This window comes from Pseudomonas proteolytica (genome assembly GCF_007858275.1).
GTDB lineage: Bacteria > Pseudomonadota > Gammaproteobacteria > Pseudomonadales > Pseudomonadaceae > Aquipseudomonas > Aquipseudomonas proteolytica.
The window spans coordinates 1-56,968 of the sequence record NZ_VFEV01000007.1 but is presented as its reverse complement, the minus strand read 5'-3'; the positions used below and the strand labels follow the sequence as shown (position 1 = coordinate 56,968).

At 60.6% G+C, this 56,968-nt stretch carries 47 protein-coding genes (1 of these 47 cut by a window edge); 26 read left to right on the top strand and 21 right to left on the bottom strand.

Going from position 1 to position 56,968, the window contains the following annotated elements:
- Positions 1-1,208 carry the 5' portion of a cytochrome-c oxidase, cbb3-type subunit I gene (ccoN, locus tag FIV38_RS06975; RefSeq protein ID WP_029300057.1) on the bottom strand. 217 nt of this gene lie to the left of the window's left edge, so the window shows 1,208 of its 1,425 coding nt (coding positions 1-1,208); it begins with the start codon at positions 1,206-1,208; its stop codon lies off the left edge, out of view.
- Positions 1,209-1,287: 79 nt separating this feature from the next.
- On the opposite strand from ccoN, the gene FIV38_RS06970 reads away from it, so the two are divergent.
- Complete coding sequence (locus FIV38_RS06970; protein WP_092231758.1) at positions 1,288-1,980, top strand: alpha/beta family hydrolase; 693 nt, start codon at positions 1,288-1,290, stop codon at positions 1,978-1,980.
- Between the two features lie 325 nt (positions 1,981-2,305).
- On the opposite strand, the gene FIV38_RS06965 is transcribed toward FIV38_RS06970, so the two are convergent.
- From FIV38_RS06965 to acnA, 3 genes are all read right to left on the bottom strand, one after another.
- Positions 2,306-3,871 carry a methyl-accepting chemotaxis protein gene (locus tag FIV38_RS06965; RefSeq protein ID WP_029300060.1) on the bottom strand — a complete coding sequence of 522 codons (1,566 nt, stop codon included), beginning with the start codon at positions 3,869-3,871 and terminating at the stop codon, positions 2,306-2,308.
- 119 nt (positions 3,872-3,990) lie between these two features.
- Positions 3,991-4,779, bottom strand: a complete 789-nt coding sequence (locus FIV38_RS06960; RefSeq protein WP_092231755.1) for a CPBP family intramembrane glutamic endopeptidase — start codon at positions 4,777-4,779, stop codon at positions 3,991-3,993.
- Between the two features lie 153 nt (positions 4,780-4,932).
- On the bottom strand, positions 4,933-7,674 hold the full coding sequence (gene acnA / locus FIV38_RS06955) for an aconitate hydratase AcnA (RefSeq protein WP_029300063.1): 2,742 nt from the start codon (positions 7,672-7,674) through the stop codon (positions 4,933-4,935).
- A 190-nt stretch (positions 7,675-7,864) separates the two neighbouring features.
- On the opposite strand from acnA, the gene rlmM reads away from it, so the two are divergent.
- Both rlmM and tusA read left to right on the top strand, forming a co-directional pair.
- Complete coding sequence (rlmM, locus tag FIV38_RS06950; protein ID WP_029300064.1) at positions 7,865-8,938, top strand: 23S rRNA (cytidine(2498)-2'-O)-methyltransferase RlmM; 1,074 nt, start codon at positions 7,865-7,867, stop codon at positions 8,936-8,938.
- Between the two features lie 34 nt (positions 8,939-8,972).
- On the top strand, positions 8,973-9,224 hold the full coding sequence (tusA, locus tag FIV38_RS06945; protein ID WP_070994698.1) for a sulfurtransferase TusA: 252 nt from the start codon (positions 8,973-8,975) through the stop codon (positions 9,222-9,224).
- Between the two features lie 28 nt (positions 9,225-9,252).
- On the opposite strand, the gene FIV38_RS06940 is transcribed toward tusA, so the two are convergent.
- Positions 9,253-10,635 carry an MATE family efflux transporter gene (locus tag FIV38_RS06940; RefSeq protein WP_092231752.1) on the bottom strand — a complete coding sequence of 461 codons (1,383 nt, stop codon included), beginning with the start codon at positions 10,633-10,635 and terminating at the stop codon, positions 9,253-9,255.
- 142 nt (positions 10,636-10,777) lie between these two features.
- Between FIV38_RS06940 and pdxB the strand changes: the two genes are divergently transcribed.
- A complete protein-coding gene (pdxB, locus tag FIV38_RS06935; RefSeq protein WP_092231749.1) occupies positions 10,778-11,911 on the top strand; it encodes a 4-phosphoerythronate dehydrogenase PdxB in 1,134 nt (377 codons plus the stop codon).
- A 54-nt stretch (positions 11,912-11,965) separates the two neighbouring features.
- On the opposite strand, the gene FIV38_RS29925 is transcribed toward pdxB, so the two are convergent.
- Complete coding sequence (locus FIV38_RS29925; RefSeq protein WP_029300072.1) at positions 11,966-12,139, bottom strand: PA1571 family protein; 174 nt, start codon at positions 12,137-12,139, stop codon at positions 11,966-11,968.
- 245 nt (positions 12,140-12,384) lie between these two features.
- Between FIV38_RS29925 and FIV38_RS06930 the strand changes: the two genes are divergently transcribed.
- The gene (locus FIV38_RS06930) at positions 12,385-14,160 is read left to right on the top strand and encodes an ABC transporter transmembrane domain-containing protein (RefSeq protein WP_167362639.1); all 1,776 of its coding nucleotides are present in this window, start codon (positions 12,385-12,387) and stop codon (positions 14,158-14,160) included.
- A gap of 64 nt (positions 14,161-14,224) precedes the next feature.
- On the opposite strand, the gene FIV38_RS06925 is transcribed toward FIV38_RS06930, so the two are convergent.
- Entirely contained in the window at positions 14,225-16,153 is a 1,929-nt protein-coding gene (locus tag FIV38_RS06925) for a transglycosylase SLT domain-containing protein (RefSeq protein ID WP_092231743.1), read from the bottom strand.
- A gap of 212 nt (positions 16,154-16,365) precedes the next feature.
- Here FIV38_RS06925 and FIV38_RS06920 point away from each other — a divergent pair, with 212 nt between their 5' ends.
- Positions 16,366-18,282 carry an ATP-binding cassette domain-containing protein gene (locus tag FIV38_RS06920; protein WP_029300078.1) on the top strand — a complete coding sequence of 639 codons (1,917 nt, stop codon included), beginning with the start codon at positions 16,366-16,368 and terminating at the stop codon, positions 18,280-18,282.
- Positions 18,283-18,397: 115 nt separating this feature from the next.
- Here FIV38_RS06920 and FIV38_RS06915 read toward each other — a convergent pair whose 3' ends face one another.
- Positions 18,398-18,835 carry a universal stress protein gene (locus FIV38_RS06915; RefSeq protein ID WP_029300080.1) on the bottom strand — a complete coding sequence of 146 codons (438 nt, stop codon included), beginning with the start codon at positions 18,833-18,835 and terminating at the stop codon, positions 18,398-18,400.
- A gap of 95 nt (positions 18,836-18,930) precedes the next feature.
- Between FIV38_RS06915 and FIV38_RS06910 the strand changes: the two genes are divergently transcribed.
- The 7 genes from FIV38_RS06910 (at position 18,931) to FIV38_RS06880 (ending at position 27,599) form a co-directional block, all read left to right on the top strand.
- Entirely contained in the window at positions 18,931-19,368 is a 438-nt protein-coding gene (locus FIV38_RS06910; RefSeq protein ID WP_070994694.1) for a hypothetical protein, read from the top strand.
- A gap of 570 nt (positions 19,369-19,938) precedes the next feature.
- Positions 19,939-22,086 (top strand): fatty acid oxidation complex subunit alpha FadB, encoded by a 2,148-nt coding sequence (gene fadB / locus FIV38_RS06905; RefSeq protein WP_029300084.1) that lies wholly within the window; start codon positions 19,939-19,941, stop codon positions 22,084-22,086.
- A 29-nt stretch (positions 22,087-22,115) separates the two neighbouring features.
- Positions 22,116-23,291, top strand: a complete 1,176-nt coding sequence (gene fadA, locus FIV38_RS06900) for an acetyl-CoA C-acyltransferase FadA (protein WP_029300086.1) — start codon at positions 22,116-22,118, stop codon at positions 23,289-23,291.
- Between the two features lie 95 nt (positions 23,292-23,386).
- Complete coding sequence (locus FIV38_RS06895) at positions 23,387-23,623, top strand: DUF1653 domain-containing protein (protein WP_029300088.1); 237 nt, start codon at positions 23,387-23,389, stop codon at positions 23,621-23,623.
- A gap of 114 nt (positions 23,624-23,737) precedes the next feature.
- A complete protein-coding gene (topA, locus tag FIV38_RS06890) occupies positions 23,738-26,359 on the top strand; it encodes a type I DNA topoisomerase (RefSeq protein WP_092231741.1) in 2,622 nt (873 codons plus the stop codon).
- A 142-nt stretch (positions 26,360-26,501) separates the two neighbouring features.
- Positions 26,502-27,023: a DUF6586 family protein gene (locus FIV38_RS06885; protein WP_029300090.1), complete on the top strand. Its 522-nt coding sequence runs from the start codon at positions 26,502-26,504 to the stop codon at positions 27,021-27,023.
- 342 nt (positions 27,024-27,365) lie between these two features.
- Positions 27,366-27,599 carry a hypothetical protein gene (locus tag FIV38_RS06880; protein ID WP_029300092.1) on the top strand — a complete coding sequence of 78 codons (234 nt, stop codon included), beginning with the start codon at positions 27,366-27,368 and terminating at the stop codon, positions 27,597-27,599.
- A gap of 149 nt (positions 27,600-27,748) precedes the next feature.
- On the opposite strand, the gene sulA is transcribed toward FIV38_RS06880, so the two are convergent.
- Together sulA and lexA are read right to left on the bottom strand one after the other, a co-directional pair.
- A complete protein-coding gene (gene sulA / locus FIV38_RS06875; RefSeq protein WP_029300094.1) occupies positions 27,749-28,228 on the bottom strand; it encodes an SOS-induced cell division inhibitor SulA in 480 nt (159 codons plus the stop codon).
- A 10-nt stretch (positions 28,229-28,238) separates the two neighbouring features.
- Complete coding sequence (lexA, locus tag FIV38_RS06870; RefSeq protein WP_029300096.1) at positions 28,239-28,847, bottom strand: transcriptional repressor LexA; 609 nt, start codon at positions 28,845-28,847, stop codon at positions 28,239-28,241.
- A 263-nt stretch (positions 28,848-29,110) separates the two neighbouring features.
- Here lexA and FIV38_RS06865 point away from each other — a divergent pair, with 263 nt between their 5' ends.
- Together FIV38_RS06865 and nagZ are read left to right on the top strand one after the other, a co-directional pair.
- Positions 29,111-29,818: a TetR/AcrR family transcriptional regulator gene (locus tag FIV38_RS06865; RefSeq protein ID WP_029300097.1), complete on the top strand. Its 708-nt coding sequence runs from the start codon at positions 29,111-29,113 to the stop codon at positions 29,816-29,818.
- A gap of 152 nt (positions 29,819-29,970) precedes the next feature.
- On the top strand, positions 29,971-30,969 hold the full coding sequence (nagZ, locus tag FIV38_RS06860) for a beta-N-acetylhexosaminidase (RefSeq protein WP_169851773.1): 999 nt from the start codon (positions 29,971-29,973) through the stop codon (positions 30,967-30,969).
- Positions 30,970-31,064: 95 nt separating this feature from the next.
- On the opposite strand, the gene FIV38_RS06855 is transcribed toward nagZ, so the two are convergent.
- From FIV38_RS06855 to mfd, 3 genes are read right to left on the bottom strand one after another with little or no spacing between them, the layout of a single operon-like run.
- Positions 31,065-33,758 carry a DEAD/DEAH box helicase gene (locus FIV38_RS06855; protein ID WP_092231738.1) on the bottom strand — a complete coding sequence of 898 codons (2,694 nt, stop codon included), beginning with the start codon at positions 33,756-33,758 and terminating at the stop codon, positions 31,065-31,067.
- A 9-nt stretch (positions 33,759-33,767) separates the two neighbouring features.
- A complete protein-coding gene (locus tag FIV38_RS06850; RefSeq protein WP_092231736.1) occupies positions 33,768-34,337 on the bottom strand; it encodes a CsiV family protein in 570 nt (189 codons plus the stop codon).
- A 10-nt stretch (positions 34,338-34,347) separates the two neighbouring features.
- Positions 34,348-37,797 (bottom strand): transcription-repair coupling factor, encoded by a 3,450-nt coding sequence (mfd, locus tag FIV38_RS06845; protein WP_092231732.1) that lies wholly within the window; start codon positions 37,795-37,797, stop codon positions 34,348-34,350.
- Positions 37,798-38,135: 338 nt separating this feature from the next.
- On the opposite strand from mfd, the gene FIV38_RS06840 reads away from it, so the two are divergent.
- Complete coding sequence (locus FIV38_RS06840; RefSeq protein WP_029300102.1) at positions 38,136-39,599, top strand: glyceraldehyde-3-phosphate dehydrogenase; 1,464 nt, start codon at positions 38,136-38,138, stop codon at positions 39,597-39,599.
- A 156-nt stretch (positions 39,600-39,755) separates the two neighbouring features.
- Here FIV38_RS06840 and tcuC read toward each other — a convergent pair whose 3' ends face one another.
- Positions 39,756-41,054: an MFS transporter gene (tcuC, locus tag FIV38_RS06835; RefSeq protein WP_029300103.1), complete on the bottom strand. Its 1,299-nt coding sequence runs from the start codon at positions 41,052-41,054 to the stop codon at positions 39,756-39,758.
- Between the two features lie 262 nt (positions 41,055-41,316).
- Between tcuC and FIV38_RS06830 the strand changes: the two genes are divergently transcribed.
- The gene (locus FIV38_RS06830; RefSeq protein WP_177410396.1) at positions 41,317-42,330 is read left to right on the top strand and encodes an FAD:protein FMN transferase; all 1,014 of its coding nucleotides are present in this window, start codon (positions 41,317-41,319) and stop codon (positions 42,328-42,330) included.
- A 190-nt stretch (positions 42,331-42,520) separates the two neighbouring features.
- Positions 42,521-43,915 carry a Si-specific NAD(P)(+) transhydrogenase gene (gene sthA, locus FIV38_RS06825; protein WP_024074093.1) on the top strand — a complete coding sequence of 465 codons (1,395 nt, stop codon included), beginning with the start codon at positions 42,521-42,523 and terminating at the stop codon, positions 43,913-43,915.
- Between the two features lie 42 nt (positions 43,916-43,957).
- On the opposite strand, the gene FIV38_RS06820 is transcribed toward sthA, so the two are convergent.
- Together FIV38_RS06820 and FIV38_RS06815 are read right to left on the bottom strand one after the other, a co-directional pair.
- A complete protein-coding gene (locus tag FIV38_RS06820) occupies positions 43,958-44,680 on the bottom strand; it encodes a glycerophosphodiester phosphodiesterase (RefSeq protein ID WP_070994690.1) in 723 nt (240 codons plus the stop codon).
- Between the two features lie 42 nt (positions 44,681-44,722).
- Positions 44,723-45,307 (bottom strand): PilZ domain-containing protein, encoded by a 585-nt coding sequence (locus FIV38_RS06815; protein ID WP_092231728.1) that lies wholly within the window; start codon positions 45,305-45,307, stop codon positions 44,723-44,725.
- 94 nt (positions 45,308-45,401) lie between these two features.
- Between FIV38_RS06815 and FIV38_RS06810 the strand changes: the two genes are divergently transcribed.
- From FIV38_RS06810 to FIV38_RS06800, 3 genes are read left to right on the top strand one after another with little or no spacing between them, the layout of a single operon-like run.
- Positions 45,402-46,652: a lipoprotein-releasing ABC transporter permease subunit gene (locus FIV38_RS06810; RefSeq protein WP_029300109.1), complete on the top strand. Its 1,251-nt coding sequence runs from the start codon at positions 45,402-45,404 to the stop codon at positions 46,650-46,652.
- 7 nt (positions 46,653-46,659) lie between these two features.
- A complete protein-coding gene (gene lolD / locus FIV38_RS06805) occupies positions 46,660-47,343 on the top strand; it encodes a lipoprotein-releasing ABC transporter ATP-binding protein LolD (protein ID WP_166647875.1) in 684 nt (227 codons plus the stop codon).
- A gap of 59 nt (positions 47,344-47,402) precedes the next feature.
- A complete protein-coding gene (locus tag FIV38_RS06800) occupies positions 47,403-48,647 on the top strand; it encodes a lipoprotein-releasing ABC transporter permease subunit (protein WP_029300111.1) in 1,245 nt (414 codons plus the stop codon).
- A gap of 240 nt (positions 48,648-48,887) precedes the next feature.
- Here the strand turns inward: FIV38_RS06800 and FIV38_RS06795 are convergent, their stop codons facing one another.
- Together FIV38_RS06795 and FIV38_RS06790 are read right to left on the bottom strand one after the other, a co-directional pair.
- Complete coding sequence (locus tag FIV38_RS06795) at positions 48,888-50,249, bottom strand: heavy metal sensor histidine kinase (protein WP_092231725.1); 1,362 nt, start codon at positions 50,247-50,249, stop codon at positions 48,888-48,890.
- Positions 50,249-50,929, bottom strand: coding sequence for a heavy metal response regulator transcription factor (locus FIV38_RS06790; protein WP_029300776.1), 681 nt, complete (start codon positions 50,927-50,929; stop codon positions 50,249-50,251). The genes FIV38_RS06795 and FIV38_RS06790 overlap by 1 nt, the downstream gene beginning before the upstream one ends.
- Before the next feature lie 156 nt (positions 50,930-51,085).
- On the opposite strand from FIV38_RS06790, the gene copI reads away from it, so the two are divergent.
- A complete protein-coding gene (copI, locus tag FIV38_RS06785) occupies positions 51,086-51,610 on the top strand; it encodes a copper-resistant cuproprotein CopI (RefSeq protein WP_092231722.1) in 525 nt (174 codons plus the stop codon).
- A gap of 67 nt (positions 51,611-51,677) precedes the next feature.
- Positions 51,678-52,508 carry an NADPH-dependent 7-cyano-7-deazaguanine reductase QueF gene (gene queF, locus FIV38_RS06780; protein WP_029300772.1) on the top strand — a complete coding sequence of 277 codons (831 nt, stop codon included), beginning with the start codon at positions 51,678-51,680 and terminating at the stop codon, positions 52,506-52,508.
- A 75-nt stretch (positions 52,509-52,583) separates the two neighbouring features.
- Here the strand turns inward: queF and FIV38_RS06775 are convergent, their stop codons facing one another.
- Positions 52,584-52,850 carry a DUF4404 family protein gene (locus FIV38_RS06775; protein WP_029300769.1) on the bottom strand — a complete coding sequence of 89 codons (267 nt, stop codon included), beginning with the start codon at positions 52,848-52,850 and terminating at the stop codon, positions 52,584-52,586.
- A 110-nt stretch (positions 52,851-52,960) separates the two neighbouring features.
- Positions 52,961-53,572 carry an HAD superfamily inactivated hydrolase PcrP gene (locus tag FIV38_RS06770; protein WP_092231719.1) on the bottom strand — a complete coding sequence of 204 codons (612 nt, stop codon included), beginning with the start codon at positions 53,570-53,572 and terminating at the stop codon, positions 52,961-52,963.
- 195 nt (positions 53,573-53,767) lie between these two features.
- Here FIV38_RS06770 and FIV38_RS06765 point away from each other — a divergent pair, with 195 nt between their 5' ends.
- Positions 53,768-54,454 (top strand): MlaA family lipoprotein, encoded by a 687-nt coding sequence (locus FIV38_RS06765; RefSeq protein WP_029293840.1) that lies wholly within the window; start codon positions 53,768-53,770, stop codon positions 54,452-54,454.
- 59 nt (positions 54,455-54,513) lie between these two features.
- On the opposite strand, the gene FIV38_RS06760 is transcribed toward FIV38_RS06765, so the two are convergent.
- Positions 54,514-54,810, bottom strand: a complete 297-nt coding sequence (locus tag FIV38_RS06760; protein WP_092231716.1) for a PilZ domain-containing protein — start codon at positions 54,808-54,810, stop codon at positions 54,514-54,516.
- A 277-nt stretch (positions 54,811-55,087) separates the two neighbouring features.
- On the opposite strand from FIV38_RS06760, the gene rssB reads away from it, so the two are divergent.
- Together rssB and rssC are read left to right on the top strand one after the other, a co-directional pair.
- Entirely contained in the window at positions 55,088-56,269 is a 1,182-nt protein-coding gene (gene rssB, locus FIV38_RS06755) for a two-component system response regulator RssB (protein WP_029293844.1), read from the top strand.
- Positions 56,269-56,751 (top strand): anti-sigma factor antagonist RssC, encoded by a 483-nt coding sequence (rssC, locus tag FIV38_RS06750; protein ID WP_029293846.1) that lies wholly within the window; start codon positions 56,269-56,271, stop codon positions 56,749-56,751. The genes rssB and rssC overlap by 1 nt, the downstream gene beginning before the upstream one ends.
- Positions 56,752-56,968: the final 217 nt, after the last annotated feature.

Genomic DNA, 56,968 nt, shown 5'->3' with positions numbered 1-56,968 from the left:
CCGTTGACCCACATCGAAGCGATGTAGAGCACGGTGCCGATGGTAGCCAGCCAGAAGTGCGCGTTGATCAGGCCGAGGCTATACATCTGCTCGCGACCGAAGACTTTCGGGATCATGTGGTACAGCGCGCCGATGGAAATCATCGCCACCCAACCCAGAGCGCCGGCGTGTACGTGGCCGATGGTCCAGTCGGTGTAGTGGGACAGGGCGTTGACCGTCTTGATCGCCATCATCGGACCTTCAAAGGTCGACATGCCGTAGAACGCCAGCGATACCACCAGAAAGCGCAGGATCGGGTCGCTGCGCAGCTTATGCCAGGCACCCGAGAGGGTCATCATGCCGTTGATCATGCCGCCCCAGCTTGGCGCCAGCAGAACCAGCGACATCACCATGCCCAGGGACTGTGCCCAGTCCGGCAGCGCGGTGTAGTGCAAGTGGTGAGGACCGGCCCAGATGTACAGGGTGATCAATGCCCAGAAGTGCACGATGGACAAGCGATAGGAGTAGACCGGACGCTCGGCTTGTTTCGGCACGAAGTAGTACATCATCCCCAGGAAGCCCGCGGTGAGGAAGAAACCTACGGCGTTATGGCCGTACCACCACTGCACCATGGCATCCGTCGCACCACCGTAGAGGGAGTAGGACTTGGTCAGGCTGACCGGGATTTCCAGGTTGTTGACGATATGCAGGATCGCCACGGTGATGATGAACGCACCGAAGAACCAGTTACCGACGTAGATGTGCTTGGTGTTGCGCTTGGCCACGGTGCCGAAGAACACGATGGCGTAGGCGACCCAGACGATGGTGATCAGGATGTCGATCGGCCATTCCAGCTCGGCGTATTCCTTGGAACTGGTGTAGCCCAATGGCAAGCTGATTGCCGCCAGCAGGATCACCAATTGCCAGCCCCAGAAGCAGAACGCGGCGACTTTCGGCGCGAACAGCTGGGTCTGGCAGGTGCGTTGCACCGCGTAGAAGGAGCTGGCAAACAGCGCACAGCCACCAAACGCGAAAATCACCGCGTTGGTGTGCAGTGGGCGCAATCGACCGAAACTGGTCCAAGGCAGGTTGAAGTTGAGTTCGGGCCATACCAACTGGGCAGCGAGAAAAACCCCGAGCCCCATGCCGACGATGCCCCACACCACCGTCATAATGGCGAATTGGCGGACCACCTTGTAGTTATAGGCGGTACTTAAAGTAGTGTTCATGGTTCCCCATCCACGGTTCAACCCAAGCAGATGCGGCACTTGGGCTGGAGTTATAGGCAGACTAAAAAGCGAGGCAAGCATGGGCAAAGAGCACAAGGCCAGTATTGACGGGGATCAATGGGCGCAGTGTGTGCGTGAACAGGGTTGGTTATGGAATGCGGCCACGCGCGTTGGCGCAGGCCCCTCACCGACGCTGATCCTCGCCCACGGAGCCGGTGCGCCGATGGACTCGGGCTTTATGGACGACATGGCTGCACGCCTTGCCGGGCATGGCGTGAACGTGTTGCGCTTCGAGTTCCCGTACATGGCCCAGCGCCGTGTGGACGGCGGCAAACGCCCGCCGAATCCGGCGCCGAAACTGCTGCAATGCTGGCGCGAGGTATATGCCCAGGTGCGACGTCATGTCGCTGGGCCCCTGGCGGTGGGCGGCAAGTCCATGGGCGGGCGCATGGCCAGCCTATTGGCCGATGAATTGGCCGCTGATGCTCTGGTATGCCTGGGTTATCCGTTCTATGCGGTGGGCAAGCCGGACAAACCCCGGGTCGAGCACCTGGCCGGGCTGAAGACGCCGGCGTTGATTGTGCAGGGCGAGCGTGATGCGCTGGGCAATCGGGCGGCGGTGGAGGGTTATGTGCTGTCGCCGAGCATCGAGGTGATGTGGCTGGTGGCAGGGGATCATGATTTGAAGCCGTTGAAGGCTTCTGGGTTTACCCATGAGCAGCATCTGGAAGCTGCGGCGGTGAAGGTGGCTGGGTTTCTCGGCGCCTGTTAGGGCCTCATCGCAGCATAGGTATCTACACAATTTTGCTGCATCGCATAAAGCCAAGCAGATAGGGCTGTTGTGGCGAGCGGGCTTGCCCCGCGCCGGGGTGCGAAGCAGCCCCAGTAAGCTGTATGCGGTGTATCAGATACTCCGTAGTGGCTGGTTTTGGGGCTGCTTCGCACCCCAGCGCGGGGCAAGCCCGCTCGCCACAGGAGAGATCGTCAGTTTCTGAAAGTTGTGTAGATACCGATGCCCATCGCAGGCAAGCCAGCTCCCACATTTTGATGTGTGAATACATTCAAAATGTGGGAGCTGGCTTGCCTGCGATAGCGTGCTAACGGTTAAACCGCTCCACCAGCGAATACTGGGTATTGGCCGTATGGGTCAGCTCTTCACTCAACTGCGCCGAATTCAACGCCTGCTCCGACGTCTGGTCCGCCAACAGCGCAATGGTGCTGATATTGCGGCTGATCTCCTCGGCCACCGAGCTTTGCTCCTCGGTCGCGGCGGCGATCTGGGTGGTCATGTCAGTGATATGCGCCACCGCCTCGCTGATTCCCACCAGCGCTGCGTCCGCTTCCATTACCCGCGCCACACCTTCTTCAGCCTGGCGATGCCCGGCGTCCATGGTCTGCACGGCGGTGCTGGCGGTCTGTTGTAGCTTGGCGATCAGGGCATGGATCTGCCCGGTGGACTCGCTGGTACGTTGCGCCAGTTGCCGCACTTCATCGGCCACCACCGCAAACCCGCGACCCATTTCGCCGGCACGGGCCGCTTCGATGGCTGCGTTCAGGGCCAGCAGGTTGGTCTGGTCGGCAATACCCTTGATCACATCCACCACGCCGCCGATCTCGTCGCTGTCCTTGGCCAGTTGGGTCACGGTCACGCCGGTTTCCCCGACCACCACCGACAGGCGCTGGATGGCTTCACGGGTTTCGCCGGCGATATCACGCCCGCGCCCGGTCAGGCGATTGGCTTCCTGGGTCGCATCGGCCGTGCGCTGAACATGGCTGGCGACTTCCTGGGTGGTCGCGGCCATCTGGTTGACGGCAGTGGCGACCTGCTCGGTCTCCACGCGCTGGCGTTCCAGGCCGGTAGAACTGTTGTGGGCCAGGGTGTTGGATTGACGCGCCTGCTCGTTGAGGTGCTCGGCGGTGTCCTGCAGACGGGTCAGGCAGGTCTTCAGGCGGGCTTCCTGGCTGAGGATCGACATCTCCAGGCGTGCTTGCGCGCCACGGCTGTCGGTGTACATCTGTGCGATCAGCGGGTCGGAAGTGGTCTGTTCGGCCAGGCGCAGCAGGCGCTTGAGGCCCCGCTGTTGCCAGCTCAGGCCGAGCAGGCCCAGTGGCACTGACAAGGCAGCGGCCAAGGCAAAGCCCCAATGGGAATTGAGCCAGATGCCAATCAGGAAACTCAGTTGGCTGACCATGATAAACGGCAGCCAGTCCTGCAACACCGGCAGCCATTTATCACTGCGCGGGATGGCCGACTTGCCTTGGTTGATACGCTGGTACAGCGCTTCGGCACGGCGGATCTGTTCGGCGGTCGGCTTGACCCGTACCGATTCGTAGCCGATCACCTGCTCGCCGTCGAATACCGGGGTCACATAGGCGTTGACCCAGTAGTGATCGCCGGTCTTGCAGCGGTTCTTGACGATGCCCATCCATGGCAAGCCTTGTTTGAGCGTGGTCCACATATGCGCGAACACGGCCGCCGGCACATCCGGGTGACGAACCAGGTTGTGCGGGGCGCGCATCAGTTCATCCCGGGAAAACCCACTGATCTCGACAAACGCATCGTTGCAGTAAGTGATCACGCCTTTGGCATCGGTCGTGGAGATCAACCGTTGTTGAGCGGGGAAGGTACGTTCGCGCTGGGTAACGGGTTGGTTATTACGCATGATTGATCAATCCGCAAGGCTTTGACAGGTTGTCGGCCAATGCGGGGGTTTATTTAACTTATTTTTGCAATAATCCGCGCCAGCGAAAGCTCCTGCCGGCGCAGTCTCAGCGCTGGCGATCAGGCCAGCATCGGGTAGGTGAAGAGCCCGAAATGCAGCAGATTCAAACCAAAGTGCGTAGCAATCGCCGCGCCCAGGCCGCCGAAACGGTAGGCCAGGCCATAACCCGCGCCGGCAATACTGGCCAGCAGCACCCATTGCCAGCCCGCGCCCACATGCACCAGGCCAAACAGCAGCGAAGCCAATAGCAAGGCGAGGTTTTCGCCGTAGGGCATTTGCTTGAAGCGCCGGCTCAGGCCGCCCTGGATATAGCCGCGAAACAACGCTTCCTCAACCAGGGTCACCAGCAACAGGTTATTCAACACCCAGAGCCAGGCCTGGTCTGGCCATTTGGGGGCCCAACTGATGATGCCCAGCAGTACCGCGCCACCCAGGGCGGCGATGGTGGTCAGGGTCAAGGCCAGCGCGGTGGCGTAGATCGACAGGCGCAACGGGCGGCGGGCGACGATCCACGGGCAGGCGAGTAGCAGCCAGAAGCCAATCAGTGGTTTGTCCTGGTTCAGGTACAACGAAAAGGGCACGGCGTCGGCGGTGAAACGCTGGGGGTCGATGGCGCGACCGTTTTGGAAGCCGGGTAGCCAGTGCATCGCCAGGCCCAGGGCCAATGCGATGAACAGGCCATGGCCAAGGTAGCGCGCCCATGGGACGTGCTGTTGGCGTATGGCGTAACCTGCGACCAGCAGTAGCCCGATGGAGGCCCCTGCCAGCAAACCCAGTTGCCCGTAGGTCAGGGCCAATCCATAGCCAATGGAAAGAAGGGCCAGGTACAGCCAGGGCAAAGCGGGCATAAAAAATCCTTGTGACGGTCAACGTGACGCAATTGCTTGATGTAGCAGCCGGTAAGCCGGCGCCTACAAATGAGGGCGCGGATTATAGCGACAGTTGCAGGCGGTAAAAATGAAAACACCGCCCGAAGGCGGTGTTGGGTCTGGCTTGCTGCGTTATGAAGCAATCAACTGGCGCAGTACGTAATGCAGAATCCCCCCCGCCTTGAAGTATTCAACTTCATTGAGGGTATCGATCCGGCACAGGACCTCGACTTTTTCGCTGCGGCCGTCTTCGCGGGTAATCACCAGCGTCAGGTTCATGCGTGGTTCGATATCGGCATCGGTCAGGCCGAGAATATCGATCTTCTCCTTGCCGGTCAGTTGCAGCGCCTTGCGGTTCTGGTCCAGTTTGAACTGCAATGGCAGCACGCCCATGCCCACCAGGTTGGAACGGTGGATACGCTCGAAGCTCTCGGCAATCACCGCCTTGACGCCCAGCAGGTTGGTGCCCTTGGCGGCCCAGTCGCGGCTGGAACCGGTGCCGTACTCCTGGCCGGCGATCACCACCAGCGGCGTGCCGGACGCCTGGTATTTCATGGCGGCGTCGTAGATCGGCATCTTCTCGCCGGTGGGGATATAGAGGGTGTTGCCGCCTTCTTCGCCGCCGAGCATTTCGTTGCGGATCCGGATGTTGGCGAAGGTGCCGCGCATCATCACTTCATGGTTGCCGCGGCGCGAGCCATAGGAGTTGAAGTCCCGTGGTTCCACGCCCTGTTCGCGCAGGTAGCGGCCGGCCGGGCTGTCAGCCTTGATGTTGCCGGCCGGGGAGATGTGGTCGGTGGTCACCGAATCACCAAGCAGGGCCAGGATGTTGGCGCCTTGCACATCCTTGATCACCGGCAAGGGGCCGGCGATGTCGTCGAAGAAGGGCGGGTGCTGGATATAGGTGGAGTCTTTTTGCCACACATAAGTCGCGGCCTGCGGCACTTCAATGGCTTGCCACTGTTCGTCACCGGCAAACACCTCGGCGTATTCCTTATGGAACATGCTGGTGCTGACCTGGGCCACCGCGTCGGCGATCTCCTGGCTGCTGGGCCAGATATCGCGCAGGTATACCGGCGCACCATCCTTGCCGGTGCCCAAGGGCTCGCTGCTGATATCAATGCGCACGGTCCCGGCGAGGGCGTAGGCCACCACCAGGGGCGGCGAGGCCAGCCAGTTGGTTTTCACCAGGGGGTGCACGCGGCCTTCGAAGTTACGGTTGCCGGACAGCACCGACGCCACGGTCAGGTCGGCTTTCTGGATGGCTTTCTCGATAGGCTCCGGCAATGGCCCGGAGTTGCCGATACAGGTGGTGCAGCCGTAACCCACCAGGTCGAAGCCCAGTTGGTCGAGGTACGGCGTCAGGCCGGCGGCGTTGTAGTAGTCGGTAACCACCTTGGAGCCAGGCGCCAGGGAGCTTTTTACCCACGGCTTGCGGGTCAGGCCCTTTTCCACGGCTTTTTTCGCGACCAGGCCGGCGGCCATCATCACGCTGGGGTTGGAGGTGTTGGTGCAGGAGGTAATCGCGGCGATCACCACCGCGCCGTTTTTCAGGCGATAGGTCTGGCCTTCGAAGTCGTAGTCGGCTTCGCCCACCAGGTCGGCATTGCCCACGGCGACACCGCCGCCGCCTTCGCTTTCCAGGCGGCCTTCTTCCTTGCTCGCGGGTTTGAACTGCAAGTCCAGGAAGTCACTGAACGCTTGACCCACATCTGGCAGCGAGACTCGGTCCTGCGGGCGTTTTGGCCCGGCCAGGCTGGCTTCGACGCTGGCCATGTCCAGCGCCAGGCTGTCAGTGAATACCGGTTCTTCACCGGCATTGCGCCACAGGCCTTGGGCCTTGGTATAGGCCTCGACCAGCTTGACCGTGGCGTCAGGCCGGCCGGAGAGGCGCAAGTAGTCCAGGGTCACTTCGTCCACGGGGAAAAAGCCGCAGGTGGCGCCGTACTCCGGTGCCATGTTGGCAATGGTGGCGCGGTCGGCCAGGGGCAGGTCAGCCAGGCCGTCGCCATAGAACTCGACGAATTTGCCCACCACGCCTTTTTTACGCAGCATTTGCGTGACTGTCAGCACCAGGTCGGTGGCGGTAATGCCTTCTTTGAGTTTGCCGGTGAGCTTGAAGCCGATCACTTCGGGGATCAGCATCGAGACCGGCTGGCCAAGCATCGCCGCTTCCGCCTCGATACCGCCCACGCCCCAGCCCAAAACGCCGAGGCCGTTGATCATGGTGGTGTGGGAGTCGGTGCCCACCAGGGTATCGGGGAAGGCATAGGTACGGCCGTCTTCGTCCTTGGTCCACACCGTGCGACCCAGGTATTCCAGGTTGACCTGGTGGCAGATGCCGGTACCCGGTGGTACCACGCTGAAATTATCAAAGGCGCTCTGGCCCCAGCGCAGGAACGCATAACGTTCGCCGTTGCGCTGCATTTCGATATCGACGTTTTGCTCGAAGGCGTCGGCGTTGCCGAACTTGTCGACCATCACCGAGTGGTCAATTACCAGGTCCACCGGCGACAGCGGGTTGATGCGCTGCGGATCGCCACCGGCCTTGGCCACGGCGGCGCGCATGGCGGCCAGGTCGACCACGGCGGGCACGCCGGTAAAGTCCTGCATCAGCACCCGGGCCGGGCGGTACTGGATCTCGCGGTCGGAGCGCCGCTCCTTGAGCCAGGCGGCAAGCGCCTTGAGGTCGGCGCCGGTCACGGTTTTTTCGTCCTCCCAGCGCAGCAGGTTTTCCAGCAGCACCTTGAGGGACATCGGCAACTTGTCCAGGTCACCCAGGCTCTTGGCGGCTTCGGGCAAGCTGAAGTAGTGGTAAGTCTTGCTGTCGACTTGCAGGGTCTTAAGGGTTCTCAGGCTATCAACGGATGACATTACATGACTCCTTATGGTCCGCACGGCTACGGACCTGACGGGACGAACAGAGCTTACAAGCTAGCCCTGTTTTCAGTAGCAGGCTAATAACTGGACTCTATGGACAAGTCCAAGGTTCCGAACTCAGCTATCATGCGCGCGTTTTCATGACAGGCCTTGCGCTACAGCAAGCGTGTTACCAGGAGAGTTGATGAACACCCTTTTTATGCATTGCCGCCCGGGTTTTGAAGGCGAAGTCTGTTCCGAGATCGCGGAACACGCCGCGCGCCTGAACGTTTCCGGCTATGCCAAGGCCAAGACCGGCAGCGCCTGCGCCGAATTTGTCTGCACTGAAGAAGACGGCGCCCAGCGCCTGATGCGCGGCCAACGCTTTGCCGAACTGATCTTCCCGAGGCAGTGGGCGCGTGGGGTTTTCATCGATCTGCCGGAAACCGACCGTATCAGCGTGATCCTTGCGCACCTGCGGGATTTTCCGGTATGCGGCAGCCTGTGGCTGGAAATGGTCGATACCAACGATGGCAAGGAACTGTCGAACTTCTGCAAGAAATTCGAAGTGCACCTGCGCAAGGCCCTGCTGGCCGCCGGCAAGCTGGTCGAAGACCCGAGCAAGCCGCGCCTGCTGCTGACCTTCAAGAGCGGGCGCGAAGTGTTTATGGGCCTGGCCGAGTCAAATAACTCGGCCATGTGGCCGATGGGCATCCCGCGCCTGAAATTCCCCCGCGACGCGCCAAGCCGCTCGACCTTGAAGCTGGAAGAGGCCTGGCACCACTTTATCCCCCGGGACCAGTGGGACGAGCGCCTGCACGGCGACATGACCGGCGTCGACCTCGGCGCAGCGCCGGGCGGCTGGACCTGGCAACTGGTCAACCGGGGCATGCTGGTGACGGCGATTGATAACGGGCCGATGGCCGAAAGCCTGATGGACACCGGCCTGGTGCAACACTTGATGGCGGATGGTTTTACCTTCACCCCCAAGCAGCCGGTGGACTGGATGGTCTGCGATATCGTCGAGAAACCGGCGCGCAACGCGGCTCTGCTGGAAACCTGGATCGGCGAAGGGCATTGCCGCGAAGCGGTGGTCAACCTCAAGTTGCCGATGAAACAGCGCTACGCCGAGGTGAAGCGCCTGCTGGAACGCATCGAAGAAGGCTTCAAGGCGCGGGGCATTCGCGTGGAAATCGGCTGCAAGCAGCTGTACCACGACCGCGAGGAAGTCACCTGCCACCTGCGCCGCCTGGACGTAAAGAAACCCAAGGCCCGGTAAATACACCTAGGAGCCGGCTGTTTAGGAGTGAACGATGAGTGACATTTTTGACCCTGCCGTTGACGGCACCCTCGACGCCACCGGCCTCAACTGCCCGGAACCGGTGATGATGCTGCACCAGCACATCCGCGACCTGGCGCCGGGTGGCCTGCTCAAGGTCATCGCGACCGATCCCTCGACCCGCCGCGACATCCCCAAGTTCTGCGTGTTCCTGGACCATGAACTGGTGGAACAGCGCGAAGAGGCCGGTACTTACTTGTACTGGATCCGCAAGAAGGCCACCTGAGACTGATACCTACAGTGGGCAGTCGCGCTTAAACCTGGCGAATGCGCTTGCGCGCACTGCGTGCCAGGCGCACCACCAGCATTGCCGCTGCGCAACTGAGGCCGACGATCAGCCCCTGCCACAAGCCGCTCGGGCCGTTGGCCTGGCCCAGCCAGTCGGTCAGCCCCAGCAAGTAACCTACCGGCAAGCCCACGCCCCAGTAGGCGAACAGGGTCAGGATCATGGTCACCCGGGTGTCCTGATAACCGCGCAGGGCGCCAGCCGCCGTGACCTGGATCGCATCGGAAAACTGGAACAGCGCCGCGAACACAATCAGCATCGCCGCCACCTGGACCACCAGCGGGTCGGCGGTGTAGATCGTGGCGATCTGCTCGCGGAACAACAGCATCAGGCTGCATGACAGGCAGGCATAGGCCAGGGCGGTGCCCATCCCCACGCCTGCGGCGAAACGTGCTTCACGGGGTTCGCCACGGCCCAGGGCCTGGCCCACCCGCACGGTCACGGCCATGCTCAGGGAGTAGGGGATCATGAACACCAGGGAGCTGAAGTTCAGGGCGATCTGGTGCCCGGCCACCACGGTTGCGCCCAGGCTGCCGATCAGCAGGGCGATCACCGCAAAGATGCTCGACTCGGCAAACACCGCGATGCCAATCGGCAGGCCGATGCCCAGGATGCGCTTGATCACCGACCACTTTGGCCAGTCGAAGCGCTTGAACAACTCGCTGGCCTGATAGGCCGGTGCCCAGCGGGTCCAGGCGGCGAAGCCCAGCATCATCGCCCACATCACAATCCCGGTGGCCCAGCCGCAGCCTACGCCGCCCATGGCCGGCACACCGAAATGGCCGTAGATGAACACGTAGTTCAGCGGGATGTTCAATGCCAGCCCGCCCAGCCCGAGGAGCATGCTCGGGCGCGTGCGGCCCAGCCCGTCGCTGAAACAGCGCAGCACGTAGTACAGCGCCACCGCCGGCATGCCGAAGGCAATGCCGTGCAGGTAGCCCATGCAGGGGGCGATCAGTTCGGGGTCGACGTTCATCGCGTGCAAGATCGGCTCGGCACTGATCAACAGCAATGAGGCGGTGCACCCCACCACCAACGCCAGCCACAACGCCTGGCGTACCAGCGGGCCGATTTCGGTGTGGCTGCCGGCGCCGAAGCGCTGGGCGACTTTGGGGGTGGTGGCCAGCAAGGTTCCGGTCATCAATAGATACACGGGGATCCAGATGGAGTTGCCCAGGGCCACCGCCGCCAGGTCCCGCGAACTGACACGCCCGGCCATCACCGCATCGACAAAGCCCATGGCGGTGGTTGCCAGTTGCCCGATCATGATGGGCAAGGCCAGCGCCAGCAGGCTATAGACTTCCCGGCGAACGCGGGCAGGGCGGGAGAGGGGCAAAGTGGCAGTGTTCACGTGCAGATGTCCGATAAGGGGGAGCGCAGGACGGCGCATTCTACGCCTTGACGGATAGGTCAGGAAATTACCTGTGTAGCGGATTTGTAAACGTTCCAGGGGCCGGTGCCTGTACACTGCTGGTCCGCCAAAGGAGCCTGCCATGCTGATTGTTGCCGACGAAAATATCCCGCTGCTCGATGCGTTCTTTGAAGGTTTCGGCGAGATCCGCCGGGTGCCGGGCCGCGCCATCGACCGCGCCGCCATTGAACAGGCCGATGTGCTGCTGGTGCGTTCGGTGACCAACGTCAACCGTGCGTTGCTGGAAGGCACGGCGGTACGGTTTGTCGGCACCTGCACCATCGGCACCGATCACCTGGACCTCGATTACTTTCAAAGGGCCGGGATCCAATGGTCCAGCGCGCCGGGCTGCAACGCTCGTGGTGTGGTGGATTATGTGCTGGGCAGCCTGCTGACCCTGGCTGAAATCGAAGGTGCTGACCTGACCCAGCGTACCTATGGCATCGTCGGTGCCGGTGAGGTGGGCGGGCGCCTGGTCAAGGTGCTCAAGGGCCTGGGCTGGAAAGTGCTGGTCTGCGATCCGCCACGCCAGGTCGCCGAAGAGGGCGATTACGTGAGCCTGGAACAGATCATCGAGCAGTGCGATGTGATCAGCCTGCACACCCCGCTGAAAAAATCCGGCAATGGCTCGACCTGGCACCTGCTGGATCGCCAGCGTCTGGAGCAGCTCAAGCCGGGCACCTGGCTGATCAACGCCAGCCGTGGCCCGGTGGTGGATAACACGGCGCTGCGCGAGGTGTTGCTGGAGCGCGAGGATTTACAGGCAGTGCTGGATGTGTGGGAAGGCGAGCCTGAAGTGGATGTGGAGCTGGCCGAGTTGTGCGTGCTGGCGACTCCGCACATCGCCGGCTACAGCCTCGACGGCAAGCAGCGCGGCACGGCGCAGATCTACCAGGTGTTGTGCGCGCACCTTGGGCAACCGGCGAGCATTCAGTTGAGTGACCTGCTGCCCGAGCCATGGCTGGCAGAGGTCACTCTCAATGCCAACACCGACCCGGCCTGGGCCCTGGCGACGTTGTGCCGCAGCGTCTACGACCCGCGCCGTGACGATGCGGACTTTCGCCGTAGCCTGGTAGGAACAGTCGAAGAACAGCGCAAGGCATTCGACCTGCTGCGCAAGCACTACCCGGATCGCCGCGAGATTGACGGCTTGAAGGTGCGGATCAATGGTGAGTCGCCAGCTTTGTCGAGCATCGTCGCCGCACTGGGAGCATAAAAAACGCATAAAAAAACCGGCCACTGGGGCCGGTTCTGAAAGAGCTGGGGCGTATCAGCCTTGCTGGGCAGGCTTGACCAGTTTCTGCTCCAGTTCGGCGCAGGCGCCCTGGATCATCTCTTCGGTAATCTGCACTTCGCGGCCCTGGGCATCGATGTACGAGCAAGGCAACTGCTGTGGCTGGCGGATTACTTCAACTTTGTCAGTGCTGCTGTTTTGCAAGGACATGGCCTGTCTCCTCATCAGGTTGTGTACCTACTCTAATTCCCCCGCGTGACCGAGCTGTTACAACTCCTTAGCCCGTAGGCGGATCGAATGCCCAGTCCAGCAGAAATCGCGGCGGATTTCCAGCCGGACTTTAGACCGATAGCCTCTAGGGCCTAGTCTTGCCGGGCATAATTAACCTGACTCATTGTGATTTACCCAAGTTCAATCCGATTGCGGTGTAGGCTTGGCATTGTCTTCCTCAGGTGATGCTCTCCATGCTTTCAGCCCGTCAACGCCGCGCCATCCGCCTGGCCCTGCGCTTTATCGCTCCATATCGCTGGCAGGCCGTCGGTGCGTTGCTCGCACTGATCGTCACGGCAGGCATCACCTTGTCCATGGGCCAGGGCATCCGCCTGTTGGTGGACCAGGGCTTCATGACCCAATCGCCACACTTGCTCAACCAGTCCATCGGCCTGTTCATGATCCTCGTGCTGGGCCTGGCGGTGGGCACGTTTGCGCGGTTTTATTTGGTGTCGTGGATCGGTGAGCGGGTGGTCGCGGACATTCGCCGGCTGGTGTTCAACCATCTGATCTACCTGCATCCGGGTTTTTATGAAAACAATCGCAGCTCGGAAATCCAGTCACGCTTGACCGCCGATACCACTTTGCTGCAATCGGTGATCGGTTCATCCCTGTCGCTGTTCCTGCGCAACGCTTTGATGGTGATCGGCGGGATTGTGTTGCTGTTTATCACCAACCCAAAACTCACCAGCATCGTGGTGGTGGCGTTGCCGCTGGTGTTGGCCCCGATCCTGATCTTCGGCCGGCGCGTGCGCAGCCTCTCGCGCCAGAGCCAGGACCGGATTGCCGACGTCGGCAGCTACGTCTCCGAGACCCTGGGCCAGATCAAGACCGTACAGGCCTATAACCATCAGATGCAGGATGAGCAGCGCTTCGCCGTGACGGTCGAGGACGCATTCACCACGGCGCGCAAGCGTATCGTCCAGCGCGCCTGGCTGATCACTTTGGTGATTGTGCTGGTGCTGGGCGCCGTGGGCGTGATGCTGTGGGTGGGCGGCATGGATGTGATCGCCGGGCGCATCTCCGGTGGCGAACTGGCGGCCTTTGTGTTCTACAGCCTGATCGTGGGCAGCGCGTTTGGTACCTTGAGCGAAGTGATTGGCGAGTTGCAGCGCGCTGCCGGGGCTGCGGAGCGGATTGCCGAGTTGTTGCAGTCGCCTAATGAAATCCAGGCTCCGTCCTATGGTGTGGTCAAACTGCCAGAACGGGTCAGTGGTCGCCTGGAGCTACAAGACCTGCATTTTTCCTACCCATCGCGTCCCGATCGCTACGCTATCGATGGGCTGAGCCTGAGCATCAATGCCGGTGAAACCCTGGCCTTGGTGGGGCCGTCCGGTGCGGGTAAATCAACGATTTTTGATCTGTTGCTGCGCTTCTACGACCCGCAACAGGGGCAAGTGCTGCTGGAAGGCCAGCCTCTGAGCGCATTGGACCCGTTGGACCTGCGCCGCTGTTTTGCCCTGGTATCCCAGAGCCCGGCGCTGTTTTTTGGCAGCGTTGAAGAAAACATCCGCTACGGCAACCCCAAGGCCACACTAGCCCAGGTCGAAGAAGCGGCGCGCATTGCCCATGCCCATGATTTCATCCTGCAAATGCCCGACGGCTACCAGACCCACCTGGGGGATGGCGGCATGGGCCTTTCTGGTGGGCAGCGCCAGCGCCTGGCTATCGCCCGGGCCTTGTTGGTGGATGCACCGATCCTGCTGCTGGACGAAGCCACCAGCGCCCTCGACGCCCAGAGCGAGCATCTGATCCAACAGGCATTGCCGCAACTGATGCAGGGACGTACCACCCTGGTGATCGCCCACCGCCTCGCCACGGTGAAAAACGCCGATCGGATTGCGGTGATGGATCAAGGCAAATTGGTCGCGGTGGGCACCCATCAGCAACTGATCGCCACCAACCCGCTGTATGCGCGGCTGGCGGCCCTGCAATTTAGCGATGGTCACGACGAACCCTAAAAAAAATGCCCGCGTCTCACAACGCGGGCACTTGCAGCTTCAAACGGGCAGCTTTTACCTGCTTTTACTGGTCATCAAAATAACGCTCGTGCCAATCCACCAATGGCTGTGGCGAGTTGAGCTTCTGCCCGTAGATCACCGAATAAGACAGCACGTTCTGCACATACTGACGGGTTTCGTCGAACGGAATGCTTTCCACCCACACATCGAAACTCAGGTGATCGGCGCCGCGCAGCCATTGGCGTACGCGCCCTGGGCCGGCGTTGTAGGCGGCGGAGGCGAGTACGCGATTGCCGTTGAACTGGCTGTGCACCTGGCTCAGGTAAGCGGCGCCGAGCTGGATGTTCTTGTCCGGGTCCAGCACCTGCTGCGGTGACGCCAGTGGGATGCTGAATTTGCGCGCGGTTTCCTTGGCGGTGGCGGGCATCAGTTGCATCAGGCCGCTGGCGCCGACGCCGGAACGGGCGTCATCCATAAAGGCGCTTTCCTGGCGGGTGATAGCAAACACCCAGCTCGAATGCAGGCCACGGACCTTGGCTTCACGCACCAGGGTGTCGCGGTGGGCCATCGGGAAGCGGATATCCAGGTCGTCCCAGTACTTGGCCTGGCTGATGGTGCGGATCGCCGGGAAGTACCATTTCATGTCGTAGGCGAGCTTGGCCTGGGCGACCATTTCGTCACGGTTGAAGTGGCGGCTGACGTGATACCACTCGCGGCGACCGTCGACGATCTGGCCACGGGCATAAAATTCCAGGGCGCGGCGCACACCCGGGGTGTTGCGCACCTTGTTGATCAGCGCCTGGCTCATGACCAGCGGCTGGTTGTTCAGTTGATACGGGGCCTGGGAGCGATCTGCGGCAAGGAAGCCATAAAAATCCCGCTCCTTGGCCAAGCCTTTGTACAGCACCAGTGCTTGTGGGTTCTTCGGCTCGGCCAGTTCCAGCGCGCGGGCCTGCCAATAGCGCCAGCGGTTGGTGGTGGCCAGGTCCTGGGGCAGTTTGCGGGTCAACTGGTAGGCATCTTCCCAACGGGCCAGGCGTAGCAGCAGGCGCAGGCGCCATTCGGAGACGGTGTTGTCACGCAGCTCCGGGTCGTATTTGGTCATCACGTCCAGGGCGCGCGGGTCGTAGCGTCGCGCCAGGGTCAGGCCGATTTCCCGGGCGATGGACACTTTTTCATCGCGGGAGAAGTGCATGCTGCTGGCATATCCATCCAACAGGGCCATGGCTTGTTCCGGGTCCTGGCGCGCCAGGCGGCGCAGGCCCAGGCCGACGGCGTCGGACATGGCTTCAGTGGCAGGCAGGAAGCGCGAGGGGTCACTGAGCATGGCGGGCTTTTGCGCCACGTCCACCATCAGGCGGCCCTGGGCACCCAGGGTGGGCAGGGTTTTCACCAGGCTGTTGGCCAGCGGATAGTTGCGGGCTTCGGCGGCGAGCTTGGCGCGGTCCCAGATCTTCTGCTCGGTCAATTGCCCGGCGGCAGCCCACTGGCCGAAGGTCGCATCACAGGCAGCCGGTTGGGATTTGCCGGTCATCCACAGGGCTTCGGCGGTCTTGTAGCCTTCGGCTTTGAGGTTGTTGCTCAACTGGTATTGGCCGTGCAGGCAGTCCAGTTCGGTGAAATTGAGCTTGGCGTCGTAGTACTTTTCAAAGGTCTTCCAGTCGCCACGCTCGGCGAGCCAGCGCAACCAGCGCAGCTTCATCCAGTTGGCCTGGGGCAGGTCGCCATGCTTGGCCAGGAACTGTTCGATTTCCTGGTTGCTGGCGGACTTGAGGCGTGCCGTCAGTTCGTCGTAGGCCAGGTACGGCGTGAGCGGGTAATCGGCCAGGGCCTGGCTGTATTGCATGTAGGGGCCGGTGTCGCCTTTGGCCAGGGCACGCTTGGCTTGGTCGTAATATTGGCGTTGGGTGGTCAGGTCCACTGCCTGGGCGGTTTGGACGGCTGTGGAGGAAAGAAGCAGGCAAGATAAAAAGCTGAAAAGGCGACTGCGCATGAGACGTCCGTGCAAAGAAATCAGGACTAGTGCCGACGCTGTCGACACTGATTGCCCCTAGCTTAGCCTTTTGCCCGCAGCCGGTGAAAGCTTTGCAGGCCGCTTCGCTGAAGTTCTCAAGAAATGTCCTACAGAACGTGTCGGGCATGAAAATGCCGGCCGCTTCACCCCCCAACTCAGGTAGAATGCGCGCCCAGTTTTTGGAGAAGCGTATGACCCTGCTCAAATTCAGCGATGTGTCCCTTGCTTTCGGCGCTATGCCGTTGTTGGACAAGGTGTCCTGGCAGATCGCCCGTGGTGAGCGGGTGTGCATCATCGGCCGCAACGGCACCGGCAAGTCCAGCATGATGAAGTTGGTCAAGGGCGACCAGAAGCCCGATGACGGCTCCGTATGGCGCGCGCCGGGCCTGAAGATTGGCGAATTGCCGCAAGAATTGCCGGTGGCCGACGAACGGACCGTGTTCGACGTGGTTGCCGAAGGCCTCGATGGCGTCGGCGAATTGCTTGCCCAGTACCATCACCTAGCGCAGAACTGCGTCACCGACGCTGACCTGGACAAGCTGATGCACGTCCAGCAAGACCTCGAAGCCCGTGATGGCTGGCGCTTGCAGCAACTGGTCGACAGCACCTTGAGCCGCCTGCAATTGCCGGCCGACAAGACCCTTGCCGAACTGTCCGGCGGCTGGCGTCGCCGCGTGCTGCTGGCCCAGGCCCTGGTTTCCGAGCCGGACCTGCTGCTGCTCGACGAACCGACCAACCACCTGGATATCGGCGCGATTGCCTGGCTGGAAGAAGCCCTCAAGGACTTCCAGGGCGCCGTGCTGTTTATCACGCACGACCGTTCTTTCCTGCAGAACCTCGCCACGCGCATCCTCGAACTGGATCGCGGCGGCCTGATCGACTGGAACGGCGACTACGCCAGCTTCCTGGTGCACAAGGAAGCCACCCTGGCCGCTGAAGAGACCGCCAACGCGCTGTTCGATAAAAAGCTGGCCCAGGAAGAAGTCTGGATCCGCCAGGGGATCAAGGCACGCCGCACCCGTAACGAAGGTCGTGTACGCGCCCTGAAAGCCTTGCGTGTCGAGCGTAGCGAACGTCGCGAGCGCACCGGCAAGGCCAATATCCAGCTGGATACCGCCGACAAGTCGGGCAAGCAGGTCATGGTCCTGGAGAACGTCAGCTTCCATCACCCGGATGGCCCGTTCCTGATCAAGGACTTCTCCATGGTCCTGCAGCGCGGCGACCGTATTGGTCTGCTGGGCGCCAACGGTACCGGCAAGACCACTTTGCTCAAGCTGATGCTCAACGGCCTGCAACCGACCAGCGGCACCGTGGAAGAGGGCACGCGCATCGACGTGGCCTACTTCGACCAGTTGCGCCACCAGTTGGACCTGGAAAAGACCGTGATCGACAACGTCGCCGAAGGCCGCGATTTTATCGATATCGATGGTCAGAGCCGCCACGTCCTGAGCTACCTGGGCGACTTCCTGTTCAGTCCACAACGTGCCCGCACGCCGGTCAAGGCCCTGTCTGGCGGTGAGCGTGCGCGCCTGCTGCTGGCCAAGCTGTTCAGCAAACCGGCCAACCTGCTGGTGCTCGACGAACCGACCAACGACCTCGACGTGGAAACCCTCGAGCTGCTGGAAGAGGTCCTGCTGACCTTCAACGGCACTGTACTGATGGTCAGCCACGACCGGGCATTCCTCGACAATGTGGTCACCAGTACCCTGGTCTTCGAAGGTGAAGGCAAGGTGCGCGAATACGTCGGTGGTTACCAGGACTGGCTGCGCCAGGGCGGTTCGCCGCGCCTGCTGGGCGTGACCGAGAGCAAGTCTGGTAAGGCCGACTTGAACTCTGCGGTGGTTGCACCTGCCGCTGCTGAACCTGTTCAGGACGCTGCGCCGGCGGCCAAGAAAAAGCTCAGCTACAAGCTGCAGCGTGAGTTGGAAGCCTTGCCGGGTGATATCGACGCCAAGGAGCAGCAGATCGCAGCCGTGGAAGCTGAAATGGCTGACGCGGGTTTCTACCTGCGTCCTGCGGCGGAAACTGCCAAGGTCATCGAGTCCCTGGAGAAGCTGAACCAGGAACTGGAAGTGCTGGTTGAGCGTTGGGCCGAGCTGGATGCCTGATTGATTCGGCGGCAATAAAAAACCGGCGCTCTTACGAGCACCGGTTTTTTTATATGAAATTCAATCCAAAGGTAGGCGCTGGCAAGCCAGCTCCTACATTTGATCTCTGGTGTTCTTACGAACTTTTTACCAGTTTTACCGCCAGTACGTCGCACGGCGCGCCGTGCAGGACGTCGTTGGCCGTGGAGCCCAGCAGCAACGCCAGGCCATGACGACCATGGCTGCCGACCACGATCAGGTCGCAGTTCTGCTCTTTGGCCAGGTGGTGGATTTCCTGGCGTGGCTGACCATAGGTCAGGTGGCTTTGGTCCTTTTTCAGCGCAGGATACTTGGCAATCAGGCGGTCCAGGCGCTCCTTGGCCTGGTCGAACTGCTGCTGTTGCAGTTGCGAAAGGTCCATCGGTACGTCGCCGCCAAAGGCCATGGCCATGGGTTCGACGATATGCACCAGGGACAGCTTCACGGTATCGCCGGCAATGGCCACGGCGCGCTTGATCACCGGATCGCACTCTTCGGTCAGGTCCACGGCGACCAGAATATGTTCGTAAGTCATGAGGCGTTCCTCCAGGGGACTGCAATAAGTTCAGTATGGCTGCTTTCAAGCGGATGGGGTTGGATCCGCTCATCTAGAAATTCGGGAGTACACATATGACGGTCTGGATAGTGGTGTCAATCCTTCTAGTGGTGTTGAGCCCCCTGGCATGGCTGCGACCTTCGCGCCACCAGAGCGGGCGCATGGCCCTGCGCATGGAGGCCCGCCGCATTGGCCTGGCGATGCAGTTGTCGCCCCAGGAGTGGCCGCACTGGCTCAAGCAAGAGCCGCCCAGCCCGTGTGCGCAGTACTGTCGGCCGCGGCGGGGCAGTAAGCCGGCCCTCTGGTGTTACTGGCAGTTGGAGCCGGGGGTATGGGTCAATCAATGGCGGGAAACCTGTGTCGACGAGAAGTTGTTGCCGCATTTTGCAACGCTGCCGGATAACGTCTACAAAATCGAAGCCGATGGGCAGATGATCGCTTTGTATTGGGGTGAGAAGGGCGAATTGAGCGTCTTGCAGAACATCAATGCCTTGCTCAAGGCCCTGGCCTGACATCGTCTGCGCCCGAGAGCGTCAACGATAACGTGGCAAACCTGGTTTAACGCGGTGCGCTCAGGTTTTTCGCGAGCAAGCTCGCTCCTACAGTGATGGAATCGCAGGCAATAAAAAGCCCGACATCATCATCGGGCTGGAGTTGGCCAGGCAGGCCGGTAATTCGTCGATTCAACACGCCGCGCATTCGCACAGGCGTTCACACCTGCGGCTAGCCTAGCCGGATATCCGTCGCTGTACAGGCCTTTGCTGGCCCTTTTTCATTATTGATCGGGTGAATACCTGCGCATTGATTCGCCTTGGCGGTTCTGAAATGACTGAAAAGTCGCGTTTTAGCGGCCCTTTCGAGCGATTGACAATTGTCGGAAATTGGCTGAAGGTGGCGTACCCAAATCAAACGGGCGTATGAATTGAGCGTTTGTCTTTCAGACCGTTCGTACAGAATCCCGACTATCGCGTTGGCGGGTGTGCCTGGCAAATAGGCGTTAGCATCGACGGTAACGTTTGTGTTTACGCTTCGGCCAGCGTCCGACGTGTACTGTTCAGCTTCCATATCGTGGAGATCAGTTGATGATTTACGAAGGTAAAGCCATCACGGTTAAGGCTCTTGAAAGTGGCATCGTCGAATTGAAATTCGACCTCAAGGGTGAGTCCGTCAACAAGTTCAACCGTCTAACCCTGAACGAACTGCGTCAGGCCGTAGACACCATCAAGGCTGATGCATCGATCAAAGGTGTGATCGTCTCCAGCGGCAAGGACGTGTTCATCGTCGGCGCTGACATCACCGAATTCGTCGACAACTTCAAGCTGCCCGATGCCGAGCTTGTGGCTGGCAACCTCGAAGCCAACAAGATTTTCAGCGATTTCGAAGACCTCAACGTGCCGACCGTTGCCGCGATCAATGGCATCGCTCTGGGTGGCGGTCTGGAAATGTGCCTGGCCGCGGACTTCCGCGTCATGGCCTCCAGCGCGAAAATCGGCCTGCCGGAAGTCAAGCTGGGCATCTACCCAGGCTTCGGCGGTACCGTGCGCCTGCCGCGCATCATCGGTGCCGACAACGCCATCGAGTGGATTGCCGCCGGCAAGGAAAACCGTGCTGAAGACGCGCTGAAAGTGGGCGCAGTCGATGCCGTGGTTGCGCCGGACAAGCTCGCAGAAGCTGCCCTGAACCTGATCAAGGGCGCCATCAGCGGCGAATTTGACTATAAGGCCAAGCGTCAGCCGAAGCTGGAAAAACTCAAGCTCAACGCCATCGAACAAATGATGTCGTTCGAAACCGCCAAGGGTTTCGTCGCCGGTCAAGCGGGTCCTAACTACCCGGCTCCGGTCGAAGCGATCAAGACCATCCAGAAAGCCGCGAACTTCGGTCGCGACAAGGCCCTGGAAATCGAAGCCGCCGGCTTCGTCAAACTGGCCAAGACGTCTGCTGCCCAGAGCCTGATCGGCCTGTTCCTGAACGATCAGGAACTGAAGAAAAAGGCCAAGGCCTACGACGAAATCGCCAAAGACGTGAAACAGGCTGCCGTCCTCGGCGCCGGTATCATGGGTGGCGGTATCGCTTATCAGTCGGCGTCCAAAGGCACGCCGATCCTGATGAAAGACATCAACGAGCACGGTATCGAGCAAGGCCTGGCAGAAGCCGCCAAGCTGCTGGTGGGCCGCGTTGATAAAGGTCGCATGACGGCTGCGAAGATGGCTGAAGTGCTCAACGGCATTCGTCCTACGCTGTCCTACGGCGATTTCGGCCACGTCGACCTGGTGGTCGAAGCGGTTGTCGAGAACCCGAAGGTCAAGCAAGCGGTACTGGCTGAAGTTGAAGCCCAGGTCAAAGAAGACACGATCCTGGCGTCCAACACCTCGACCATTTCCATCACCTTGCTGGCCAAGGCCCTCAAGCGTCCGGAAAACTTCGTCGGCATGCACTTCTTCAACCCGGTGCACATGATGCCGCTGGTGGAAGTGATCCGTGGCGAGAAGTCCAGCGAGCTGGCCGTTGCCACCACCGTTGCCTACGCCAAGAAAATGGGCAAGAACCCGATCGTGGTCAACGACTGCCCGGGCTTTTTGGTCAACCGCGTGCTGTTCCCGTACTTTGGCGGTTTCGCCAAGCTGGTCAGCGCTGGCGTGGACTTTGTGCGTATCGACAAGGTCATGGAAAAATTCGGCTGGCCAATGGGCCCGGCGTACCTGATGGACGTGGTCGGTATCGACACCGGCCACCACGGTCGCGACGTTATGGCTGAAGGCTTCCCGGACCGCATGAAAGACGACCGTCGCTCGGCTGTCGATGCGCTTTACGAGGCCAAGCGCCTTGGCCAGAAGAATGGCAAGGGCTTCTACGCCTACGAGACCGACAAGAAAGGCAAGCAGAAGAAAGTTGCCGATCCATCGGTTCACGAAGTGCTGGCGCCTATCGTCTACGAGCAGCGTGAAGTGTCCGACGAGGACATCATCAACTGGATGATGATCGCCCTGTGCCTGGAAACCGTGCGTTGCCTGGAAGACGGCATCGTTGAAACCGCCGCCGAAGCCGATATGGGCCTGGTGTACGGTATTGGTTTCCCTCCATTCCGTGGTGGTGCGCTGCGTTACATCGACTCGATCGGTGTAGCCGAATTCGTTGCCCTGGCTGATCAATACGCTGATCTGGGCCCGCTGTACCACCCGACTGCGAAGCTGCGCGAGATGGCCAAGAACGGCCAGAGCTTCTTCGGTTAAGTGCCCAGACGACTAGAGCGAGAATATTTATGAGCTTGAATCCAAGAGACGTCGTGATTGTCGACTTCGGTCGTACTCCGATGGGCCGCTCCAAGGGCGGCATGCACCGCAACACCCGTGCCGAAGACATGTCGGCGCACCTGATCAGCAAACTGCTGGAGCGCAACGTCAAGGTCGACCCGAACGAAGTCGAGGACGTGATCTGGGGCTGCGTCAACCAGACCCTGGAGCAGGGCTGGAACATCGCCCGCATGGCGTCCCTGATGACGCAGATCCCGCATACTGCTGCCGGCCAGACCGTCAGCCGCCTGTGTGGTTCTTCCATGAGCGCGCTGCACACTGCCGCCCAGGCGATCATGACCGGTAACGGTGATGTGTTCGTGGTCGGCGGCGTGGAGCACATGGGCCACGTCAGCATGATGCACGGCGTCGATCCAAACCCGCATATGTCGCTGTACGCGGCAAAAGCCTCGGGCATGATGGGCCTGACCGCAGAAATGCTCGGCAAGATGCACGGCATCACCCGTGAGGCCCAGGACGCTTTTGGCCTGCGCTCGCACCAGCTCGCCCACAAGGCAACCCTGGAAGGCAAGTTCAAGGATGAAATCATCCCGATGAACGGCTACGACGAGAACGGTTTCCTGAAGCTGTTCGACTACGACGAAACCATTCGTCCGGATACCACCCTGGAAAGCCTGGCGGCCTTGAAGCCGGCATTCAATCCCAAGGGCGGCACCGTGACTGCCGGTACTTCGTCGCAGATCACCGATGGTGCCTCGTGCATGATCGTGATGTCGGCCCAGCGCGCCCAGGACCTGGGGATCCAGCCTCTGGCAGTGATCCGTTCCATGGCCGTGGCGGGTGTGGACCCGGCGATCATGGGCTATGGTCCAGTACCGGCCACACAAAAAGCCTTGAAGCGCGCAGGTCTGAGCATCTCCGACATCGACTTCTTCGAGCTCAACGAAGCTTTCGCCGCACAGGCCCTGCCCGTGTTGAAAGATCTGAAAGTACTCGACAAGATGAACGAGAAGGTTAACCTGCATGGCGGTGCGATTGCCTTGGGCCACCCATTCGGTTGCTCCGGTGCACGTATTTCCGGCACTTTGCTTAACGTGATGAAGCAAAATGGCGGCAACCTTGGGGTTGCAACCATGTGCATTGGTCTCGGCCAAGGCATTTCTACCGTCTTCGAACGCGTCTAAGCGTTGAGTTGACGGAAGCCGGGGCCCAGTGCCCCGGTTTTTGTTTTTTGGAATTTTTAATTTTTTTTTAATAAATTTTGTAAGAGGGCCAGAGCATGAAAGTCGAACCAGGGCTCTACCAGCATTATAAAGGTCCCAAGTACCGCGTTTTTAATGTGGCGCGGCACTCCGAGACCGAAGAAGAAGTGGTGTTCTACCAAGCACTGTATGGCGATTACGGCTTTTGGGTGCGCCCCTTGAGCATGTTCCTGGAGACTGTCGAAGTTGACGGCAAGCAGGTCCCGCGCTTTGCTTTGGTGCAGGTCGAACCCAGTCTTTTTTCAGGGCAATAACGGCTGGTAGCGCACAATGCTGCGCTTGACCTCACTGTGTTGCCACTATATATAGCGTTGCCGCGTCAGGCGCCAACCGCCTTTCTCTTCTCGAATTCAGGAATTTTCCGATCCATGGGCAAATCGCTGGTCATTGTGGAATCCCCGGCTAAGGCCAAGACCATCAACAAGTACTTGGGTAACGAGTACGTGGTGAAGTCGAGTATCGGCCATATCCGAGACCTGCCCACCAGCGGTTCGGCTAGCGCCAGCAAGGAGCCTGCTGCCAAGCGCGGCAAGGCGGCTGCGGGCGAAGGTCCGGTGCTCTCGCCCAAAGAAAAAGCGCGCAAGCAGCTGGTTTCGCGCATGGGGGTGGACCCTGATCATGGCTGGAAGGCCAAGTACGAAATCCTTCCGGGCAAGGAAAAGGTGATCGAGGAGCTGCGCCGGCTCGCCAAGGATGCTGACACCATCTATCTCGCGACGGACTTGGACCGCGAAGGGGAAGCCATTGCCTGGCACCTGCGCGAAGCCATCGGTGGGGATGACAGCCGCTATAAACGCGTGGTGTTCAACGAAATTACCAAGAAGGCGATCCAGGAAGCCTTCTCCAAGCCGGGCGAGCTGGACATTGACCGCGTCAATGCCCAGCAGGCTCGACGCTTCCTTGACCGCGTCGTCGGCTACATGGTCTCGCCATTGCTGTGGGCCAAGATTGCCCGTGGCCTGTCCGCTGGCCGTGTGCAATCGGTAGCGGTGAAGCTGGTGGTGGAGCGTGAGCGCGAGATCCGCGCGTTCATCCCTGAAGAATACTGGGAAGTCCACGCCGACCTCGGCACCGCCAAGGGCGCGACCGTACGCTTTGACGTGGCCCGTGAGAAAGGCGAGGCTTTCAAGCCGCTCAACGAAGCCCAGGCCATGGCCGCGCTGGAGAAGCTCAAGGCTTCCAGCTACAGCATCGTCAAGCGCGAAGACAAGCCCACCAGCAGCAAGCCGTCGGCGCCGTTCATCACCTCCACCCTGCAACAGGCCGCGAGCAACCGCCTGGGCTTTGGGGTGAAGAAGACGATGATGATGGCCCAGCGTTTGTACGAAGCGGGCTACATCACGTATATGCGTACCGACTCCACCAACCTGTCGCAAGACGCGGTGGCGATGGCGCGCACTTATATTGAAAGCGAATTCGGTAAGAAGTACCTGCCGGAGAACCCGAACGTCTACAGCAGCAAGGAAGGCGCACAAGAGGCTCACGAAGCGATTCGGCCGTCTGACGCCAATACCGAGCCAAGCAAGCTCACAGGCATGGAGCGCGACGCTGAGCGCCTCTACGAGCTGATCTGGCGCCAGTTCCTGGCCTGCCAGATGCTGCCGGCGCAATACTTGTCCACCACCGTCACCGTGGGTGCCGGGGACTTCGAGCTGCGTGCCAAGGGCCGTATCCTCAAGTTCGACGGTTACACCCGTGTGATGCCGCAAATCGCCAAGCCCGGCGATGACGACGTGCTGCCAGACATGGCCCAGGGCGATGTGATGAAGCTGGTCAAGCTTGATCCGTCCCAGCACTTCACCAAGCCGCCTGCGCGTTATTCGGAAGCGAGCCTGGTAAAAGAGATGGAAAAGCGTGGCATTGGTCGTCCTTCGACCTACGCGGCGATCATTTCCACCATCCAGGACCGCGGCTATGTGGCGCTGCATAACCGTCGTTTCTATTCGGAAAAGATGGGTGATATCGTCACAGAGCGTCTGTCCGAGAGTTTCTCCAACCTGATGGACTACGGCTTTACCGCCGGCATGGAAGAGAACCTCGATGACGTGGCCCAGGGCGAGCGGGACTGGAAAAACGTACTCGACGAGTTCTATGGCGACTTCAAGAAAAAACTCGAAGTAGCCGAAAGCCCGGAAAACGGTATGCGCGCCAACCAGCCGGTGATGACGGATATTCCGTGCACCACCTGCGGGCGGCCGATGCAGATCCGCACCGCGTCTACCGGTGTGTTCCTGGGTTGCTCGGGCTACAGCCTGCCGCCCAAAGAGCGCTGCAAGGCCACCGTCAACCTGGTACCGGGTGATGAAATTGCGGCCGACGACGAGGGTGAATCCGAGTCGCTGGTGCTGCGTGGCAAGCACCGTTGCCCGATCTGCAGCACGGCGATGGATGCGTATCTGCTCGACGAAAAGCACAAGCTGCACATCTGCGGTAACAACCCGGATTGCAATGGCTACGAAATCGAAGAAGGCACCTACCGCATCAAGGGCTATGAAGGCCCGAGCCTGGAGTGCGACAAGTGCGGCAGTGAGATGCAGCTCAAGACCGGACGCTTCGGCAAGTTCTTCGGTTGCACCAACCCGACCTGCAAGAACACCCGCAAACTGCTGAAAAGCGGTGATGCGGCGCCGCCGAAGATGGACCCGGTGAAGATGCCTGAGCTCAAGTGCGAGAAGGTCAACGACACCTACATCCTGCGTGACGGCGCTTCGGGCCTGTTCCTGGCCGCCAGCCAGTTCCCGAAAAACCGCGAGACCCGTGCGCCATTGGTGATGGAGATCGTGCCGCACAAGGATGAGATCGATCCAAAGTACCACTTCCTGTGTGAAGCGCCGAAGAAGGATCCTGACGGTCGTCCGGCCGTGATTCGCTACAGCCGCAAGACCAAGGAGCAGTACGTGCAGACCGAAGTGGACGGCAAGCCTACGGGCTGGAAGGCGTTCTACGACGGCGGCAAGTGGAAGGTCGAGGACAAGCGCCAGGGCGCTTGATCTGTAGGAGCGAGCTTGCTCGCGAAGGTCGTTAACGATAACGCGATAAACCCGATGCACTGCGTTGTTCTCGGGTTTTTCGCGAGTAAACTTGCTCCTGCAAAGCCAGCATCACGTTTATGTCGTTGTGGAGACTGCCGTCATGGCTAACGAACTCTATACCCGTACCAACCAGAAAATTTACTTCGCGGGTTTGTCCCTTGAAGCCCTTGGCCGTGCCGAGGAAGGGAAGGAGATGAACGCTATCGCGCTGGTGCAGGCGGGGCGGGAGTCGGCGTTGTTTCATCTGTACGGCGCCTTGCTGGGGCTGTGTCATGAAATTGCCGGCTTCTATCGCTTGCCCCAGGCACATGCGCCACGGGCCGAGGATATCCTGACCCGCGAGGTGCTGGAGTCCTTGGCCATCCCTGAGTTGGCCGAGTTGGTGGAAATGGCCCGCAGCCCTGACAGCTGGCTGGCACGTTTGCTGGCTGCGCATTCGGCGATGTTCCAGCCGCCGCGTGTGCCGCACAAGCCCAAGGGCGATGTGACCCAGCCGCTGATTGTTGCGGTCAGTCTGGAAGACGAAGGTCCCGAGCCGCTGAGCCGGGCGGAGTTGGAGAGCTGGCGTCAGGAGCTGAAGAAGCTGGCTATCCGCTTTCGGGATGGCTTGAACGAGTGCTGAGTGGCGGGGCAATGTAGGAGCCGGCTTGCCGGCGATAACAATTGATCAAACAATGCAAAGTTGGCCGGCAGACCGCTATCGCTGCATAGGTATCTACACAACTTTCAGAAACTGACGAACTCCCCCGTGGCGAGCGGGCTTGTCGGAACGCCGCATCGCCCGCGCTGCGCTATTTGCCTGGATTTAGGCGGTGCGGCGAAGTTATGTAGATACCTATGGCTATCGCTGGCAAGCCCGCTCCTACAGACCATTCATCAAGCCGCAACGAAAGCTGTTCAGATCCTGAGCGAGGCCGCGTTGATGACTGATATAATGCCGGCCTTTCGTGGAGAACAGATTTTTATGCCAACGTCCTTTCTGGAAATTGTTGAATTGCCCGACGGCCGAATTGAGCTGCGTAGGGCCGAGGACGAGGGTTCTCTGGTGACTTTGGACTTTTCCGAGGATGCCAAGGCATTCCTGCAAGGCCAGCACGTGGAAGTGGCAAAAGCCATGTTGAGCGTGGGCGTGCAGATGGCGGGGCGCTTGGCTGAAGGCGAACCAGAGAAAGACGACGGTCCGCGAATTCTTCACTGAGTCCGTTTGTCGATCTTAAGATTCAAACTAACAATCGGCTTCTCAGTTCTGTAGAAGCCTTGCGTCCATCGCAGGCACTGACTTGACGTCAGGCTGCAATCGGACGACCTGTAGCATTCCCGATAACGCGTTGCGCGTCAGGCTCGGGCTTATCCCAAACGAATATTCAAGCTTTGTGCATCGCCTGTGCGCGCCGCGCTGATCAACTGCTGCTTGGCCGAAGCGCCCAGCGGATTCAGCCAACTGACGACCGTATGGCTACGCCCCAGGCGCAACGCTTCGCAGGTCAGTTGCTGGGCACTCTGGGTGCCGCGTGGTTGCAGCAGCAGGATACGCTCGCGGTTCAGGCCCGCATCCCGCAACCAGGCCTGGGTCAGGCTGGAGGGCGGGGCGATCAGGGTCAGCCAGCGGGCATCCTGTTCTTCGCTCAGGTTGCGAAGAATGGGGGCCAGCAGGCTCAGGCAGTTCCCGGCAGCGCCGCGCAACGACAATTCACTGAATACCTCTGGTTCGGCGGGGGCGGTCCATGGGGACTCCACCACCTCGTTGAGGATCGGTGCAAGTGGCTGGGCCAAGAAGGCCTCAAACAGCGGCAGTTGTGTATGTTGTTGCGCGTGTGGGAACTGCATGATGCCTCCGTTAGCGGCGAATAACGCCGACACTCAAGCCTTCGATCACCAGGTCCTGATCCTTCAGGTTGACTTCAATCGGTGAAAACTCAGGGTTTTCCGCCAGCAGCCAGACTTTGCTGCCCTCGCGTTTGAAGCGCTTGACCGTCACTTCGTCGCCAATACGCGCCACGACGATCTGACCGTTGCGTGCTTCACGGGTGGTATGGACGGCAAGCAGGTCGCCGTCGAAGATGCCCACGTCCTTCATGCTCATGCCATGGACCCGCAGCAGGTAGTCGGCGCGAGGATGGAAGAAAGTCGGGTTGATATTGCAAGACTCTTCGACGTGCTGCTGTGCAAGAATCGGCGCACCGGCAGCGACCCGGCCGATGATCGGCAGCGTCGATTCGTCAGCCTTGGCTTCGAAGCCAGGGATACGAATGCCACGGGATGCACCTGGGGTCATTTCGATCGCACCCTTGCGGGCAAGGGCCTTCAGGTGTTCTTCAGCAGCGTTGGGGGATTTGAACCCCAGCTCCAGGGCGATTTCCGCCCGGGTCGGCGGATAGCCGTTGTCGTCGAGGCAGCGCTTGATAAAAGCGAGAATCTCAGCTTGGCGTGGCGTCAGTTTTAGCATGTTGATCGCTCTGTCTTTTTATACAGTGACTGGGATTATATACAGTGAACTGCGCTTGGCAATCATCGTTTTTGCCGACTCCGCCGGACGGTCATCCGTCGGTCCTTGCCAAGCCTGGAGATAGCGCTGCCTACAGGCTGTTGAAGATGTGATTAAATAGGTGCGAATCGGGTGACTGCCCGGCCGGAAAACGGACCTGCAGGCTTGACATTGCACAAGGTGAAACGTATGTTTCAAACAAGTGTTTGTCAGGCGGAGTAGCCATGGCCCAGTCGGAAACCGTTGAACGCATTCTCGATGCTGCCGAGCAGTTGTTCGCGGAAAAAGGATTTGCTGAAACTTCATTGCGGCTGATCACCAGCAAGGCTGGGGTCAACCTGGCGGCAGTGAACTATCATTTCGGCTCGAAGAAAGCCCTGATCCAGGCAGTATTCTCACGTTTCCTGGGACCGTTCTGCGTCAGTCTCGACCGTGAGCTGGAGCGGCGCCAGACCAAGCCCGACAACAAGCCGAGCCTGGAAGAGCTGCTGGAAATCCTCGTCGAGCAGGCGCTGGTGGTACAGCCACGCAGTGGCAACGACCTGTCGATCTTCATGCGTCTGCTGGGCCTGGCTTTCAGTCAGAGCCAAGGCCACTTGCGGCGTTATCTCGAAGACATGTATGGCAAGGTATTCCGTCGCTACATGTTGTTGGTGAATGAGGCGGCCCCGCGCATTCCTCCTATCGAATTGTTCTGGCGCGTGCACTTCATGCTCGGCGCCGCAGCGTTCAGCATGTCCGGGATCAAGGCCTTGCGCGCCATCGCCGAGACGGATTTCGGGGTCAACACCTCCATCGAACAGGTCATGCGCTTGATGGTGCCATTCCTGGCCGCCGGCATGCGCGCCGAAAGCGGTGTCACCGACCCGGCCATGGCGGCCGCCCAGTTGCGCCCGCGCAGCAAGTCCGCCCCGGTGGCTGCCAAGGTTTAACCACTGGCGTCTGGGCGCCACCGCTTGCATCCGCTAAGCTAGCCGCCCATGCCGATTTCAAATATTTACCCGCACTCCACCGCCTTGCCAGGCTTGACCTGGCGAGGCGGTGGAGTGCGCGCGTCATTCAAGGAAAATTTATGACTGCTGCCCTGCAAGGCTCTTTGATGGTGGACGTCGCCGGCACCTGGCTGACGGCTGAGGATCGCCACTTGTTGCGCCAGCCTGAAGTGGGCGGCCTGATCATTTTTGCGCGCAACATCGAACATCCGCGCCAAGTGCGGGAATTGAGCGCTGCCATTCGCGCGGTGCGCCCGGACCTGTTGCTGGCTGTCGACCAGGAAGGCGGCCGTGTCCAGCGCCTGCGCCAGGGGTTTGTCCGCCTGCCGGCCATGCGTGCCCTGGCAGATAATCCCAATGCCGAATACCTGGCCGAGCAGTGTGGCTGGGTTATGGCCACAGAAGTGTTGGCCGTTGGCCTGGACCTGAGCTTCGCCCCGGTGCTGGACCTCGATTACCAGCGCAGCGCCGTCGTAGGTACACGTGCGTTCGAAGGTGATCCCGAGCGTGCCGCGTTGTTGGCCGGCGCCTTTATCCGGGGCATGAACAGCGCCGGTATGGCCGCCACCGGCAAGCACTTTCCGGGTCATGGTTGGGCCGAGGCTGATTCCCACGTCGCCATTCCCGTGGATGAACGCAGCCTGGAGCAGCTTCGCAGCCATGACCTGGTGCCGTTCGCGCGCTTGAGCAAGCAATTGGCCGCCGTCATGCCAGCCCATGTCATTTACCCCCAGGTGGATAACCAGCCGGCCGGCTTTTCGCGCCGGTGGTTGCAAGACATCCTGCGCGGTGAGTTGCAGTTCGATGGGGTGATTTTCAGTGATGACCTGTCCATGGCCGGTGCCCATGTGGTGGGGGATGCGGCGAGCCGTATCGAGGCGGCCTTGAGCGCGGGTTGCGATATGGGGCTGGTGTGCAATGACCGTGCGGCCGCCGAGTTGGCCCTGAGTGCCGCCCAGCGCATGAAGGTCACGCCGTCGGCGCGGATTGCCCGGATGCGTGGGCAGGCGATTGCCTCGACTGACTATAAGCAGGACCCGCGTTGGTTGGCGGCGCTCGGTGCGCTTCGGGATGCTCAGTTGATCGAATGAGATTGAGGTGCGCCTATCGCAGGCAAGCCAGCTCCCACACTTGAATGTATTCACAGATCAAAATGTGTGGCTTGCCTGCGATAGCGACCTGGCAGTCAACGCTTCTCTTGCTTATTGGGTAACGGCGCAAACAGCGCCTCGATATCTTCGTTGCCCAACTTCCAGTCGCCAGTGGTGCGACCATCCAGCACGCCCGCCGCCAGGTCTGACTTCTCTTGCTGCAACGCCTGGATCTTCTCTTCCACAGTGCCGCGCGCAATCATCTTGTACACAAACACCGGCTTCTCCTGGCCGATGCGATACGCACGGTCGGTGGCCTGGTTTTCCGTAGCCGGGTTCCACCACGGGTCGTAGTGGATCACGGTGTCGGCTTCGGTCAGGTTAAGCCCGACGCCACCAGCCTTGAGGCTGATGAGGAAGATCTGCAACTTGCCGCTCTGGAAATCCTTCACCGGCGTGCGCCGATCGCGGGTCTGGCCGGTCAGCAAGGCATAGGCGACACCGCGTTTTTTCAGCTCGATCTCAATCAGGCTGAGCATTGAGGTGAACTGGGAAAACAGCAGAATCCTGCGCCCTTCGGCAAATAGCTCGTCGAGCATCTCCATCAGGCTGTCGAGCTTGCCGGAGCTGCTGCCGCGCGCTGGCAGGGTTGCATCGTTGACCAGGCGCAGGTCGCAACAGACCTGGCGCAGCTTGAGCAGCGCTTCAAGGATGATGATCTGGCTGCGAGCCACGCCCTTGCGGGTGATCTCGTCGCGCACCTTCTTGTCCATGGCCAGGCGCATGGTTTCGTACACGTCGCGCTGCGCTTCATTGAGATCGACCCAATGGATGATCTCGGTCTTGGGCGGCAACTCAGTGGCCACCTGTTCCTTGGTGCGGCGCAGCAAGAACGGTTTGATCCGACCGTTGAGGTGCTGCAATCGCACGTCGCTGCCGCGTTTTTCGATGGGCACGCGGTAATCACGGTTGAAGCTCTTAACATCCCCCAGCCAACCCGGCAGCAGGAAGTGGAATAGCGACCACAGCTCGCCCAGGTGATTTTCCAGCGGTGTGCCGCTCAGGCACAGGCGCTGCCGGGCATTCAGCTCGCGGGCGGCCTGGGCGGCCTTGCTGGTGGGGTTCTTGATGTATTGGGCTTCATCGAGGATCAGCACATGCAGCGGCTGCGCGGCCAGTTGCTCGATGTCCTTGGGCAGCAGGGCATAGGTGGTCAGCAGCAGGTCATAATCCTGCAGTTGTGCGAAGTGCTTCTTGCGTGCGGCTCCATACAGCGCCAGTACCTTGAGCTGCGGGGAGAAGTGCGCCGCTTCGTCGAGCCAGTTGGGGATCAGGCTGGTGGGCATCACGACCATGCACGGCCGGTCCAGGCGCCCGGCGATTTTTTCGCTGAGAATATGCGCCAGGGTCTGCAGGGTTTTGCCCAGGCCCATGTCGTCCGCAAGAATCCCGCCCACTTCCAGTTGGCGCAGGGACTGCATCCAGCTCAGGCCTTCGAGCTGGTAGGGGCGCAAGGTCGCATTCAGGCCCTCGGGTGCTGTGCAGGTGAAGTCCTTGATATCGCGCAGGCGCTGGGCAAAGTTGCGGATCTGTTCGCCGCCTTCCCATTGCAGGGGCAGGTCTTCCAGCGGGTTGAGGCGAATGGCGTCGGCCTTGGCCAGGCGTAAGGCGGTGCTGCCGGGCTCTTGCAGGTAGAACTCGCCGAGGGTGGCCAGCACCGGTTTGAGCCGGCCATAGGGCAGCGCCACTTGCAGCGGGCCGTGGCCGCCATTGGGCAGGCCGGGGATGTTCACCAGGATCAGTTCGTCGTCGCGGCGGCGCGCGAGTTTTTCCGGGTTGAGGATTTCGGTGTGGGAGCGCATCAGGTTCAACAGGATCGGCAACAGGCTCAGGCGTTCGCCATTGACGATAATCCCCAGCTCCAGGTCGAACCAGTCGCGCTCCGGTACTTCATCGACGCTGGCGTACCAGTCATCGACGGGGCTCAGGTCGAAGCCGAAATCTTCATCGATCTGCAGCTCCCAGCCCTCCGCACGCAGGCTCGGCGAGGCGTTGAGGGTGAAGTTCAGCCAGGCACTGTCGTTGACCATCTCAAACAGCTCGCCGGCGCTTTCCGGCAAGGCCTTGCTCTGGCGCGTGGCGATCTTGAAACCCAGCAAGCGCAGGTGTTCGCGAAAACCTTGCTCGACCTCGGGGTGGCGCTTGATCCGCAGGCTCTGGGTTTCCTGGCGCACAATGATATCGGCGTTTTTCTGGCCGCTGACGTAGTTGCCCTGATAATTGAACGACAGCGCCGCCCGGTGCTGGATGTAGCGCTGCATCTTGCCGTTGCGCGGCTCAAAGGCGCTGAACTCGATGCTGGCCAGCCACAGCCGGGGAACCGGCTGCACATCCTCGAGCACCACTTGAGGCAGCACCACGCGGTTGTCGAGCACGGCCTGGAGCTTTTCCAGCAGCTCGGCATCCTTGGCCGCTGCCGGATAGGCCAGGGTTTCCTGGACCTGCAGCAGCACCGCGGCAATGTGTTTGCAGTTGGTATGCACGGGGCAGGTGCAGCGGCTGTCCACCAGGATCAAGGTGCCCTTGGCCGACTCGCGCAGGGCGATGGTCTGGCGGTAGACATTACCGCCTGAGCCTTCGCAACTGGCGATGATGGTGCTGTCGCCCGACTCGACGATGCGCACGCGGTTTTCCAGGGCGTAGCGCCGGCCGCGCTCCAGGCTTTGCTCCTTGAAGCGGTTAGCCCAGGAAGGCGCCAGGGGTTTGGTCAGCGACGACGGCAGGGGCATGGCGCTGGATCAGTCCGCCAGGCCGGGCGGTGGTGCGCTCGGTGGCTTGGCCGTGAGGGAGGTGATCTTGATCAGCAGGGCCAGGTGGCCGCCGTCCAGGTAGTTGAGCTGGTTGTTCTTGGTGCGCACGTCCGGCTGGCTCAGGTGCTCACTGGCAATCACGCTGCCGTGGTTGTCGAACTGGTTGAGCCAGAAGCTCGCATCAATCCGGGTAAAGCGCCCCAACTGCAGGTCCAGGGTGCCCTGGATGGGGAACTGGCCGAACTGTTCCTGGCCGTCGGTGATTTTCACCTTCACGGGCTGTTCGCCCAGGTTCTGCTCCCAGGCCTTGTGCAGCAGCACGGTGTAATCGCCATTGGCCTGGAGTTTTTCGACGATGTTGGTCAGGCGCGGCGGGCTGATTTTCTCGATCCCCTGGCGTGGAACGCCGGCATCCCAGTTTTCCGGGGCCGGCCGGCTGTTGATGACCGGTTCCGCATTCTGGCGGATCAGGATCATTTCCACCTGGTAGAGGCTGTCGGCAAACGCCGAAGGTGCGACTACCACCAACAACAGGCTCAGGATACGAAGCAGGCGCATGGGGCGTCCTTCAAGCAGATTTGGGGATGAGGCGCTCAAACAGCGCCTCCAATGTATTAAAGCGCTCTTCCGCACGTTCCATCGGTACCATGAACTTGAATAACGTGGCGCCTTCAAATTTGTAGCGGTTGGGCTGGCCCTGGATCAACTTGATCAACACCAACGGGTCCACCGGCGTCTGCGCTTCGAATTCGATACGCCCACCCTGAGGACCCGCATCGACCTTCTTGATCCCCAGTTGCTCGGCCTGCAATTTGAGCAGGGTCAGGCGCACCAGGTTCTTGGTCGGTTCCGGCAGCAGGCCGAAGCGGTCGATCATCTCCACTTGCAGGTCCTTGAGGCCTTCTTCGTCGGTGGCCGAGGCGATGCGCTTGTACAGGATCAGCCGCGCATGCACATCCGGCAGGTAGTCCTCGGGAATCAACGCCGGCAGGCGCAGGTTGATTTCCGGGCCGCCGCCCAGTGGCTGGTCGAGGTTCGGTTGTTCGCCTTTGCGGATGGCCTTCACCGCGCGCTCGAGCATCTCCATATAGAGGGTGAAGCCCACCGCCTGGATCTGCCCGCTCTGGCCGTCGCCCAGCAGTTCGCCGGCACCACGGATTTCCAGGTCGTTGGTGGCCAGCACAAAGCCCGCGCCCAGGTCCTGGGTGTTGGCGATGGCCTCCAGGCGTTTTTCCGCGTCGCCAGTGATTTGCTGGCGCGGTGGCGTCAGCAGGTAGGCATAGGCTTGGTGGTGACTGCGGCCGACCCGACCACGCAACTGGTGCAGTTGTGCCAGGCCGAACTTATCCGCACGCTCGATAATGATGGTGTTGGCGCTTGGCACATCGATACCGGTCTCGATAATGGTCGAGGCGATCAGCACGTTGAAGCGCTTGTGGTAGAAGTCGCTCATCACCTGTTCGAGTTCGCGCTCGCGCATCTGCCCGTGGCCGATGCCGATCCGTGCTTCTGGTACCAGTTCGGCGAGGTCGGCGGCGCATTTCTCGATGGTTTTTACGTCGTTGTGCAGGTAGTAGACCTGGCCGCCGCGCAGCAACTCGCGCAGCAGGGCTTCCTTGATCGTGCTGTTGTTCTGCTCCATGACGAACGTGCGCACCGACAAGCGCCGCGCTGGCGGCGTGGCGATGATCGACAGGTCGCGCATGCCCGACACCGCCATGTTCAGCGTGCGCGGGATCGGTGTAGCAGTCAGGGTGAGGATATCGACCTCGCTGCGCAGGGCCTTGAGCTGCTCCTTCTGGCGCACGCCAAAGCGGTGCTCTTCGTCGATGATCACCAGGCCCAGGTTCTTGATCTTCACGTCGTCCGACAGCAGTTTGTGGGTGCCGATGACGATATCGATCTTGCCTTCGGCCAGATCGGCGACAGCGGCACTCACTTCCTTGGCCGACTTGAAGCGGCTCATTACTTCCACGGTCACCGGCCAATCGGCGAAGCGGTCGCGGAAACTGTTGTAGTGCTGCTGGGCGAGCAGGGTGGTGGGCACCAGGATCGCCACCTGGCGGCCACCATGCACTGCGATAAACGCGGCACGCATCGCCACTTCAGTCTTGCCGAAGCCCACATCGCCGCAGACCAGGCGGTCCATGGGCTTGGGCGCGAGCATGTCGGCGCGCACGGCGTCGATGGTGGTTTGCTGGTCCGGGGTTTCTTCGAAGGCGAAGCCGGCGCTGAAGGTGGCGTAGTCGGCCTTCGGGTCGGCGAACGCATAACCTTCGCGGGCCGCGCGGCGGGCATAGATGTCCAGCAGTTCGGCGGCCACGTCTCTCACCTGCTCGGCGGCCTTGCGCTTGGCTTTCTGCCAGGTCTCGGAGCCCAGGCGGTGCAACGGCGCGAGGGCGTCGTCGCTGCCGGTGTAGCGCGCGATCAGGTGCAGGTTGGCCACCGGGACGTAGAGCTTGGCGCCCTCGGCGTATTCCATGGTGAGGAATTCGGCGGCCTGGTTGTCGATCTCCAGGGTCTGCAGGCCCAGGTAGCGCCCCACACCGTGGTCGATATGCACCACCGGAGCGCCTTCGCGCAGTTCGGTGAGGTTCTTGATGACCGCATCGTTGTTGGCGTCGGCGCGTTTTTCCCGGCGCCGGCGCTGCATCACGCGTTGGCCGAACAGCGGGCTTTCGGCAATCAGCGCCAGGGCCGGATCATCCAGTTGCAAGCCTTCGTTGAGCGGGGCAATGGTGATCGCCAGGCGGTCCTTGCCGGCCACGAAGTCCGGCCAGCTGTCGACGGTTTTTGGCCGCAGCTTCAGGCGTTCCAGCAACTCCAGCAGCACTTCGCGGCGCCCGGCGGATTCGGCGGTAAACAGCACGCGGCCCGGGAAATCGCCAAGGAAGTCGGACAGTGCTTGCAGCGGCTGGGTGGCCTTGGCTTCGATGGCCAGGTTCGGCAGGGTTTGGGCCGGGAAGCGTTCGCGACCGACACCGGCTTCTACATCCTGCTGGCTGGCGACCACGCGCGGCCAGTTCTTCAGGCGGGCAAAGCAGTCTTCCACCGGCAGGAACAGCTCGGCAGGCGGCAATAAAGGCCGGGAGGGATCGACGCGGCGCTCTTCGTAACGGTTGCGTACGTCGTTCCAGAAATTTTCCGCGGCCTGTTCGATGCCGGGCAGCGAGAACACCTGGGTGTCCTGGGGCAGGTAATCGAACAGGGTCGAGGTTTCATCGAAGAACAGCGGCAGGTAGTACTCGATACCGGCGGGGGTAATCCCGCTGCTCAGGTCCTGGAAGATCGGGCAGCGGCGGAAGTCCACGTCGAAGCGTTCGCGAAAGCGCGCCTTGAAGCGTGTGACCGCGTCTTTTTGCAGGGGGAATTCCCGGGCCGGCAGCAGCTTGATCGATTGCACCTTGTCGATGGACCGCTGATTTTCCGGGTCGAAGGTGCGCAGGGTCTCGATTTCGTCGTCGAACAGGTCGATGCGGTAGGGCAGTTTGCTGCCCATCGGGAAGAGGTCGATCAGCGCGCCGCGCACGGCGAACTCACCATGCTCGTACACCGTATCGACGCAGCGATAGCCGCTGGCTTCAAGACGGGTGCGCATCTGCTCTACATCGAGCTTCTGGCCGATATCCAACACCAGGCTGCTGCCCAGCAGAAACTTGGTCGGCGCCAGGCGGTGCAGGGCCGTGGTGATCGGCACCACCAGCACACCGTGGGCCAGTTCCGGCAAGCGGTACAGGCTGGCGATGCGCTGGGAAATGATGTCCTGGTGCGGGGAGAACAAGTCGTAGGGCAGGGTCTCCCAGTCCGGGAAATGCAGCACCGGCAAATCGGGGGCGAAGAAGCTCAGCTCCTGCTCCAGCCGTTCGGCACTTTGGCTGTCGGCGGTCAGCAGCAGGGTAAAGCGTTTGGCTGCACTGGCAGCCTCGGCAATGGCCAGGCTCAGGGCGGCACCGGGCAAATTGCCCCAATGCTGTTTACCTGCCTCGGCAGGGAGTAGCGGTAGACGCAGGACGGGCACGGAAGGTTGAGCTCCAGCGTTGCGACAAAGTCGGTAATTGTAACGGCCTGGAGTGCCGCCTGTCAGTTGCTGACTGTGCCTATTACGGTTTGTAGGAAATGTAGTGGCTAAGACAAACAATGTGCGGTTTTGACTCAATATGTAGTGCCAAAATGCACGTATGTTTCGGAGGGTTACGGACAAGACGCCCAGGTCTTTCTCCGAGGGGGGCGCTGGAAGCCGCGTATTTACTGGCTTGTAGCGCGGTGAAAATTATTTGCAAGGGCTTTTGTTGCGTGGCGCGCATTGCTCCAGGGGCGGTCGGGCGGCATAATGTAGCCCCTTTTTTCAGCCCCTACATGTGGAAGGTTCCCGTGACTCAGAAGCCCGACCAGTGTCTTGGTGAATGGATCGACCGTGAAGCACTCGCAGAAGCGATGATCCCGCTTATCGGTCAGCTGTACCGCAATAACAATGTGGTGAGCTCGATCTATGGCCGCAGCCTGATCAACCAATCAGTCATCGCGATTCTCAAGGCTCATCGCTTTGCTCGCCATCGTTCTGCCGACGATAGCGAACTCTCCGTCCACGAAACATTCCCTCTGCTTAAAGCCATGAGCGAGCTCAAGCTCGGCGCGGCCTCCGTAGACCTGGGCAAGTTGGCGTTCAAATTCCGCGCCCAAGGCAATGGCCGCAGCGCCGAGCAGTTCGTGCGTGAAGAGCTGGCCGAAGTCGTTGGCCAGCAGAACGCCGCCGCCCGTAAAGGCACTGACGTTGTGCTCTACGGCTTCGGTCGTATCGGCCGCCTGTTGGCACGCATCCTCATCGAAAAAACCGGCGGTGGCGACGGCCTGCGCCTGCGGGCCATTGTTGTGCGCAAAGGCGCCGAGAATGACCTGACCAAGCGCGCCAGCCTCTTGCGCCGCGACTCGGTACACGGTTCGTTCAATGGCACCATCACCATCGACGAAGAAAACAACACCATCACCGCCAACGGTAACCTGATCCAGGTGATCTACGCGAAGAACCCGACCGAGGTGGATTACACCCAGTACGGCATCCAGAACGCATTGCTGGTGGACAACACTGGTGTATGGCGTGATGCCGACGGCCTGGGCCAGCACCTGGCCTGCCCGGGTGTCGATCGCGTTGTGTTGACCGCGCCTGGCAAGGGCAAGCTGAAGAACATCGTTCACGGTATCAACCACAACGAAATCACCGCTGACGACAAGATCGTGTCCGCCGCTTCCTGCACCACCAACGCCATCGTGCCGGTGCTCAAGGCTGTGAATGACAAGTTCGGCATCATCAACGGTCACGTCGAAACCGTTCACTCGTACACCAACGACCAGAACCTGATCGACAACTTCCACAAGGGCGATCGCCGTGGCCGTAGCGCCGCGCTGAACATGGTCATCACCGAGACCGGTGCTGCCACCGCTGCTGCCAAGGCCCTGCCTGAGCTGGCCGGCAAGCTGACCGGTAACGCGATCCGCGTACCCACGCCGAACGTGTCGATGGCCATTCTCAACCTCAACCTTGAGAAAGCCGCCACCCGTGAAGAGATGAACGAGTACCTGCGCTACATGGCGCTGCACTCCGATCTGCATAAGCAAATCGACTTCGTCAATTCCCAGGAAGTGGTGTCCACCGACTTCGTTGGCTCGCGCCACGCCGGTGTGGTGGATGCTGAAGCGACCATCACCCAGGATAACCGCGTTGTACTGTACGTTTGGTACGACAACGAGTTCGGTTACAGCTGCCAGGTGGTGCGTGTGATGGAAGACATGGCCGGGGTCAACCCGCCTGCGTTCCCACGCTAAGCATCAGCGCTAAATGAAAAAGCCCCGACTGGTTCGGGGCTTTTTTATGCCTGGGGGTTTCGTGTTGGGGCTTAAGGCCTCATCGCGGGCTTGCCCGCTCCCACAGTTTGATTTGCGAATACATTCAAATGCGGGCTTGCCCGCGATAGCGATCTATCAGGCCCCACCGACCACCGAAGCCTGCGCCGTACGCAGTTCATGCCGGTTACCCTTGAACAGCACCAAGGTCGCAATCAACCCCAGCACCGCTGCCCCGCTGAGCCAGATCCCCGGCGCGGCCTTGTTATCCAGCACGTGGATCAGGTAGGTACAGGCCGCAGGAGTAAAGCCGCCAAAGGTCGCGGTCGCCAGGCTGTAGGCCAGGGAGAAACCGGTGGTGCGGACCTGCACCGGCATGATCTCGGTCAGCGCCACCACCATGGCGCCGTTGTACGAGCCATACAGGAACGACAGCCACAACAGCACGATCAGCAGGTGACTGAAACTCGGGTTGACCACCAGCCACGACAGCGCCGGGTAGGCCGTAAGAATCGCCAGGATCGTCGCACCGAGCAGCAACGGCTTACGGCCGATCTTGTCGGACACCGCGCCCATCACCGGCAGCCAGATAAAGTTGGAAATACCCACGCACACGGTGACCAGCAACGCATCCAGGTCTGAGAGGTGCAACTCGGCCTTGCCGAAGGTCGGTGTATAGGCGGTGATCAGGTAGAACGACACGGTGGTCATCACCACCAGCGCCATGCCTGCCACAACGATGCCGAAGTTCTGGCCAATCGAGCGGATGATTTCCTGCAGGGTAGGGCGGTGTTTACGTGCCTGGAATTCCGGGGTTTCTTCCAGGGAGCGGCGAATCACGAAGATCACCGGCACGATCAGACAGCCGATCAGGAACGGCACGCGCCAGCCCCATTCCCCCATTTCCTCTGGGCTCAGCCAGTGATTCAGGCCCACGCCCAACAGGCCGGCGAATACCACCGCAGCTTGTTGGCTGGCGGACTGCCAGCTGACGAAGAAGCCCTTGCGCCCCGGCGTGGCGATTTCCGCCAGGTACACCGAGACCCCGCCCAGTTCCACGCCGGCGGAGAATCCCTGCAGCAACCGGCCAAACAGCACGATCAGCGGGGCAGCCACCCCGAGGGTGGCGTAGCCGGGTACGCAGGCGATCAGCACGGTACCGGCGGCCATCATGGCCAGGGTGATCACCAGGCCCTTTTTACGGCCGTGGCGGTCGATGTAGGCGCCAAGGAAGATCGCCCCCAGCGGGCGCATCAAGAACCCGGCACCGAAGGTCGCCAGGGATAACATCAGGGACGCAAAGGCGCTGTCGGCAGGGAAGAAGGTTTTGGCGATGGCCGTGGCGTAGAAGCCGTAGACCATGAAGTCGAACATTTCAAGGAAGTTACCGCTGACAACGCGAAAGATCGCCTTGCCTTTGCCCGTGGTGCTGGACATGTCATTTACTCAACTGGCTATTTTGTTGGAAATCCCTGGTCGTTGTTTGTCCGTGCTGCTGGATCCGGGCGCGCGGTGGCGCCAAAGAGTTTTGTAACCATATGTGTATCCGTGTTGCCGAGCAACAAAAACCGTTAGCAAGCTGGCTATTTGCCTCGGGCCAGGCCTCATCAGGCGACTACATGCCGCATAATGGCGCGCCCCGGAAATATGCTTGAGTGCGGCTTCATTCAGTTTCAGTAGCGATAAGGGTGTGTGGCCTATGGGCGGTTTGCGATACGTAGTGGTGGGGGCTTTGCTGGCGATCTTGGCGGGCTGTGGCAACGGTGAGGTGCTGGAGGCGTTTGGCGGCCCGACCATGGGCAGCACGTATTCGATCAAATACGTGCGCACCTCTGGGACGCCGGCGGCCGGGGTGGTCCAGCCGCAGGTCGAGAGCATCCTTGCCGAGGTCGATCGGCAGATGTCGACCTATCGCAGCGACTCCGACATCGAGCGCTTCAATGACCTGCCGGCCAACACGTGCCAACCGATGCCCGAGCCGATCCTGCACTTGGTGCGCACTGGCGAGCAGTTGTCCCAGGCCAGTGGCGGGGCGTTTGACCTGACGGTCGAGCCACTGCTGAACCTGTGGGGCTTCGGTCCCCAGGCGCGGCAAGTCAAGATCCCGGACCCCATGGCATTGGCCCAGGCACGCCAGCATGTCGGCCATCAGCACCTGCGTGTCGACGCTGGCCAGTTGTGCAAGGACGCGGCAGTGCAGGTGGACTTCAACAGCATCGCCGCCGGCTACACGGTGGACCGGATTGCCGAGCGGCTGGGGCAGTTGGGTATTGAGCGCTACCTGGTTGAAGTGACCGGCGAGCTCAAGGCTGCCGGGCGCAAGCCCGACGGTACGCCCTGGCGCGTGGCCCTGGAGGAGCCCCGTGATGACCAGCAAGTCGCGCAGCGGATTATCGCGGTGGACGGTTTCGGCGTGTCTACTTCAGGTGACTATCGCAATTATTTCCAGCAGGATGGTCGCCGCTATTCCCACACCCTGGATGCCAGGACCGGCGCACCGATCACCCACCACCTGGCGTCGGTCACGGTACTGGAGCCTTCGGCGTTGATGGCCGATGGTTTGTCGACCTTGCTGTTGGTGCTGGGGCCGGAAGAGGGTTGGGACTATGCAGAAAAACAGCAAATCGCGGCTTTTTTTGTGATGCGTGAGGGGGATGCTTTCGTCACACGCAGCAACAAAGCGTTCGAACAACTGACGGCGGTCAAGCCGTAATCAATACTGTGTAGTAAAGGCAAAACTGGCCTACGACGCGACCAAGGGTTAATGTGCGCGGCGTTGAGCCTTGTATAGACTGTGCCCCGGCTCACACACCTGAGCCTATTTGATCCTTCATGACCGCTGGCCGCGGCATGATTTAGCCAGGCGCCCAACCGTGCGCCCTGGCCTGTTCTGAGGAGTACGCATGGCTGTCTACAACTACGACGTGGTGGTACTGGGTTCCGGCCCAGCTGGAGAAGGTGCGGCGATGAATGCCGCCAAAGCAGGACGCAAGGTGGCGATGGTCGATAGCCGTCGTCAGGTCGGCGGTAACTGCACCCACCTGGGCACCATCCCGTCCAAGGCCTTGCGTCACTCGGTGCGCCAGATCATGCAGTTCAACACCAACCCGATGTTCCGGGCCATTGGTGAGCCGCGCTGGTTCTCGTTCCCGGACGTACTGAAAAGCGCCGAGAAAGTCATTTCCAAGCAAGTCGCCTCGCGTACCGGCTACTACGCCCGTAACCGTGTCGACCTGTTCTTCGGCACCGGTAGCTTCGCCGACGAGCAAACCGTCGAAGTGGTCTGCGCCAACGGCGTGGTCGAGAAGCTGGTGGCCAAGCACATCATCATCGCCACCGGCTCGCGCCCGTATCGCCCGGCGGATATCGATTTCCACCACCCGCGTATCTACGATAGCGACACCATCCTCAGCCTGGGCCACACCCCGCGCAAACTGATCATCTATGGCGCCGGCGTGATTGGCTGTGAATACGCCTCGATCTTCAGCGGCCTGGGTGTACTGGTGGAGCTGGTGGATAACCGTGACCAGTTGCTGAGCTTCCTCGACTCGGAAATTTCCCAGGCGTTGAGCTACCACTTCAGCAACAACAACATCACCGTGCGCCACAACGAGGAATACGACCGCGTTGAAGGCCTGGACAACGGGGTGATCCTGCACCTCAAGTCCGGCAAGAAGATCAAGGCCGACGCCTTGCTCTGGTGCAACGGCCGGACCGGCAACACCGACAAGCTGGGCATGGAAAACATCGGGGTCAAGGTCAACAGCCGTGGCCAGATCGAGGTGGATGAGAACTATCGCACCTGCGTCACCAACATCTACGGTGCGGGTGACGTGATCGGCTGGCCGAGCCTGGCCAGTGCCGCCCACGACCAGGGCCGTTCGGCCGCTGGCAGCATTGTCGACAATGGCAGCTGGCGCTACGTGAATGATGTGCCGACCGGGATCTACACGATTCCCGAGATCAGCTCCATCGGCAAGAATGAACACGAACTGACCAAGGCCAAGGTGCCTTACGAAGTGGGCAAGGCGTTCTTCAAGAGCATGGCGCGTGCGCAGATCGCCGGCGAGCCGCAAGGCATGCTGAAGATCCTGTTCCACCGCGAGACCCTGGAAGTGCTCGGCGTGCATTGCTTCGGCTACCAGGCCTCGGAGATCGTGCACATCGGCCAGGCCATCATGAACCAGCCGGGTGAGCAAAATACCTTGAAGTATTTTGTGAACACCACGTTCAACTACCCGACCATGGCCGAAGCCTATCGGGTCGCCGCATACGACGGCCTCAACCGGCTTTTTTGAGCGGCTCCGGCCGGTGGCCTGAGCCGGCCGGGGAGACCGATTTCAGTAATTCCCGAGAGTGGCAGTGGCCAAACCGGGAAAGTCTGTAATCAGGCTATCTACGCCGAAGTCGGCGAGCCTGCGCATCAGCGCGGGTTCGTTGACTGTCCACACGGACACGTGCAAGCCCTGGCGCTGGGCTTTTTCCAGTCGCTCGGGGGTGCACAGCGTCCAGTTCAACGCCAGAATCTCACAGCCATAGTTCTGCGCGACCTTCAGCGGGTCGAGCCAGGCATATTCGGCCACCAGTCCACGGGACAGGTCCGGCGTCAGGTCCAATGCGGCCTTCAACACTTCCCGCGAGCTTGAGGTCACAGTGACCTTATCCAGCAGGCCAAACTGCTGGGCCATTTCCCGAATCGCCAGCACGGTGGTCGCGGCGCGGGTGCGTGAGGCGCTTTTGACTTCCAGTTGCCAGTGGTCGAAATCGCACTTTTCGAACAGCTCTTCCAGGCGCGGGATCGGGCAGGGGGTGACCCAGCCCGGGCCGCCTTTGCGCGCGTCCATCTTCACCAGGTCGGCGGCGGAGTATTCCACCACCTTGCCGCGGCGGTCGGCAGTGCGCTTGAGGGTCGGGTCGTGGATCACCATCAACTCGCCGTCCATGGACAGGTGCAAGTCCAGTTCGCAACGGCGCACGCCGTGCTTGAGGCATTGCTGGAAGCTGGTCAGGGTGTTTTCCGGTGCTTCGCCTTTGGCGCCGCGATGGCCATAAATCAGGGTCACAGTTGCTCCTTTTCGCCAGGTGCTGGCTGGATAGATACGAGATCAGGTGTCTTGGCCGTCGCTTTGTTCCCGGGCCAGGCGCCGTTCCTGGGCCTGCTTTTGCAGTATGTAGCGGGCCAGCAACTGACGCTGGGCGTCGGTCATGGATTCGAACTCGGTGCCCACATCGAAGCCGCTGCCTTTTGGGTCGCAATGGGTGACTTTGGCTCTTAGCAGCAGGCCAAGGGCCTGGGGCATCAGCACGAGCTTGACCGCCAGGTGGCTGCCCGGCGCGAGTACCGTGGGGTGCTGGAAGTCGATGCCGCCTTCGGAGATGACCACCGGCTGCGGTGCGCCGATCTCGCCCAGCAGGCTTTGCGCCATGACCTGGCTGAGCAAATCCATGCGTTTGTTCTGCACCTTGAGGAAGGCAGCGAGGGTGCGGTCGCGCTCGCCGAGCTGGCGCAGCAGGTGCTGGGACTCGAATTCGCTCAGGTGCAGTTCACTGAGCAGGTTGAACAGCGGGGAATCATCCAGCAACACTTCCTTGCTCGCCGCTTGGGGGGCAGACAGGCTTTTGATTTGGAGTGCGATCATGTCGTCGATACGGTAGTATTCGCGGCGATCTTCTTCATCTAATGTCGTCATGGCGAACCCCAGGTAACGGTAATGGTCTGAGTGTAAAGCTGCTTACCAGACCCCGCCACCGGGACGTCTTCTTTTCCTCCGAACAAGCCCCGACATGTTCAGACCTCTCTTCGTATTTATCGGCACGCGTTATACCCGTGCAAAGCGTCGCAATCATTTTGTGTCGTTCATTTCCCTGACTTCCATGATCGGACTCGCCCTGGGCGTGGTCGTGATGATCGTGGTGCTATCGGTGATGAATGGCTTCGATCATGAGATGCGCACCCGCGTGCTGGGCATGGTGCCCCACGCGACCATCGAGTCCGGTGAGCCCCTGGGCGACTGGCAAAGCCTGGCCGACAAGGTCAAGCAGAACCCCAAGGTGCTGGCCGTCGCGCCATTTACCCAGATGCAGGGGCTGCTGACCAACGATGGCAAGGTGCAGAAAGTCCTGCTCAATGCCATCGACCCGGCGCAGGAGCGCAAGGTCTCGATCATTGACCAGTTCATGCAGCAGGGCAAACTTGACGATCTGGCGCCTGGCAGCTTCGGCATCGTCATTGGCGACCGCGCAGCAGCCAAGCTGGGCGTGGCCATCGGTGACAAACTGACCTTCGTCGCCCCAGAAGTCACGGTGACTCCGGCGGGTATGTTCCCGCGCATGAAGCGCTTTACCGTGGTCGGCATCTTTCATGTGGGTGCCGGCGAGATCGACGGCTTCCTCGGCTTGACCAACCTCACTGACCTGGCCCGCCTGCATCGCTGGAAGCCGGACCAAGTGCAGGGCCTGCGCCTGAAATTCAACGACTTGTTCGAGGCCCCGCGCGGTGCCTGGGAAATCGCCCAGCACCTGGGTGAAAGCCAGTACTACGCCCGCGACTGGACCCGTACCCACGGCAACCTGTACCAGGCGATCCGCATGGAAAAGGCCATGATCGGCCTGCTGCTGCTGCTGATTGTCGCCGTGGCCGCCTTCAACATCATCTCCACCCTGGTGATGGTGGTGAACGACAAGAAGGGCGATATCGCCATTCTGCGTACCCTCGGCGCCACGCCGGGGCAGATCATGGCGATCTTCATGGTCCAGGGCACGGTGATTGGCGTGGTCGGCACCTTGATCGGCACGGTGGTGGGCATTTTCGCCGCGCTGAACGTCAGCGCCGCCATCGCCGGTGTCGAAACCCTGATCGGCCACAAGTTTCTCAACGCCGACGTCTATTTCATCGACTACTTGCCATCCCAGGTGCAGAGCCAGGATGTGTTGATGGTGGGCGGCGCCGCGTTGGTCCTGAGTTTCCTTGCCACCCTGTATCCAGCCTGGCGCGCGGCACGTACCCAGCCGGCGCAGGCTTTACGTTATGAGTGAATCGGGCATGAGTGAAAAAGCAATCCTGAGCTGCCGCGACCTGGGCAAATCCTACGAGGAAGGCCCGGAATCGGTGGTGGTCTTGTCCAACCTGCAACTGGAACTGCATCCCGGCGAGCGCGTGGCGATCGTCGGCAGTTCCGGCTCCGGCAAAAGTACTTTGCTCAACCTGTTGGGCGGCCTTGATACGCCGTCCCAAGGCAGTGTGTGGCTGGCCGGTGAAGAGCTCTCGGCGCTGAACGAGAAGGCCCGTGGCCAGTTGCGCAATCGCTCCCTGGGCTTTGTGTACCAGTTCCACCACTTGCTGCCAGAGTTCACCGCCCTGGAAAACGTGTGCATGCCGCTCCTGATCGGCAAGACCGCGATCCCGGAGGCTCGCCAGCGTGCCACGGCGTTGCTCGAGCGCGTCGGCCTCGGCCATCGCCTGGAGCACAAGCCGGCAGAATTGTCCGGTGGCGAGCGCCAGCGTGTGGCGATTGCCCGTGCCCTGGTGAACAACCCGGGCCTGGTGATGCTCGACGAGCCGACCGGCAACCTCGACTCCCACACCGCCCAGGGCATCAAGGACTTGATGCTGGAGCTGAGCACCCAGATGCGCACCGCGTTCCTGGTGGTGACCCATGACATGAGCATGGCCCGGCAGATGGACCGTGTGCTGCACCTGCAGGAAGGTCATCTGGTCGCCATCTGACCTGTTTCAAGCCCGGTGCCTGACGCCGGATTTTCTATTTTTTCAGGCGGTGCAAGCGAATGTTCAGACCGTTATCGATTTTCATCGGCACGCGCTATACCCGCGCCAAGCGCCGCAACCGTTTTGTTTCGTTTATCTCGATGACCTCGATGATCGGCCTCGCCCTGGGCGTGCTGGCGATGATCGTGGTGTTGTCGGTGATGAACGGGTTCCAGCGGGAAATGAGTTCACGCATTCTCGGCATGGTGCCGCACGCGACGATTGTTGGCGTCAACCCGATCAGCGACTGGCAGCCGGTGGCTGCTGCGGCCCTGAAGAACCCGGAAGTCACGGCGGCCGTGCCGTTTACCGAGATGGAGGGCATGCTGTCGTACAAAGGCTCGATGCAGCCGATCCAGATCAGCGGGATCGACCCGGCTCAGGAAGGCAAGGTGTCCATCGTCACCCAGCATATCGTCCAGGGCAATCTGGAGAACCTGCAACCGGGTGAGTTCGGCGTGGTGATCGGGGAAATCACCGCGCGCCGTTTCCGCCTGAACGTGGGCGACAAGCTGACGCTGATCGTCCCCGAAATCAGCACTGCACCCGGCGGCATCACCCCGCGCATGCAGCGTTTGAACGTGGTGGGCGTGTTCAAGGTCGGTGCCGAGTTGGATGGTTCGATGGCCCTGATCCACGTCGCCGATGCCGCACAAATGCTGCGTTGGCAGCCCAACCAGGTGCAAAGCGTGCGCCTGGCGGTCAAGGATTTGTATGCGGCGCCCAAGGTTTCGGCGGATATCGCCACTGGCCTCGGCGCAGCCTATAAGGCTGACGACTGGACCCATACCCAGGGCAGCCTGTTCAGCGCGATGAAGATGGAAAAGACCATGATCGGCCTGCTGTTGCTGATGATCGTCGCCGTCGCGGCCTTCAATATCATTGCCACGCTGATCATGGTGGTGAACGACAAAGGCGCGGACATCGCGATCCTACGCACCATTGGCGCCACGCCGCGGCAGATCATGGCGATCTTCATGGTCCAGGGCACGGTAATCGGTATTGTCGGCACGTTGATCGGTGGTGTGCTGGGGGTGATTGCCGCGCTCAACGTCAGCGAACTGGTGGGCTGGATGGAGCGCGTGACCGGGCAGCATATCTTCAGTTCGGACGTATATTTTGTCAGCAACCTGCCTTCGGAACTGCAAGGCGGCGATGTGTTGTTGATTTGCAGCGCCGGGTTTGTATTGAGCTTTTTGGCGACGATCTACCCGGCGTATCGCGCGGCGAAGATTGAGCCGGCGCATGCCCTGAGATACTCGTAGGTCTTGAGATCGCTATCGCAGGCAAGCCAGCTCCCACATTTGACTGTATTCACAAATCAAAATGTGTGGGCTTGCCCGCGATGAGCATGAGTATCTACACAACTCGCTCTTCTGGGTATGTGTATATATCCGTTGCCGCAGCAATGGATATGCCCCCTACATCAGCCCAAAACCCAGAGCCCAGAAGTATCAGAGAGTTGTGTCGATACTCATGCCGCGATGAGGCCCGCCCGGCTTGCATCAACCCCCCTTGGGCAACTCAATCACAAACCGCGTCCACCCCGGCTGTGACTCACAGAAAATCCTCCCCCCGTGCGCCCGCACAATCGACTGGGTGATCGCCAACCCAAGCCCCGCATGCTCACTGCTACCCTCGTGCCGCGCCGGATCTACGCGGTAGAACCGGTCAAACAGCTTGGGCAGCAACCCTTGGGGAATCCCGGTCCCGGTGTTTTCCACACTCAGCGTTACGCCCTGGGTGTTTTCGCTGATCCGCACCCGTACTTCACCCCCCGGCGGCGTAAAGCGCACGGCATTGTCCAGCAGATTGGAAAACGCCCGGCGCAGCATGCTGCGGTCACCGGCGGTACTGGCGCTGCCGTCGCGCAGCAGGTTGACCTGGGCGTCTTCGGCCAATGGCGCGAAAAACTCCAACAGTGCGTCCACCTCGTTGGCCAGGGCCAGCGGTTCGCGTCTGGGGTTCAGCAACCCGTGGTCGGCCTTGGCCAGGTAAAGCATGTCATTGACCAGTTGGGCCATCCATTGCAGCTCTTCCAGATTGCTGTGCAGCGCTTCGCGGTAGTCCTCCAGAGGGCGGGGATGGGTGAGGATCACCTGGGTCTGGGTCAGCAGGTTCGATAACGGCGTGCGCAGTTCGTGGGCGATATCGGCAGAGAACGCCGAAAGTCGCTGGAACGCGTCGTCCAGGCGGCTGAACATGGCGTTGAAGGCCTGGGCCAGTTCCGCCAGTTCGGCCGGCATCTGTTCCTGGGGCAGGCGCTGGGTCAGGGAGTGGGCACGCACGCGGCTGGCCACTTCGGTCATCCGTCGCAGGGGCCGCAGGCCGCTACGTGCGGCCCAGGCGCCGAGGAGTGCGGTCGCCACGGCGGACAGGCCGACCGTCAGCCAGATCAGGTGCTGCATGCGTTGCAGGAAGTGTTGGTGGTGGGTGATGTCCAGCATTAGCACAAGCTGCGCCGAACCTGGCTTGCCGGGATTCAAGGGGGCGTTGTACACCCGGTAATGGGTGCCGGCGTTTTGCAGGCTGTGCAGGCCAGGGGTGGCGGGCAATTGGGCGGGAATGGACGGGGAGCTGTCAAACCAGCGCTGGCCATCGGCGGCGTTGATGCGCACCGACAGGTCGGGTTGATGGCTCAGTTCGTCTGTCAGTGCGGCCACGCGTTGGGCAAACAGCGCCGGGGTATCGGCATCTTGCAGGGCGCTGCGCAGGGCCATCAGTTTGCTGTCGAGCAGTTGTTGGTCCAACTCGATGAAGTGCTTTTCGCTGGCCTGGCTGAACAGTACGCCCGCCAACAGCGAGACCACGGCAGTGCAGCCGGCAAACAACAACGCCAGACGGCTGGCCAGGGAGATACGCTTCATCAACTGAACCGCTCTTCCAGCACATAGCCCATGCCGCGCACGGTGTGGATCAGTTTATTGGGAAACCCGTCATCGATTTTCAAGCGCAGGCGGCGGATGGCGACTTCGATGATATTGGTGTCACTGTCGAAATTCATGTCCCAGACCTGGGAGGCAATCAGCGACTTGGGCAGCACTTCACCCTGGCGGCGCAGGAGCATTTCCAGCAGGGCGAACTCCTTGGCGGTGAGGTCGATGCGCTGGTTGCTGCGTTCCACCCGACGGCGGATCAGGTCCAGGCGCAGGTCGGCCAGGTGCAGGCTGGTCTCTTGGGGCGTGCTGCTGCCCCGGCGCAACAGGCTGCGCACCCGGGCCAGCAGTTCGGAAAAGGCGAAAGGCTTGACCAGGTAGTCGTCGGCCCCCAACTCCAGGCCATGGACCCGATCCTCGACCGCATCCCGCGCGGTGAGGAACAGCACCGGGATCTCCAGGCCGGCGCTGCGCACGGCCTGGAGGATTTGCCAGCCGGTGCGCCCGGGAAGCATCACATCCAGAATCAGCAAGTCGTAGTCTCCGGTCAGCGCCAGATGCTGGCCGGTGGTGCCGTCGGCCACCAGTTCGGTATTGAACCCGGCTTCAGTCAGGCCCTGGCGCAGGTATTGGCCGGTTTTGGGTTGGTCTTCGACGATCAGCAGTTTCATAGGCAACTCATGGCAACGGGTAGCAGCGGGCTTTATACCGTGTGCGCCAGGGGGTTGGCGCAACCTGACAAAGTTGTAATCTAGCAGTCAGGTAGCTGGCAGCGGCGCATTATTAGAGTGTCCCACAGGCTGGCTTTATACCTTTGGAGGATAAACATGTTTTTGCGTAAATCTTGGTGGCTGGCAGGTTGCCTGATGGTGTTGAGTGTTCCGGCGCTGGCCGATGGCGCCCACACTTTTGCCTTTGGCCAGGCGGCGCCGGCGACCAAGGCCACTCGTACGGTGGAGGTGGTGCTGCAGGATATTTCCTTTGCCCCCACCTCACTTGACGTAAAAGCCGGTGAGACGGTGCGCTTTGTGCTGGTCAACAAGGGCCAGTTACTGCACGAATTCAACCTGGGGGATGCGAGCATGCATGCCGATCACCAGAAAGAAATGCTCAAGATGCAGGCCAGCGGCATGCTGACCGCCACCGGTATGGGCCAGATGGACCACGCGGCGATGGGCCATGGCGACATGGGCGGGATGAAACATGATGATCCCAACAGCGTGCTGGTGGAGCCGGGCAAGACCGGTGAACTGACTTGGACCTTCAGCAAGGCCGGTGCGCTGGAGTTTGCCTGCAACCTCCCAGGGCACTATCAGGCGGGAATGGTTGGCAAGCTGCACGTCAGTCCATAAAGGCGATGCTCAAAGGCGGGCGCAAAGGCTGGTAGACTGGCGGGGTTTATTTAGCCAGGTTTCCGCCATGCATCCCGCAGCCGAACATTCGCCGCTGGGCAAGTCCAGTGAATACATTTCCACTTACACACCCTCATTGCTATTCCCTATCCCTCGTGCCGCCAAATGGGCCGAGTTGGGCCTCACCGCCGAAACGCTGCCCTACAACGGCGTGGATTTCTGGAACTGCTTTGAACTGTCCTGGCTGTTGCCGTCCGGCAAGCCGGTGGTGGCGATCGGTGAGTTCAGCATCCCGGCTGACTCGCCGAACATCATCGAGTCGAAGTCCTTCAAGCTCTACCTCAATTCGTTGAACCAGACGCCGTTTGCCCAGGTGTCCAACCTTGAGGCGACCCTGCGTGCCGACTTGAGCGCGGCGGCCGGCAAGCCGGTGGGCGTGCGCATCCGCAGCCTGGCCGAGGTGGAAGACGAAGGCCTGGTACGCCTGCCGGGGGTGTGCATTGATGACCTGGATATCAGTGTCAGCAACTACGAGCACCCGCGCCCGGAACTGCTGCGTTGCGACGATTCCCGTGTGGTCGAGGAGAGCGTGCACAGCCATCTGCTCAAGTCCAACTGCCCGGTGACCAGCCAACCGGATTGGGGCAGCGTGGCGGTGGAGTACCGCGGCGCGGCGCTGGATCACGCCAGCCTGTTGGAGTACCTGGTGAGTTTCCGCCAGCACTCGGACTTTCATGAGCAGTGCGTGGAGCGGATCTTTCTCGACCTGCAGCGCTTGCTCAAGCCTGAGAAGTTGACGGTGTATGCGCGGTATGTGCGTCGGGGCGGGTTGGATATCAATCCTTACCGCAGTACCGAGGACGTGCCGTTCCAGAACCTGCGCCTGGCCCGGCAGTAAGCTTTACACCAAACAAATGTGGGAGCTGGCTTGCCTGCTCCCACATTGGGTTTTGGGCTTGGTTTGGGGTTTGGATCAGATGCCCATATTGCCCAAGGCCACCACAATATTGCGCAATGTCCCGGCAATGCCTGGATGGTCCAATTCGAAACGTTCGACTGCCAGGTTTACATCATCGGCAATGCTGGGCGGTTGAGTGGCAGGTTCCAGTTCCAGTTGCACTTCAAACTTGGCAATCAAGGCTTCCAGCGCTTCGCGTTTTTCCAGTGGCAGAGGCGGGTCCTGATTCAATTGCTCGCGCAGGATGGAAACCTGTTCTTGCAGTTTTTCGCGGGCAGGCATGGCGTTCTTCCTTTTATCGATAGGCACTGGCATAGACCACGGCACGCCGAGAAAGGTCTACGGGATGACCTGTAGATTAATCCACTGGCGCCGACTGTGCATGATCTTGATCAGGGCTTTTCGCCTTTGAGCCGGCGCAGGCTGATGTCTGCCAGGCACGTGTCCAATTCACCCAGGTGGTCGATCACCGAGTGCACGCCAAGCCCGTACAGTGCGACGGTAGCCTTGGCACGCTTGTGTTCGCGCGCCTGTTCGTCCAACGCTTGCCATTGGGTCGGGGAGAGCCCGCACAGCGATCCGCAGGACGCCAGGCCAATTGTCCAGAGCCCGGCATTGAGCCCGGATTGCAGCAGTCGGGGTTCTCCACTGACCAGCACGCAGCCGTCCAGGCGCTCAATGTTCAGGTCCATCAAGGCTTGCCAGCAGGCATGGGGCGCAGGCCAAGGGGTGGCCGTGGGACGGGTGCCCTGGACCCAGCCGGGCAGGGCTGCGGCCAGTGCCGTGGTGACGGTGGAGGGCAACTCATCCAGCCAGGCGCAGGGGGTGCCTTGTCGACTGAGCGATTGCAGGATATTCAGGGCGCCAGGGGTGGCCAGGGTTTCGCCAGCGGGGATGGTGTCGGCGTGGGCCATGGAACCGAAGTCCACCAGGCAGCCACTGAGCCCAAACAATACGGCGGTGAGGGCGGGGGCGTTCTCTGCAACGATCTGGGGGTGGGGCATTGGGACGTCCCTGAAAATAGCTGTGACGCTATCGAAGGTCCGTGACAGGTAGATGACACCTGATTAGATTGTGGGAAAATTGTACATTTTCTGAATGACATTTCCGTCAAGCTGCCTAATCTTACACTTCCGTCATATACTGCCGCCTTATTCAGGGCATAGCGCCCATGACAGATTATTCAAGGAGTTCAAGCTATGCGCTGGAGCCAGTGTCTTGCTCAACTATCCGTGTGTGCCAGTGTCCTGCTGGTACCTTTCGCCGCCCAGGCTGCGGAAGACGACCCATGGGAAAGCATCAACCGCCCGATCTTCACCTTCAACGACACCGTTGATACCTACGCACTCAAGCCATTGGCCCAGGGCTATCAGTTCATTACTCCGCAATTTGTCGAAGACGGTATCCATAACTTCTTCCGCAATATCGGTGACGTGGGCAACCTGGCCAACAACGTGCTGCAGCTCAAACCTCATCAGGCGGGTGTCGATACCGCGCGCTTGCTGGTCAACACCACGTTTGGCGTGTTGGGCTTGGTTGATGTCGGCACCAAAATGGGGCTGCAACGCAGTGATGAAGACTTCGGCCAGACCCTCGGTTACTGGGGCGTGGGCAGCGGTCCTTACGTGATGCTGCCATTGCTGGGCCCAAGCACCCTGCGTGATGCTCCGTCCAAGTATGTCGACAGCTACACCGAACCGTACCGCTACATGAACGACATTCCTACGCGTAACAGCGCCATGGGCCTGGATATCATCGATACCCGCGCCAGCCTGCTGTCGGCTGAAAAGCTGATCAACGGCGACAAATACACCTTTATCCGCAATGCCTACCTGCAGAACCGTGAGTTCAAGGTCAAGGACGGCAATGTAGTGGATGATTTTTAAGGTTAAACCTTGAATGAAAAAGGCGGCCCTCGAGGCCGCCTTTTTTGTGTGCATTGATTTCAGTACATCTTGAGAATTTTCAGGCCCAGGTGTTGGTCGTCGTCTTCTTTCCTTGCCCATACCACTTCGGTGTCCGCTTCCAGACCTTTGAGTGCGGCATGTTCTGAGTCGATACGCACCTTCAGTTGGTCGCCCACGTTGAATGGGTGCTGCGCCTGAACCTGCATTCCAGAGCTGGAGAGGTCCAGGCAGACCCCGGCAATCTCCTGGCCGGCGTGGATCAGCGACACGTCGGCCTCCACCCGCATGCGGATGAAATCGCGCTTTTCCGCGTAGTCACGTTCATTTGCGCTCATAGGTTTCATCCTTCCATTGCGTTGTGGTTTTGCCTGTTCTTATAACTCCCGGTGATTTGCGATGTAAAGACGCCCAGCGACCATCGGCATGAGCTTGAAACCCCTGGCGGATGGGAGTACCGTCTGCGCCTTAGAAGGGCACCTCTGCTTTACCTTTGTGCGTGAGCCAAAAGCTCGTGTTTTGTAGGACAGAGAGGCTAGAAAGCGAATCCAGTAGTGCGAGCCCGGCCATTGCCAAGCTGCCTACGCCAACCTAATTCTGGCGCCGTTTGCCCACATGCAAAAAACCAGTGCCACGCTGCTGATAATCGATGACGACGAAGTAGTGCGCGCGAGTCTCGCGGCCTATTTGGAAGACAGTGGCTTCAGCGTCCTGCAGGCCGGCAATGGTCTTCAGGGTCTCCAGGTGTTTGAGCGCGACCAGCCCGACCTGGTGATCTGCGACCTGCGCATGCCCCAGATGGGCGGCCTTGAGCTGATCCGCCAGGTGACCGAGCTTGCCCCGCAGACGCCGGTGATTGTCGTGTCCGGTGCCGGGGTGATGAACGACGCCGTGGAAGCCTTGCGCCTGGGCGCCGCCGATTACCTGATCAAACCCCTGGAAGACCTGGCCGTATTGGAGCACTCAGTGCGCCGAGCGCTGGATCGTGCCCGCCTGCTGCTGGAAAACCAGCGTTATCGCGAGAAGCTCGAAACCGCCAACCGTGAACTCGAAGCCAGCCTCAACCTGCTCCAGGAAGACCAGAACGCCGGTCGCCAGGTACAGATGAACATGCTGCCGGTCAGTCCCTGGACTATCGACGAGTTCCAGTTCGCCCACCAGATCATCCCGTCGTTGTACCTGTCGGGCGATTTTGTCGACTATTTCCGCGTGGATGAGCGCCGTGTCGCGTTCTATCTGGCCGATGTCTCCGGACACGGCGCATCCTCTGCATTCGTGACCGTGTTGTTGAAGTTCATGACCACACGGCTGTTGTTCGAATCCAAGCGCAACGGCACCTTGCCGGAGTTCACTCCCTCGCAAGTGCTGGGCCACATCAACCGAGGCCTGATCAGCTGCAAGCTGGGCAAGCACGTGACGATGGTCGGCGGCGTGATTGACGAAGAAACCGGTCTTTTGACCTATAGCATTGGCGGTCACCTGCCATTGCCGGTTTTATACACTCCGGACAGTGTGCGTTATCTGGAAGGGCGTGGTCTGCCGGTTGGCTTGTTCAATGAAGCCACCTATGAAGACCACATCCTGGAATTGCCACCGGCCTTCAGCCTGACGCTGATGTCCGATGGCATCCTGGACCTTCTTCCAGAGCCTACACTCAAGGAGAAAGAAGCTGCCTTGCCCCAACGGGTCAGGTCGGCGGGCGGCAGCCTGGATGGCCTGCGGCAGGTTTTTGGATTGGCCACGCTAGGGGAGATGCCGGATGATATCGCCCTATTGGTGTTGAGCAGGAATCTTTGATGAGTACCGGAAGAATCCAATTCGCCGAGCAAGATGGGACCTTCGTCCTGAAGTTTGTCGGTGAAGTGCGCCTGACATTGTGTTCGGCGCTGGATGCAACGATTGAGCGGATTTTCACTGCCTTGAATTTCTCGGCGATCGTGATCGATCTGACCGAAACCCGCAGCATCGATAGCACCACCCTTGGGCTGTTGGCCAAGTTGTCCATTCTGTCTCGGCAGAAGGTTGGACTGCTGCCGACCGTCGTCACCACCCACGAAGACATCACCCGGCTGTTGCAGTCGATGGGTTTCGACCAGGTGTTCAACATCGTCGACCGCCCGATCCCATGCCCGGAGTGCCTGACCGACTTGCCGTCCCAGGATCAATCCGAGGAAGTGGTGCGGCTCAAGGTGCTGGAGGCGCATAAGATCCTCATGGGCCTGAACGAATCCAACCGCGAAGCCTTCCACGACCTGGTCAATGCCCTCGAGCGGCACTGACCTCACGGTTGGAGCACTGTCAAAATGTGGGAGCTGGCTTGCCTGCGATAGCTATAGGTATCTACACAACTTTGCCGCAACGCCTAAATCCAGGCAGATAGCGCAGTTGTGGCGAGCGGGCTTGCCCCGCGCTGGGCTGCGAAGCAGCCCTAAACCCTGCCATCGCGGTTTACCTGAAGAAACGCGGCGGGCTTTTCGGGGCTGCTTCGCAGCCCAG

Excerpts from the sequence above, each read along its gene's own strand:
- tcuC (WP_029300103.1), bottom strand. The coding sequence starts at position 41,054 with ATGTCCAGCACCACGGGCAAAGGCAAGGCGATCTTTCGCGTTGTCAGC.
- FIV38_RS06855 (WP_092231738.1), bottom strand. The coding sequence starts at position 33,758 with ATGCCCCTGCCGTCGTCGCTGACCAAACCCCTGGCGCCTTCCTGGGCT.
- fadA (WP_029300086.1), top strand. The coding sequence starts at position 22,116 with ATGAGCTTGAATCCAAGAGACGTCGTGATTGTCGACTTCGGTCGTACT.
- FIV38_RS06965 (WP_029300060.1), bottom strand. The coding sequence starts at position 3,871 with ATGCGTAATAACCAACCCGTTACCCAGCGCGAACGTACCTTCCCCGCT.
- FIV38_RS06895 (WP_029300088.1), top strand. The coding sequence starts at position 23,387 with ATGAAAGTCGAACCAGGGCTCTACCAGCATTATAAAGGTCCCAAGTAC.
- FIV38_RS06810 (WP_029300109.1), top strand. The coding sequence starts at position 45,402 with ATGTTCAGACCTCTCTTCGTATTTATCGGCACGCGTTATACCCGTGCA.
- acnA (WP_029300063.1), bottom strand. The coding sequence starts at position 7,674 with ATGTCATCCGTTGATAGCCTGAGAACCCTTAAGACCCTGCAAGTCGAC.
- tusA (WP_070994698.1), top strand. The coding sequence starts at position 8,973 with ATGAGTGACATTTTTGACCCTGCCGTTGACGGCACCCTCGACGCCACC.
- FIV38_RS06925 (WP_092231743.1), bottom strand. The coding sequence starts at position 16,153 with ATGCGCAGTCGCCTTTTCAGCTTTTTATCTTGCCTGCTTCTTTCCTCC.
- FIV38_RS06790 (WP_029300776.1), bottom strand. The coding sequence starts at position 50,929 with ATGAAACTGCTGATCGTCGAAGACCAACCCAAAACCGGCCAATACCTG.
- fadB (WP_029300084.1), top strand. The coding sequence starts at position 19,939 with ATGATTTACGAAGGTAAAGCCATCACGGTTAAGGCTCTTGAAAGTGGC.
- queF (WP_029300772.1), top strand. The coding sequence starts at position 51,678 with ATGCATCCCGCAGCCGAACATTCGCCGCTGGGCAAGTCCAGTGAATAC.
- FIV38_RS06760 (WP_092231716.1), bottom strand. The coding sequence starts at position 54,810 with ATGAGCGCAAATGAACGTGACTACGCGGAAAAGCGCGATTTCATCCGC.
- rlmM (WP_029300064.1), top strand. The coding sequence starts at position 7,865 with ATGAACACCCTTTTTATGCATTGCCGCCCGGGTTTTGAAGGCGAAGTC.
- lolD (WP_166647875.1), top strand. The coding sequence starts at position 46,660 with ATGAGTGAAAAAGCAATCCTGAGCTGCCGCGACCTGGGCAAATCCTAC.
- FIV38_RS06910 (WP_070994694.1), top strand. The coding sequence starts at position 18,931 with ATGACGGTCTGGATAGTGGTGTCAATCCTTCTAGTGGTGTTGAGCCCC.
- FIV38_RS06815 (WP_092231728.1), bottom strand. The coding sequence starts at position 45,307 with ATGACGACATTAGATGAAGAAGATCGCCGCGAATACTACCGTATCGAC.
- FIV38_RS29925 (WP_029300072.1), bottom strand. The coding sequence starts at position 12,139 with ATGTCCTTGCAAAACAGCAGCACTGACAAAGTTGAAGTAATCCGCCAG.
- FIV38_RS06865 (WP_029300097.1), top strand. The coding sequence starts at position 29,111 with ATGGCCCAGTCGGAAACCGTTGAACGCATTCTCGATGCTGCCGAGCAG.
- FIV38_RS06885 (WP_029300090.1), top strand. The coding sequence starts at position 26,502 with ATGGCTAACGAACTCTATACCCGTACCAACCAGAAAATTTACTTCGCG.
- topA (WP_092231741.1), top strand. The coding sequence starts at position 23,738 with ATGGGCAAATCGCTGGTCATTGTGGAATCCCCGGCTAAGGCCAAGACC.
- FIV38_RS06970 (WP_092231758.1), top strand. The coding sequence starts at position 1,288 with ATGGGCAAAGAGCACAAGGCCAGTATTGACGGGGATCAATGGGCGCAG.
- FIV38_RS06800 (WP_029300111.1), top strand. The coding sequence starts at position 47,403 with ATGTTCAGACCGTTATCGATTTTCATCGGCACGCGCTATACCCGCGCC.
- copI (WP_092231722.1), top strand. The coding sequence starts at position 51,086 with ATGTTTTTGCGTAAATCTTGGTGGCTGGCAGGTTGCCTGATGGTGTTG.
- pdxB (WP_092231749.1), top strand. The coding sequence starts at position 10,778 with ATGCTGATTGTTGCCGACGAAAATATCCCGCTGCTCGATGCGTTCTTT.
- rssC (WP_029293846.1), top strand. The coding sequence starts at position 56,269 with ATGAGTACCGGAAGAATCCAATTCGCCGAGCAAGATGGGACCTTCGTC.
- sthA (WP_024074093.1), top strand. The coding sequence starts at position 42,521 with ATGGCTGTCTACAACTACGACGTGGTGGTACTGGGTTCCGGCCCAGCT.
- FIV38_RS06920 (WP_029300078.1), top strand. The coding sequence starts at position 16,366 with ATGACCCTGCTCAAATTCAGCGATGTGTCCCTTGCTTTCGGCGCTATG.
- FIV38_RS06915 (WP_029300080.1), bottom strand. The coding sequence starts at position 18,835 with ATGACTTACGAACATATTCTGGTCGCCGTGGACCTGACCGAAGAGTGC.
- FIV38_RS06930 (WP_167362639.1), top strand. The coding sequence starts at position 12,385 with ATGCTCTCCATGCTTTCAGCCCGTCAACGCCGCGCCATCCGCCTGGCC.
- sulA (WP_029300094.1), bottom strand. The coding sequence starts at position 28,228 with ATGCAGTTCCCACACGCGCAACAACATACACAACTGCCGCTGTTTGAG.
- FIV38_RS06770 (WP_092231719.1), bottom strand. The coding sequence starts at position 53,572 with ATGCCCCACCCCCAGATCGTTGCAGAGAACGCCCCCGCCCTCACCGCC.
- FIV38_RS06840 (WP_029300102.1), top strand. The coding sequence starts at position 38,136 with ATGTGGAAGGTTCCCGTGACTCAGAAGCCCGACCAGTGTCTTGGTGAA.
- lexA (WP_029300096.1), bottom strand. The coding sequence starts at position 28,847 with ATGCTAAAACTGACGCCACGCCAAGCTGAGATTCTCGCTTTTATCAAG.
- FIV38_RS06830 (WP_177410396.1), top strand. The coding sequence starts at position 41,317 with ATGGGCGGTTTGCGATACGTAGTGGTGGGGGCTTTGCTGGCGATCTTG.
- FIV38_RS06765 (WP_029293840.1), top strand. The coding sequence starts at position 53,768 with ATGCGCTGGAGCCAGTGTCTTGCTCAACTATCCGTGTGTGCCAGTGTC.
- FIV38_RS06960 (WP_092231755.1), bottom strand. The coding sequence starts at position 4,779 with ATGCCCGCTTTGCCCTGGCTGTACCTGGCCCTTCTTTCCATTGGCTAT.
- rssB (WP_029293844.1), top strand. The coding sequence starts at position 55,088 with ATGCAAAAAACCAGTGCCACGCTGCTGATAATCGATGACGACGAAGTA.
- FIV38_RS06880 (WP_029300092.1), top strand. The coding sequence starts at position 27,366 with ATGCCAACGTCCTTTCTGGAAATTGTTGAATTGCCCGACGGCCGAATT.
- FIV38_RS06795 (WP_092231725.1), bottom strand. The coding sequence starts at position 50,249 with ATGAAGCGTATCTCCCTGGCCAGCCGTCTGGCGTTGTTGTTTGCCGGC.
- FIV38_RS06775 (WP_029300769.1), bottom strand. The coding sequence starts at position 52,850 with ATGCCTGCCCGCGAAAAACTGCAAGAACAGGTTTCCATCCTGCGCGAG.
- FIV38_RS06850 (WP_092231736.1), bottom strand. The coding sequence starts at position 34,337 with ATGCGCCTGCTTCGTATCCTGAGCCTGTTGTTGGTGGTAGTCGCACCT.